General features: G+C 57.0%; 54 protein-coding genes, 1 tRNA gene and 1 riboswitch (1 of these 56 only partly in view). Of the genes, 29 read left to right on the top strand and 26 right to left on the bottom strand.

Annotated features, from left to right (window positions below):
• Nucleotides 1-85: 85 nt before the first annotated feature.
• Nucleotides 86-162 (top strand) — tRNA-Met (locus ACR0JE_RS13530).
• Nucleotides 163-368: 206 nt separating this feature from the next.
• Here ACR0JE_RS13530 and ACR0JE_RS13535 read toward each other — a convergent pair.
• Together ACR0JE_RS13535 and ACR0JE_RS13540 are read right to left on the bottom strand one after the other, a co-directional pair.
• Entirely contained in the window at nt 369-1,436 is a 1,068-nt protein-coding gene (locus ACR0JE_RS13535) for a hypothetical protein (protein WP_480864524.1), read from the bottom strand.
• Nucleotides 1,436-2,320 (bottom strand): hypothetical protein, encoded by an 885-nt coding sequence (locus ACR0JE_RS13540; RefSeq protein ID WP_480864525.1) that lies wholly within the window; start codon nt 2,318-2,320, stop codon nt 1,436-1,438. Before ACR0JE_RS13540 ends, ACR0JE_RS13535 begins: the two co-directional genes overlap by 1 nt.
• 264 nt (nt 2,321-2,584) lie before the next feature.
• On the opposite strand from ACR0JE_RS13540, the gene ACR0JE_RS13545 reads away from it, so the two are divergent.
• The gene (locus ACR0JE_RS13545; protein ID WP_480864526.1) at nt 2,585-3,691 is read left to right on the top strand and encodes a saccharopine dehydrogenase family protein; all 1,107 of its coding nucleotides are present in this window, start codon (nt 2,585-2,587) and stop codon (nt 3,689-3,691) included.
• Between the two features lie 18 nt (nt 3,692-3,709).
• Nucleotides 3,710-5,206, top strand: a complete 1,497-nt coding sequence (amaB, locus tag ACR0JE_RS13550; protein ID WP_480551553.1) for an L-piperidine-6-carboxylate dehydrogenase — start codon at nt 3,710-3,712, stop codon at nt 5,204-5,206.
• Nucleotides 5,207-5,242: 36 nt separating this feature from the next.
• Here the strand turns inward: amaB and ACR0JE_RS13555 are convergent, their stop codons facing one another.
• Entirely contained in the window at nt 5,243-6,820 is a 1,578-nt protein-coding gene (locus tag ACR0JE_RS13555; protein WP_480864527.1) for a DUF5928 domain-containing protein, read from the bottom strand.
• Between the two features lie 141 nt (nt 6,821-6,961).
• On the opposite strand from ACR0JE_RS13555, the gene ACR0JE_RS13560 reads away from it, so the two are divergent.
• Nucleotides 6,962-7,780 carry a sulfotransferase family protein gene (locus ACR0JE_RS13560; RefSeq protein ID WP_480864529.1) on the top strand — a complete coding sequence of 273 codons (819 nt, stop codon included), beginning with the start codon at nt 6,962-6,964 and terminating at the stop codon, nt 7,778-7,780.
• A 127-nt stretch (nt 7,781-7,907) separates the two neighbouring features.
• Here ACR0JE_RS13560 and ACR0JE_RS13565 read toward each other — a convergent pair whose 3' ends face one another.
• Nucleotides 7,908-8,321 carry a MarR family winged helix-turn-helix transcriptional regulator gene (locus tag ACR0JE_RS13565; RefSeq protein ID WP_480864530.1) on the bottom strand — a complete coding sequence of 138 codons (414 nt, stop codon included), beginning with the start codon at nt 8,319-8,321 and terminating at the stop codon, nt 7,908-7,910.
• A gap of 86 nt (nt 8,322-8,407) precedes the next feature.
• On the opposite strand from ACR0JE_RS13565, the gene ACR0JE_RS13570 reads away from it, so the two are divergent.
• Complete coding sequence (locus ACR0JE_RS13570) at nt 8,408-8,851, top strand: hypothetical protein (RefSeq protein ID WP_480864531.1); 444 nt, start codon at nt 8,408-8,410, stop codon at nt 8,849-8,851.
• A gap of 122 nt (nt 8,852-8,973) precedes the next feature.
• Here the strand turns inward: ACR0JE_RS13570 and ilvD are convergent, their stop codons facing one another.
• Nucleotides 8,974-10,806 (bottom strand): dihydroxy-acid dehydratase, encoded by a 1,833-nt coding sequence (ilvD, locus tag ACR0JE_RS13575; protein ID WP_480545250.1) that lies wholly within the window; start codon nt 10,804-10,806, stop codon nt 8,974-8,976.
• 106 nt (nt 10,807-10,912) lie between these two features.
• On the opposite strand from ilvD, the gene ACR0JE_RS13580 reads away from it, so the two are divergent.
• Nucleotides 10,913-11,473, top strand: a complete 561-nt coding sequence (locus ACR0JE_RS13580; RefSeq protein WP_480864532.1) for a helix-turn-helix domain-containing protein — start codon at nt 10,913-10,915, stop codon at nt 11,471-11,473.
• Nucleotides 11,473-11,742, top strand: coding sequence for a CBU_0592 family membrane protein (locus tag ACR0JE_RS13585; RefSeq protein ID WP_480864533.1), 270 nt, complete (start codon nt 11,473-11,475; stop codon nt 11,740-11,742). Before ACR0JE_RS13580 ends, ACR0JE_RS13585 begins: the two co-directional genes overlap by 1 nt.
• A gap of 15 nt (nt 11,743-11,757) precedes the next feature.
• Here ACR0JE_RS13585 and ACR0JE_RS13590 read toward each other — a convergent pair whose 3' ends face one another.
• Entirely contained in the window at nt 11,758-12,435 is a 678-nt protein-coding gene (locus ACR0JE_RS13590; protein WP_480864534.1) for an energy-coupling factor ABC transporter permease, read from the bottom strand.
• A gap of 55 nt (nt 12,436-12,490) precedes the next feature.
• A riboswitch (cobalamin riboswitch) is annotated at nt 12,491-12,704 on the bottom strand.
• A gap of 143 nt (nt 12,705-12,847) precedes the next feature.
• Between ACR0JE_RS13590 and sseA the strand changes: the two genes are divergently transcribed.
• Both sseA and ACR0JE_RS13600 read left to right on the top strand, forming a co-directional pair.
• Entirely contained in the window at nt 12,848-13,702 is an 855-nt protein-coding gene (sseA, locus tag ACR0JE_RS13595) for a 3-mercaptopyruvate sulfurtransferase (protein WP_480864535.1), read from the top strand.
• Nucleotides 13,702-14,886 (top strand): amino acid aminotransferase, encoded by a 1,185-nt coding sequence (locus ACR0JE_RS13600; protein ID WP_480864536.1) that lies wholly within the window; start codon nt 13,702-13,704, stop codon nt 14,884-14,886. The genes sseA and ACR0JE_RS13600 overlap by 1 nt, the downstream gene beginning before the upstream one ends.
• A 68-nt stretch (nt 14,887-14,954) precedes the next feature.
• On the opposite strand, the gene ACR0JE_RS13605 is transcribed toward ACR0JE_RS13600, so the two are convergent.
• Entirely contained in the window at nt 14,955-16,265 is a 1,311-nt protein-coding gene (locus ACR0JE_RS13605; protein ID WP_480551399.1) for an ammonium transporter, read from the bottom strand.
• Nucleotides 16,266-16,298: 33 nt separating this feature from the next.
• Nucleotides 16,299-16,637 (bottom strand): P-II family nitrogen regulator, encoded by a 339-nt coding sequence (locus ACR0JE_RS13610; protein WP_480500528.1) that lies wholly within the window; start codon nt 16,635-16,637, stop codon nt 16,299-16,301.
• Nucleotides 16,638-16,896: 259 nt separating this feature from the next.
• Between ACR0JE_RS13610 and ACR0JE_RS13615 the strand changes: the two genes are divergently transcribed.
• Nucleotides 16,897-19,080 carry a transglycosylase domain-containing protein gene (locus ACR0JE_RS13615; protein ID WP_480545243.1) on the top strand — a complete coding sequence of 728 codons (2,184 nt, stop codon included), beginning with the start codon at nt 16,897-16,899 and terminating at the stop codon, nt 19,078-19,080.
• A gap of 50 nt (nt 19,081-19,130) precedes the next feature.
• On the opposite strand, the gene leuB is transcribed toward ACR0JE_RS13615, so the two are convergent.
• Together leuB and ACR0JE_RS13625 are read right to left on the bottom strand one after the other, a co-directional pair.
• Nucleotides 19,131-20,234 carry a 3-isopropylmalate dehydrogenase gene (gene leuB / locus ACR0JE_RS13620; protein ID WP_480828142.1) on the bottom strand — a complete coding sequence of 368 codons (1,104 nt, stop codon included), beginning with the start codon at nt 20,232-20,234 and terminating at the stop codon, nt 19,131-19,133.
• Between the two features lie 130 nt (nt 20,235-20,364).
• Nucleotides 20,365-21,258 carry a LysR family transcriptional regulator gene (locus ACR0JE_RS13625; protein ID WP_480864538.1) on the bottom strand — a complete coding sequence of 298 codons (894 nt, stop codon included), beginning with the start codon at nt 21,256-21,258 and terminating at the stop codon, nt 20,365-20,367.
• A gap of 83 nt (nt 21,259-21,341) precedes the next feature.
• Here ACR0JE_RS13625 and ACR0JE_RS13630 point away from each other — a divergent pair, with 83 nt between their 5' ends.
• Nucleotides 21,342-22,268, top strand: coding sequence for a Rossmann-fold NAD(P)-binding domain-containing protein (locus tag ACR0JE_RS13630; RefSeq protein WP_480864539.1), 927 nt, complete (start codon nt 21,342-21,344; stop codon nt 22,266-22,268).
• Here ACR0JE_RS13630 and ACR0JE_RS13635 read toward each other — a convergent pair.
• From ACR0JE_RS13635 to ACR0JE_RS13665, 7 genes are all read right to left on the bottom strand, one after another.
• Nucleotides 22,232-23,260, bottom strand: a complete 1,029-nt coding sequence (locus ACR0JE_RS13635; RefSeq protein ID WP_480864540.1) for an endonuclease/exonuclease/phosphatase family protein — start codon at nt 23,258-23,260, stop codon at nt 22,232-22,234. The two genes, ACR0JE_RS13630 and ACR0JE_RS13635, sit on opposite strands and share 37 nt — an antisense overlap.
• The gene (locus tag ACR0JE_RS13640; protein WP_480545238.1) at nt 23,257-24,087 is read right to left on the bottom strand and encodes a hypothetical protein; all 831 of its coding nucleotides are present in this window, start codon (nt 24,085-24,087) and stop codon (nt 23,257-23,259) included. Before ACR0JE_RS13640 ends, ACR0JE_RS13635 begins: the two co-directional genes overlap by 4 nt.
• A gap of 331 nt (nt 24,088-24,418) precedes the next feature.
• On the bottom strand, nt 24,419-25,024 hold the full coding sequence (gene leuD, locus ACR0JE_RS13645) for a 3-isopropylmalate dehydratase small subunit (RefSeq protein WP_480864541.1): 606 nt from the start codon (nt 25,022-25,024) through the stop codon (nt 24,419-24,421).
• A 42-nt stretch (nt 25,025-25,066) separates the two neighbouring features.
• Nucleotides 25,067-25,609 carry an HdeD family acid-resistance protein gene (locus ACR0JE_RS13650; RefSeq protein ID WP_480864542.1) on the bottom strand — a complete coding sequence of 181 codons (543 nt, stop codon included), beginning with the start codon at nt 25,607-25,609 and terminating at the stop codon, nt 25,067-25,069.
• 37 nt (nt 25,610-25,646) lie between these two features.
• Nucleotides 25,647-27,050, bottom strand: coding sequence for a 3-isopropylmalate dehydratase large subunit (gene leuC / locus ACR0JE_RS13655; RefSeq protein ID WP_480864543.1), 1,404 nt, complete (start codon nt 27,048-27,050; stop codon nt 25,647-25,649).
• Nucleotides 27,051-27,214: 164 nt separating this feature from the next.
• Nucleotides 27,215-27,511 (bottom strand): helix-turn-helix domain-containing protein, encoded by a 297-nt coding sequence (locus ACR0JE_RS13660; protein ID WP_480864544.1) that lies wholly within the window; start codon nt 27,509-27,511, stop codon nt 27,215-27,217.
• Nucleotides 27,457-27,963: a hypothetical protein gene (locus ACR0JE_RS13665; RefSeq protein WP_480864545.1), complete on the bottom strand. Its 507-nt coding sequence runs from the start codon at nt 27,961-27,963 to the stop codon at nt 27,457-27,459. Before ACR0JE_RS13665 ends, ACR0JE_RS13660 begins: the two co-directional genes overlap by 55 nt.
• Nucleotides 27,964-28,258: 295 nt before the next feature.
• On the opposite strand from ACR0JE_RS13665, the gene rsfS reads away from it, so the two are divergent.
• Genes rsfS through ACR0JE_RS13680 form a run of 3 tightly spaced genes read left to right on the top strand, consistent with a single transcriptional unit; the run spans nt 28,259 to nt 29,634 of the window.
• A complete protein-coding gene (gene rsfS / locus ACR0JE_RS13670; protein ID WP_480545259.1) occupies nt 28,259-28,621 on the top strand; it encodes a ribosome silencing factor in 363 nt (120 codons plus the stop codon).
• 44 nt (nt 28,622-28,665) lie between these two features.
• Complete coding sequence (rlmH, locus tag ACR0JE_RS13675; protein WP_480864546.1) at nt 28,666-29,136, top strand: 23S rRNA (pseudouridine(1915)-N(3))-methyltransferase RlmH; 471 nt, start codon at nt 28,666-28,668, stop codon at nt 29,134-29,136.
• A 12-nt stretch (nt 29,137-29,148) separates the two neighbouring features.
• The gene (locus ACR0JE_RS13680; protein ID WP_480864547.1) at nt 29,149-29,634 is read left to right on the top strand and encodes a flavodoxin family protein; all 486 of its coding nucleotides are present in this window, start codon (nt 29,149-29,151) and stop codon (nt 29,632-29,634) included.
• 3 nt (nt 29,635-29,637) lie between these two features.
• Here the strand turns inward: ACR0JE_RS13680 and ACR0JE_RS13685 are convergent, their stop codons facing one another.
• Both ACR0JE_RS13685 and ACR0JE_RS13690 read right to left on the bottom strand, forming a co-directional pair.
• A complete protein-coding gene (locus tag ACR0JE_RS13685) occupies nt 29,638-29,985 on the bottom strand; it encodes a hypothetical protein (protein WP_480864548.1) in 348 nt (115 codons plus the stop codon).
• Between the two features lie 35 nt (nt 29,986-30,020).
• Nucleotides 30,021-30,719, bottom strand: coding sequence for a DUF599 domain-containing protein (locus ACR0JE_RS13690; protein ID WP_480864549.1), 699 nt, complete (start codon nt 30,717-30,719; stop codon nt 30,021-30,023).
• Nucleotides 30,720-30,801: 82 nt separating this feature from the next.
• Here ACR0JE_RS13690 and ACR0JE_RS13695 point away from each other — a divergent pair, with 82 nt between their 5' ends.
• From ACR0JE_RS13695 to ACR0JE_RS13720, 6 genes are all read left to right on the top strand, one after another.
• Nucleotides 30,802-32,250: an FAD-linked oxidase C-terminal domain-containing protein gene (locus tag ACR0JE_RS13695; protein ID WP_480864550.1), complete on the top strand. Its 1,449-nt coding sequence runs from the start codon at nt 30,802-30,804 to the stop codon at nt 32,248-32,250.
• A gap of 64 nt (nt 32,251-32,314) precedes the next feature.
• A complete protein-coding gene (locus tag ACR0JE_RS13700) occupies nt 32,315-33,415 on the top strand; it encodes an FAD-binding protein (protein WP_480864551.1) in 1,101 nt (366 codons plus the stop codon).
• 4 nt (nt 33,416-33,419) lie between these two features.
• On the top strand, nt 33,420-34,739 hold the full coding sequence (gene glcF / locus ACR0JE_RS13705) for a glycolate oxidase subunit GlcF (RefSeq protein ID WP_480864552.1): 1,320 nt from the start codon (nt 33,420-33,422) through the stop codon (nt 34,737-34,739).
• 217 nt (nt 34,740-34,956) lie between these two features.
• Nucleotides 34,957-35,640 carry a trypsin-like serine peptidase gene (locus ACR0JE_RS13710; RefSeq protein ID WP_480864644.1) on the top strand — a complete coding sequence of 228 codons (684 nt, stop codon included), beginning with the start codon at nt 34,957-34,959 and terminating at the stop codon, nt 35,638-35,640.
• Complete coding sequence (locus ACR0JE_RS13715) at nt 35,637-36,452, top strand: trypsin-like serine peptidase (RefSeq protein ID WP_480545225.1); 816 nt, start codon at nt 35,637-35,639, stop codon at nt 36,450-36,452. Before ACR0JE_RS13710 ends, ACR0JE_RS13715 begins: the two co-directional genes overlap by 4 nt.
• A gap of 124 nt (nt 36,453-36,576) precedes the next feature.
• Nucleotides 36,577-37,044: an Hsp20 family protein gene (locus tag ACR0JE_RS13720; RefSeq protein WP_480545224.1), complete on the top strand. Its 468-nt coding sequence runs from the start codon at nt 36,577-36,579 to the stop codon at nt 37,042-37,044.
• Between the two features lie 626 nt (nt 37,045-37,670).
• Here ACR0JE_RS13720 and ACR0JE_RS13725 read toward each other — a convergent pair.
• Nucleotides 37,671-38,705, bottom strand: a complete 1,035-nt coding sequence (locus ACR0JE_RS13725) for an AraC family transcriptional regulator (protein ID WP_480864553.1) — start codon at nt 38,703-38,705, stop codon at nt 37,671-37,673.
• 260 nt (nt 38,706-38,965) lie between these two features.
• Here ACR0JE_RS13725 and ACR0JE_RS13730 point away from each other — a divergent pair, with 260 nt between their 5' ends.
• Nucleotides 38,966-39,622 (top strand): hypothetical protein, encoded by a 657-nt coding sequence (locus tag ACR0JE_RS13730; RefSeq protein WP_480864554.1) that lies wholly within the window; start codon nt 38,966-38,968, stop codon nt 39,620-39,622.
• Between the two features lie 555 nt (nt 39,623-40,177).
• On the opposite strand, the gene ACR0JE_RS13735 is transcribed toward ACR0JE_RS13730, so the two are convergent.
• Both ACR0JE_RS13735 and ACR0JE_RS13740 read right to left on the bottom strand, forming a co-directional pair.
• The gene (locus tag ACR0JE_RS13735; RefSeq protein WP_480864555.1) at nt 40,178-42,361 is read right to left on the bottom strand and encodes an esterase-like activity of phytase family protein; all 2,184 of its coding nucleotides are present in this window, start codon (nt 42,359-42,361) and stop codon (nt 40,178-40,180) included.
• 131 nt (nt 42,362-42,492) lie between these two features.
• Entirely contained in the window at nt 42,493-43,968 is a 1,476-nt protein-coding gene (locus ACR0JE_RS13740; RefSeq protein ID WP_480864556.1) for an NAD-dependent succinate-semialdehyde dehydrogenase, read from the bottom strand.
• A gap of 247 nt (nt 43,969-44,215) precedes the next feature.
• On the opposite strand from ACR0JE_RS13740, the gene ACR0JE_RS13745 reads away from it, so the two are divergent.
• The 8 genes from ACR0JE_RS13745 to ACR0JE_RS13780 are packed head-to-tail and all read left to right on the top strand — an operon-like array spanning nt 44,216 to nt 51,945.
• Nucleotides 44,216-45,295, top strand: a complete 1,080-nt coding sequence (locus ACR0JE_RS13745) for a coiled-coil domain-containing protein (RefSeq protein WP_353012710.1) — start codon at nt 44,216-44,218, stop codon at nt 45,293-45,295.
• A 4-nt stretch (nt 45,296-45,299) separates the two neighbouring features.
• Nucleotides 45,300-45,704, top strand: a complete 405-nt coding sequence (locus tag ACR0JE_RS13750; RefSeq protein ID WP_480864558.1) for a hypothetical protein — start codon at nt 45,300-45,302, stop codon at nt 45,702-45,704.
• Complete coding sequence (locus tag ACR0JE_RS13755; protein ID WP_480500556.1) at nt 45,697-46,815, top strand: hypothetical protein; 1,119 nt, start codon at nt 45,697-45,699, stop codon at nt 46,813-46,815. The genes ACR0JE_RS13750 and ACR0JE_RS13755 overlap by 8 nt, the downstream gene beginning before the upstream one ends.
• A gap of 57 nt (nt 46,816-46,872) precedes the next feature.
• Nucleotides 46,873-48,804: an AAA family ATPase gene (locus ACR0JE_RS13760; protein WP_480864559.1), complete on the top strand. Its 1,932-nt coding sequence runs from the start codon at nt 46,873-46,875 to the stop codon at nt 48,802-48,804.
• Complete coding sequence (locus ACR0JE_RS13765; RefSeq protein WP_480864560.1) at nt 48,801-49,688, top strand: hypothetical protein; 888 nt, start codon at nt 48,801-48,803, stop codon at nt 49,686-49,688. The genes ACR0JE_RS13760 and ACR0JE_RS13765 overlap by 4 nt, the downstream gene beginning before the upstream one ends.
• On the top strand, nt 49,685-51,022 hold the full coding sequence (locus ACR0JE_RS13770) for a DUF6638 family protein (protein WP_480864561.1): 1,338 nt from the start codon (nt 49,685-49,687) through the stop codon (nt 51,020-51,022). The genes ACR0JE_RS13765 and ACR0JE_RS13770 overlap by 4 nt, the downstream gene beginning before the upstream one ends.
• Nucleotide 51,023: 1 nt before the next feature.
• Nucleotides 51,024-51,290, top strand: a complete 267-nt coding sequence (locus ACR0JE_RS13775; RefSeq protein WP_480545212.1) for a hypothetical protein — start codon at nt 51,024-51,026, stop codon at nt 51,288-51,290.
• Between the two features lie 10 nt (nt 51,291-51,300).
• Nucleotides 51,301-51,945: a DUF1523 family protein gene (locus tag ACR0JE_RS13780; protein WP_480864562.1), complete on the top strand. Its 645-nt coding sequence runs from the start codon at nt 51,301-51,303 to the stop codon at nt 51,943-51,945.
• A gap of 14 nt (nt 51,946-51,959) precedes the next feature.
• Here the strand turns inward: ACR0JE_RS13780 and ACR0JE_RS13785 are convergent, their stop codons facing one another.
• The 4 genes in view from ACR0JE_RS13785 to ACR0JE_RS13800 are tightly spaced (at most 33 nt apart) and all read right to left on the bottom strand, a layout consistent with a single transcriptional unit that may run on beyond the window.
• On the bottom strand, nt 51,960-53,057 hold the full coding sequence (locus tag ACR0JE_RS13785; protein WP_480864563.1) for a flagellar basal body P-ring protein FlgI: 1,098 nt from the start codon (nt 53,055-53,057) through the stop codon (nt 51,960-51,962).
• A complete protein-coding gene (locus tag ACR0JE_RS13790; protein ID WP_480864564.1) occupies nt 53,054-54,061 on the bottom strand; it encodes a flagellin in 1,008 nt (335 codons plus the stop codon). The genes ACR0JE_RS13785 and ACR0JE_RS13790 overlap by 4 nt, the downstream gene beginning before the upstream one ends.
• A 2-nt stretch (nt 54,062-54,063) precedes the next feature.
• Complete coding sequence (flgK, locus tag ACR0JE_RS13795; RefSeq protein ID WP_480864565.1) at nt 54,064-55,515, bottom strand: flagellar hook-associated protein FlgK; 1,452 nt, start codon at nt 55,513-55,515, stop codon at nt 54,064-54,066.
• 33 nt (nt 55,516-55,548) lie between these two features.
• Nucleotides 55,549-56,721, bottom strand: partial view of a flagellar hook protein FlgE gene (locus ACR0JE_RS13800; RefSeq protein ID WP_480864566.1) — the 3' portion only. 123 nt of this gene lie beyond the right edge of the window; 1,173 of the gene's 1,296 nt are visible here — the last part of the coding sequence; its start codon lies off the right edge, out of view; the stop codon is at nt 55,549-55,551.

The following is a 56,721-nucleotide window of genomic DNA, read 5'->3' on the forward strand; positions in this document are numbered from 1 at the left end:
AACACTACCCGGTCTCAAGTAGCCGAATAGGCGGTAGACCAACGCAAGGCCTCAAGTAGCGTAAGCGATAGGCCAACAAAAGTGTCGCGGGGTGGAGCAGTCCGGTAGCTCGTCAGGCTCATAACCTGAAGGTCAGAGGTTCAAATCCTCTCCCCGCAACCAAAATCCAAACAGCCACGTCGAGCCACAAACAGTCCACTGGACTGTTTGCTTAACGATCAAACCTCGTCAGGCTCATAACCTGAAGGTCGCAGGTTCAAATCCTGCTCCCGCAACCAAAATCCAAACAGCCACGTCGAGCCACAAACAGTCCACTGGACTGTTTGCATCGAAATCAAGTATTTTGACCGCTCGACTACTCAGAAAAATTACTCGAAAACCAACAACCCCCCCGCAGGCACAGTGGTGCTGTTGATGACATCATCTGTTTCGGTCACGTAGCCGCTCAGGAATTCCTCGTCTCGGAGCCCGACGGCCCATTCAATTGTTTCTTCGGACCCGGCCATCTCTTGCGCCAGTTTTCCGACCAGAACCATTGTGTCAAAGGAGCTGATCAGCCGTTCGGAAAACACAAACAACGTTTGTATTGATCCGCCGTCATTCAGACGCGCGAGAACGGCCCGTTTGGCCGGCCTTAGCGACAGACCCGAGATACCGGGTTGCGGTGGCGTTTCGCCTTCAAGGGTTTTTTCGAAAAATGTCGGTCCAATCTGGATTGCAGCCGCGCAGTCCTGCGCAACCAGATCGTTGATCGGATGGCTGATGCTGCGTTTGCGGGTGGTTGAGCCCGGTGTTTCAAATTGCTCCAGACTGTGCAGGTCCAAGGGGCCTTCGTCGCGGATACACAGAACATGTTTTGCCTCGAATTCAAGAAAGCCGGTCACCATTCCATCTTGGCGGGTTTTGAACAGGCCGAGGGGCCGGAGACCAAAATTTTCTTCGCTCCAGAACGGGCCGCTGACCACCAGTCTTGGCACGGCGTCATGGTCGAAATACCCGAGATTCTCCATGAAGAACCTGATGCTTGGGTCAATCTGAAATTCCGTGCCGGTTTCGTAGTCAGCGAAATACTGACCCTCCAGGAAATAGCGCTGTGATTTCGGGTCATCTCTGGCCAAACGGGTCAGGCTGTCCCTGATATGGACAATGCTGGCCTGCGCCTCGTCCTCGACGGCGACCACAACAAGTTCACCCAGATAGCCGGGGTAGTCGATATATTTGATTTTATTGCCGGAATAGGTGGTCGCCTCGAAGCCGACGGTGTTGAACTCATAGTAAATGACAACCGGTTCAAAAGGGACCAGGGATTCCGTGAATGTAAGCTCAAGGGAGTCCCGGCGCATTTCGTATTGGCAGAGCAGATCGCAACCGGCGCTGAGCTCGGCCGCACAAAGCGTGGAAACTGTCAGCACTATGTTTTTGGTAAAATTCAGCATTACAGACCAGTCCTGTCCTTGATCCACTCTAAAGCGTCAAACTTGTCGAACTTCTCGAAAACATCCCTCACAAAGATCAAAGCGTCAAAACGGCAAGTCGCCAGAGTGCCCTCGGCCATGGCGTTGATGATGTCTTCCCGGTTCTCGTTTTCGATCACAAGCGCCAGCTCGTGTTTGCGGTGCACATAGTCGGAATCGGTGCTTTTGATGCTGACGAAATTATCCAGCAGCGTCTGATCGATATGTTGCCAGCCCGTGGGCGGTAGACGAATGCCGTCCTCTTGGATCGAGCGTGTGTTGATCTTGATGTCAAACGCCACCTCGCTTGGGAAAGGCGTACCGTCTTCACCGTAACACACCAGCCGGTAGTCCAGCGTGACCTGCGCCTTTTCCGAGGCTGAGAAATTCACCGAGTGTACTTTGGAGGACCGCAGCTTGCCACGTTGCGCCATGATATCCTGCCAGTCTTCATCTTCGATATGGTTGCGCAGGGCGCTTAGATCCACGAGCGGTTTGGTCAGCAGCGCAAAAGGGGTGATGGTCTGCAGAACGGCGGCGACATCCCCTTCAGCAGAGGTCTGCATCCGGCGGGCGATATTCTCCAACAGGTCCCTTTGTGCGACGACAAAGTCGAACTGGTAAACAAATACGGTGTCCTCGCTAAGGGACAGGCCGCTGATCATTTCGTCCAGATAGTTTTCAATCCGATAAATCCCCAGCGCCCATTTCAGGGGGATCGTGATGATTGCGGTGCACACCACGATAAGCACCAGCCCGATCAGGCGGGATATCCATTTTACGGTTTCATCGCCAATTGCGCTTTTCATGCGGGCCGTGGTTTTGGCCGCAACGCCTGCGTTTGGATCAGTCTTTGAATCGGACATTTTTCCGCCCGTTGGTAAGTTTTCTAAAAAAATCAATTCTGAGAGGGTAGCACACTTCGCCCGCATACAGAAATTGCACTTGGTTCCCCGCGTTTGGTGGATGGTTTTCCGAGCTGCGGCTTGCGAGGGTGTGCTGAATTCTGTCAAAATGTCAAAGCTTTCGTATAAATGACGAAAATCACCTTAATTTCGTCAACTCCACCACTGCAAAATGAACAGGTCCCGCGCCACTCTTGATGGAAAACCATAAAGAGGAGGCACGCTATGTCCTGGAATGTCTGTGTCGTAGGGGCTGGCAAGATCGGGCAGATGATCGCCACGCTGTTGAAGGGATCGCCGAACTACGCCCTAACGGTTGCGGATTACGATCTGAAAGCTTTGGGCGAGGTTGCGCAGTCGGGCGTGGCGACCAAACAGATCGATGGGACGGACTTGGATGGATTGACCGAGGGGTTACACGACTTTGATGCGGTAGTCTCGGCAGCCCCGTTCTTTTTGACCCCAACCATTGCCAAAGCGGCCCAGCAGGCGGGCGCGCATTACTTTGACTTGACCGAGGATGTCGCGGCAACCAACGCGGTGCGCGATCTGGCCCAAGGCAGTCAAACCGCTTTCATGCCGCAATGCGGGCTGGCCCCCGGCTTTGTCGGCATCGCAGGCGCATCGCTGGCCGCGGAATTCGACGAAATCGATAGCTTGCACATGCGGGTCGGGGCCTTGCCGCTCTACCCGACCAACGGTTTGAAATACAATCTTACATGGTCCACGGACGGGCTGATCAACGAATATTGCAATCCCTGCGATGCCATCGTGAATGGCGAACGCGTCAAGACCGCGCCGCTGGAAGACTATGAGGTGCTGGGTCATGACGGCGTGGAATACGAATGCTTCAATACCTCTGGCGGCTTGGGCACCTTGCCAGAAACGCTGGAAGGCAAGGCGCGCGCAGTTTCCTATCGATCGATCCGCTATCCCGGTCATTGTGACATTCTGAAACTTCTATTGCATGATCTGCGGCTGGACCGTCGCCGTGACTTGCTAAAAGAGATCTTTGAATCCGCCCTGCCGCGCACCGATCAGGATGTGGTGCTGGTCTATTGCACCGCCAAGGGCATGATCGGCGGGACGCTGCGCGAGAAATCCCTGATCAACAAAAGCTTTGCCCGCGAGATCAACGGACAGGTCTGGAGCGCCATTCAAGTCACAACAGCCGCAGGTGTTCTGGGCGTCGTCGATCTGATGCGGACTGGCGTTCTTCCGTCGACCGGGTTTGTCCGGCAAGAACAGGTGAACCTGTCCGATTTCCTGAACACCGAGTTTGGCCGGCTCTACCGGGCGGGCGATGTAACCCCACAGAACAAGGCGGCCTGAGATATGAAAGACGTTGTGATGACTGCAGAAACCACTCTGGCAAACCTCGACCTGACTGCTGCTGAGTTGACAGGCGGCACGCTGACCGTGCGATCCCCGATTGACGGGCGCGTTCTGGCCGAGGTGCACGAAACCCGGGCCTCCGAGATGGAGACCATCTTTGCCAATGCCAAAACCGCGTTCAAAGCGTGGCGCACCGTGCCAGCCCCGCGCCGGGGTGAGTTGATCCGCCTGTTGGGCGAAGAACTGCGCGCCGCCAAGGATGATTTGGGCGCTCTGGTCAGTTGGGAGGCGGGCAAGATCACCTCCGAGGGTTTGGGCGAAGTGCAGGAGATGATTGATATCTGCGACTTTGCCGTTGGCCTGTCGCGGCAGCTATATGGCCTGACGATTGCCTCGGAACGTCCCGGTCACCGGATGATGGAAACCTGGCATCCGGCTGGTCCCGTCGGGGTGATCTCGGCCTTCAACTTCCCGGTGGCCGTCTGGTCGTGGAATGCAGCGATTGCACTGGTTTGCGGCGATCCTGTGATCTGGAAACCGTCCGAGAAATCCCCGCTGACCGCGATGGCCTGTCAGAAGATATTCGAACGCGCGCTGGCCCAGTTCGGCGACGCGCCCGACAACCTGCTGCAAACCCTGATCGGTGGGGCCAACTTGGGTGAGGCGCTTGTCTCCAGCGAAGATGTGCCGGTGATCTCAGCGACTGGTTCGACCCGTATGGGCCGTGCTGTTGCGCCCATCGTCGCGGCGCGGTTTGGCAAGTGCATTCTGGAACTTGGCGGCAATAATGCGATGATCGTAGGCCCCTCGGCTGATCTGGAGATGGCGGTGCGGGCGATTGTGTTCTCGGCGGTTGGAACCGCGGGGCAGAGATGCACAACGCTACGCCGGTTGATCGTGCATAACTCGATCAAAGATGAACTGATAGCGCGTCTCAAGAAGGCCTATGCGGGTTTGCCCATCGGTGATCCGCTGGCTGAAGGCACTTTGGTCGGTCCCTTGGTGGACGAGGCTTCTGGCGCTGCGATGACCGCCGCGCTCCAGGCGGCCGAGGCCGAGGGCGGTACGGTCTTTGGCGGGCAACGTGTCACCGAAGGCGTGCCAAGTGGCGTCTATATGGAACCCGCCATTGTCGAGATGCCGGGTCAGACGGTGACGGTAAAGACCGAGACCTTTGCGCCAATCCTTTATGTCATGGGATATGAAGCGTTCGATGAGGCGTTGGAGTTGCAGAATGATGTCCCGCAGGGCCTGTCTTCCTGCGTGTTTACCCTGAACATGCGCGAGGCAGAGCAGTTCCTGACCGCAGCCGGATCGGATTGCGGCATCGCCAACGTCAATATCGGGCCATCCGGGGCCGAGATTGGCGGTGCGTTCGGGGGCGAAAAGGAAACCGGCGGCGGGCGCGAAAGCGGATCAGACGCCTGGAAAGCCTATATGCGTCGCCAGACCAATACTGTAAATTACTCGGCAGAGTTGCCTCTGGCGCAGGGTGTGAAATTCGACATCTGACTGATCGCCCCGGCGGTGCAGCGGCATTGCCGGAGCTTAGTCCGAGAACAGATAGTCCAGCTGCATAATGGATTGCGCCTTATCGGACCCGACGCCAAGGAACTGCGCAATCGCTGCCTCGTTCTCGGCTCGATCCGCGCTTTCGCGCAGGCGCAGATACCCATCCAGCCCGGCCTGGCGGATTTGTTCGGATTCGTAGGCCAGATCATTCCGTATCGTCGGCAATAGGCGCGAAACTGTTTGGTCTGGGCTGTTCTGACCCGCCAGTCCCACGCGCCTTGCATGGCCGATCAGATAGTCATCGGAATAGTCGCATTCGATCTCCAGCACATGTGTTTGCGCTGCATCGCTGCAGAAATCCTGAATAACGTCCAGATTGGCCGGGTCCAGGCACAGAACCAACTGGTTCGATCCGAAGTGTTCGAACAGCATTCGCACAACCGCGCGCCGGTGGCGCGAGCGTTTGTTCAGCGTCGTTTCAATCCCACCCAAATCAGGCAAAGGGGTGTCCTGTTCGCTGAACAGATACTCGACGCATGGCATGTCCGTCTCTGACGCGATCTGATCGACCAGCCGTTTGGCCACGTGCCATTTTTTGCAAACAACCAGAAATAGCTCTCGCTCAGGGCCTAAGGTATTCCCGGCTTCCCAGAAACGTTGCCCGAACCGGCGACCAACGCGCCCGCGCCCGGTTAGGAAGGCATAGAGATTGCGCCCTTCATCCGAGATCGGGAAGTCGACCCCTGTACTGGCATACAGAGCGCCCAGCCGCTCTTTCAACTCATGCGCTTCGGGGCTGATTTTGCGGGCGAACAGATAGTTCTGACCCAGCAGCAAGTCGAAGTGATCGTTGTAGAACGTCACCGGCATCCCGTAATCTGAGAACATCAGGAATGTTGGTGTGCGGTTCTCGATCTCACCCTTGGGGATCAGATGGCGGACAAGCGTCTGAAAGAACGTCTCATCCGGGATCCAGGTTGTCGAAAAGAAGCGGATCACATCGCGACGTTCTCGTAAGAACTCTTGGATCATCTCAACCGTGCGGCGGCGCAGGCACCACCATTGGCTGCCGATCATGATCTGCAGGTCTTCGGGGATGTCGCGCGTCAGCTTGAAACGTTTTTGCAGCTCGAACGCGGCATAAAAGCGTTTGGATTGGGTACGCTCATTGAAATAGTGACGGTAGATCAGACGGTCTTCTTTCATCCCGGTCTTGATCCAGTTGCTAGCAAAGAAATCGTGGCTTTCGATGAAGTCCATATCGCGATCATCAAGAAAGCGATGCGTGTATTCCGCTGTCTTGATCGCCATACAGTCGCCGGACAGCATATAGAAATGCGTGGCGCGCGGGAATGCATCGACGGCGGCGTTCAGGGCGTTCAGGGTGGCTTGCACCAAAGACCACTCACCCCAGCCGCATTTGATGCGCTTGGCGGCGAAAGTGACATTGGGGTTGTCTTTCAGCGCGCTGCGGATGGTTTCGTAGTCAGCAATCTGGGCGCGTGCGTCGAAATGGATGGCCATACAGTCGCCGGCGGCGGTTAACTGCTCGGCCTGCGCAATGATGGCCTCAGGGTCTTTGTGACACAGCAGGATATAGGCAATCTTTGCCATATGATGTCGCAATTTCCTTTTTTGCCGGACTGCACCCGTGATACTTAGGATGAGCGATTGAATAAACAGAATATTTTTGGTTTTTTGATGTCGAAAGCTGGCATATCAAACTGAGAGCAGGCCAGCATAGGAGGCACGCCAATGGGGTTTCCCGGCACCTGGATGACCGAGAGCGAAAGCATGGTTTACCGTGTGGTGCCGAAATGTGCGTGCTCGACCATTGGTCAGATCATGTATTATTCGGATCATGGGGAATTCTTTGACGGCGATATCCACGACGCGAAGGACGGGATGCACAAATGGGCCTTTGATCAAAGCCAGGGCATGATCGCCACCAATGTGCGCAACCACGGGTCCTATTCTTTTACCTGCGTGCGCAATCCTTACACCCGCATCCTCAGTTCATTCTTCGACAAAATTTGCGGCATTCAGCGCAACGGCAAACGCTATCGGGGTAATCTGGTGCCGACACTGATCTACAACTATGGGATCGAAGTGGGCGGCGATGATGGCAAGGGCGAGTTTGACCAGATTGCCAGCTTCCGCCGGTTCCTGCTGTTTGCGCGCGACACGATCCGTTGGCGCCGCCCGATGGACCCGGATATCCACTGGTCAGCCATGTCGGGGCATGTGTCGACCTTTATCGTGAATGGCGGTCAGTATGATCGGATTTTCTGGACCGAGGCGTTCAATGACGGGATGCAGGGAGTTCTGGACCACGTCGAAACCGCCCATCCGGTGACATTGTCCGACATCCCGCGATTCAACGAATCCGAGGGGCATGGCCCAAAACGCGCGCATCCGGTCGAGGATTATTTCGACGATCTGTCGATGCATCTGGTCTATGAAATCTACAAACAGGACTTCGAGCTGTTCAAATATGATTTCGAAAACCCCGGGAACAAGATGCCCATCGGTGAGATCGATCTGGACGAGGTGCACGCCAAATTGGGCGATTGAGGGGCAATGGGCGCCCCTGGCAAAGATGCATCTGCTTAGAACACGATTTGTACGTCTGTTTCTGCTTCGAGCTCAAGGTGCAAAATGCAGTGATGGCTACGAGCGTCCGCTCCCTTACTGAGCACTCCTAAACGACCTGTGCGAGCAGCGACTGAAGGGTTTTTCGTTCACTCTTTGAAATTGGCTCTAGGATTTCGCCGACAACCTCTGCGACTGTTTGCATTAGTTCCCCAACAATCTCCGATCCTTTGGGCGTCAAAAAGATCAAGCTGACGCGACCATCGTCTGGAGCCACTTCTCGCCGTACAAGCCCTTTGTCTTCCAAAGATCGGACCATACGCGTCATTTGTGATTTGTCACGAGCGACACGTTTTGTGAGTTCATTCATGCTGATCCGCCCGGCATCCGCAAGCGTCATCAGCACAATGCCCCCGCCGGGCCCAACTGCTTCTCTATCAAAGCCGGGCGCGCGTTCCTGTAGTCCAGAATGAATTTTGCGCATCAAGCGGTCTATAAGTAGGGCGAGATCGGTGTCTTGCATTTAGTTGACTAAGTCTACTTATTTGTTTAATGGACAAAATCAACTTAACGAGATGGCCTCTTGGCTTCAATGACAAGGAAGACGACATGACAGCCCCACATACACTGGCTCTCAAAATTGCCGCGGTCCTTTGGATTATTTGGGGATTGGTACATACGCTCGCGGGTGTGATGGTGCTGATGAGTGATGCCACGGGCGGGTTTCAAGCTATTGCCGATGCCGTTGATCCGGTTGCGCTTGAAGCCGACTATCACACAGCAGTGGAAGGCGTACTCAATCAGCATGGATGGAACCTAGGTTGGTTCGGCATCGCGACGATCATCGGCGCAATCTTTATCTGGCGGAAAAACATAACTGCCATTTGGGTAACAGGTATGGTCGGCGGTCTTGCCGATGTCGGCTATCTGCTATTTGTCGATTTTCCCGGCTACGTTAATTTCGTACCGGGGACCATCATGACTATTATTTCAGCGTCAGCGGTTGCATTGAGCTTTTGGGTCTGGTTTTCCGTCAGACGAGTGACTTCCTAAGAAGTTGATGAAATTGAAAGTGGGCGTTTGAGGTCATAGATCTGAAGCCTGCTTCCTCCCACGCTACAGAACAAAAACAGCCCACCAGATGGGTGGGCCGTATTTGTTGAGTGGTTTCCGACTCAAACCTGACGCACGGCCCCTTTGGCGGCGCTGGTGGTCAGTTTGGCATAGGCTTTCAGCGCGGTAGAGACCTTGCGCTTGCGTGGTTCTGCCGGTTCCCAGCCTTTTTCGTCTTGCTCGGCGCGTCGCTGCGCCAGTTCCTCATCCGACACAGCCAGATGGATTGAGCGGTTTGGGATGTCGATCTCGATCGTGTCACCCTGACGGACCAGACCGATCACGCCGCCTTCGGCCGCCTCGGGTGAGACATGGCCGATGGACAGGCCCGATGTACCGCCCGAGAAGCGACCATCGGTTAACAAAGCGCAGGCTTTGCCCAGACCTTTGGATTTCAGATAAGAGGTTGGGTAGAGCATTTCCTGCATCCCCGGCCCACCGCGAGGGCCTTCGTAGCGGATGACGACCACGTCACCCTCTTTCACCTTGCCGGTCAGGATGTCGCTGACCGCCTGATCCTGGCTTTCGCAGACATAGGCCGAGCCGGTGAAGGTCAGGCTACTGGAATCCACACCCGCTGTTTTCACGATACAGCCGTCGCGGGCGATATTGCCGAACAGAACGGCCAGACCGCCATCTTGCGAAAACGCATGTTCCTTGGACCGGATCACACCGCCTTCGCGGTCGGTGTCCAGTTCCTTGTACCGGTTCGACTGGCTGAACGCCTGCGTGGTGCGTACACCGCCCGGGGCTGCCTTGAACAGGTCCTGCGCCGCCGGGTTGTTGGCAACCTTGATGTCCCAATTGGCAATTGCTTCGCCCATGGTCGGCGTGTGAACAGTGCTGCAGTGGTTGTGGAACAACCCAGCGCGGCTGAGTTCACCGAGGATCGAGAAGATGCCACCGGCGCGGTGGACGTCCTCCATATGCACATTCTCGGTGTTCGGTGCGACTTTGCACAGGCACGGCACCTTACGGCTTAACCGGTCCATGTCGGACATGGTGAAATCGACGCCGCCTTCGTGGGCGATTGCCAGCAGATGCAGGACCGTGTTGGTCGATCCACCCATGGCGATATCCAGGCTCATGGCGTTCTCGAACGCATCAAACGTTGCGATCTCGCGTGGTAGGAAGCCTTTTTCGTCCAGATCGTAGTGCCGCTTGGTGATCTCGACGATCCGGCGACCCGCTTCAAGGAACAGCTGTTTGCGGTCCGCATGAGTGGCGAGGGTGGAGCCATTGCCTGGCAGTGCCAAACCCAGTGCCTCGGCCAGACAATTCATTGAGTTCGCCGTGAACATGCCCGAGCACGAGCCGCAAGTGGGGCAGGCGTTTTCCTCGATATGCTGAACCTGCTCGTCGGTGAACCGGTCGTCAGCGGCGGCGACCATGGCATCTACAAGGTCGATCTTCTTGGCATCCAGATCAGCAATGTCGATCTTACCAGCCTCCATCGGCCCGCCCGAGACAAAGATCGCTGGAACGTTCAAACGCATCGCAGCCATCAACATGCCTGGCGTGATCTTATCGCAGTTCGAGATACAGACCATCGCATCGGCGCAATGCGCGTTGACCATGTATTCGACCGAATCCGCGATCACCTCACGCGAGGGTAAGGAATAGAGCATCCCGTCGTGGCCCATGGCGATGCCGTCATCCACCGCGATGGTGTTGAATTCCTTGGCAACACCGCCAGCCTTTTCAACCTCACGCGCGACCATCTGGCCCAAATCCTTCAGGTGGACGTGACCCGGCACGAATTGTGTGAAGGAGTTGACAATGGCGATAATCGGCTTGCCGAAATCATCGTCCTGCATACCGGTGGCACGCCACAGGCCGCGGGCACCGGCCATGTTGCGGCCATGGGTAGAGGTTCTGGATCGGTACATTGGCATGATGCTGTTTCCCTTTTGCCCCGGTTGCGATATGCGGGGAATGTGCGTTATAGCGCACGTACCATATGTGCGCTATAACGCACAAGAGGATTCGAAAGACAACGGCATGGCTCCGGACGACATAACACTGAAACTAAGGGATGTGCGGGCCGCTTCGGGGCTGAGCCTGTCGAAAGTTGCCGAAATCACCGGTGTCAGCAAAGCGATGCTAGGTCAGATCGAACGCGGCGAATCAAGCCCGACGATCGCCACGCTCTGGAAGATTGCCAAAGGATTTCAGCTGCCGCTCAGCGCGTTGATCGACACCGTGAATGGTGATCCGTCGGTTTTTCAAACCGTTACCTTTCCCGGCAGTATCGAGGTCAAGATCGTTTTCCCCTTTGATCCGGCCTTGGGGGCAGAGACATTTCACGTCAACCTCGACCCGAACCAAAGCCATGAGTCCCCTGCCCATGCCGCTGGTGTGACCGAGGAGGTCTTTGTGCTCAGCGGCACGCTGGACATTCTGAAAGGTGAGGCTTGGGTGTCTTTGCAAACGGGGCAGGGACTTCGATTTGCAGCGGATGTCCCGCACGGATATCGCGCAGGTGCTGAAGGGGCGGCGTTTTTGAACATGCATCACTATGCGCAACAGCCGGATGTTCAGGAAAACGGCAAGGTTCATTGATGAGTGAGTTTTTCAACAGTCTGACCATCGTGGACGCCATCGGTTCCTTCGGGGCTCTGATCGTGGTTGCCGCCTATTTCGCGACGCAGATGCGGTATATGAATTCCGAAGATCTGGCGTTTCCCGTGGTGAACCTGCTGGGGTCTGTTTTGATTGTCTATTCGCTGCTTCAGAACTTCAATCTGGCGTCAATGTTGATTGAAGGCTTCTGGATCATCATTAGCGTGATCGGGATTATTCAGCATTTCAGGTTGCGCCGCGAAGGGTAACGCGGCGCAATAGAGTTATGCAGTGTTGTGAAGGCGCGGTGTGAACAGCCCAATCCGGCCCAGATCCCGCATGGATTTTGTTGCGGCCAACACGGCCAAATCAGCCAGTGGTTCTATCAGGATAACCAGGAGGTACGCAGCGCCAAAGCTGACAACGGCGGCGAGGTTTTCTGCACCAAATCCTTGGCCATAAAAGGCCCAGAACGCCACCCAGACGACGACACCGCCCTGATAGGCCGTCGACAGCGCAAGTGCCTGAGAATACTTCAGATCAATATAGGCCGTATTTGGCGCAATGATGCGGTTGGCCAAGGCCTGCAAGGCAAACAATGGTACCAGCAGCGTTGTCATGTTCATCCCGAACTGAGGCAGGTCGAAAGGCGCCAGGAAAAACCCCTGAATAAACAAGCCCGCGATCAGGCCGATGGCGGCAGGGGCCGCACCGAATAACAAAAACAGGGTCGATCCTAGAATAAAATGAACCTCTGACACCCCGACCGGGAAGTGCGGCAACACCTCAAAGAAGGTGAAAACCAGCCCAATGGTCAGGGCTGAGCGAATGGCAAGGCTGGCAAGGCCGCTGCTTTTCAGGCTGTCCCATGCCAGTTTAGCGGCATAGAGCCCTGCGCCAGTTGCGGTGGCGTAGCTCAAGACAAGTTTGGCGCCATTTACGACGCCCGGTTCGATATGCATAGTTTGGTCTCCTTCCCGTCACACCCGACGGCAGAAAGGTTTAAAAATTGGGCTTTCGCCCGGTTTGCACATGGCAGGTCTCCTGACTTGCGGATTGGCTTCGATCCCGGCCTTCCCAACCGATTGCTTCGGTCAGTGGCCATGATGGGGCGAAACTCCGCTTACAGTTGCGGGGGCAGTTCCGGAATTGACAGCTACTGTCGCACCGGATTCCCTTTTCGTTCCTCAGGGGGAATTCCCCTTTGGAAACCATGTCCGGCAGGTGTCTGGCACGGGGTGCCGCCTGTCAAGCAGGCAAACGTGTATGTTTGGAAAAAATTGTCAGCGCGCCGGGGGGTGCAGGCCTTGGCATGGCTTGCACGTTTGTCCGCTCGGATATAGGGAAACTCAGACTCGCTTAGGGGAGGCTTTGATGCAAGACGATCCCAAAACCCTCGTTTCCACCGACTGGCTTGCCGCCCATCTGAAGGACCCGGATCTGCGGATCCTGGATGGATCGTGGTACCTGCCTGCGCAGAACCGCGATGCCAAGGCGGAATATGATGCGGGCCACATCCCCGGCGCGCGCTTCTTCGATATTGATGACATTTCGGACCAACGTTCGGACTTGCCACATATGGCGCCGCCGGTCGAGAAGTTCATGTCACGCCTGCGGGCGATGGGCGTCGGCGATGGTCATCAGGTGGTCGTCTATGACGGGGCCGGGCTGATGTCGGCCGCGCGGGTCTGGTGGCTGTTCCGCCTGATGGGCCAAGAGAACATCGCCGTTCTGGACGGGGGTTTGCCGAAATGGCAGGCCGAAGGGCGAGAGGTTGAAGATCTGCCCCCGGTGATCCGGGATCGGCATATGACCGTTCGGGTGCAGAACCATCTGGTACGCGACGTGACACAAGTGTCTGCGGCCGCCAAACTGGCTGATCATGAGATTATCGATGCCCGTGCTGCCGCCCGTTTCGCCGGAACCGAGGTTGAACCGCGCGAAGGGCTGCGATCTGGCCACATACCAGGGTCGCGCAACGTGCCCTTTGGCAGCCTGTTGAATAGTGATGGTACAATGAAGTCGCCCGATGCGTGCCGCGCCGTGTTTGAGGCCGCAGGCGTGGATCTGACCAAACCGGCGATCACCTCGTGCGGTTCGGGCGTGACCGCTGCAATCCTAAGCCTTGCGCTTGAACGCATGGGCAAAAAAGACCACGCGCTTTATGACGGCTCCTGGGCTGAATGGGGTGCTTTCCCAACCCTGCCCGTCGCAACCGGAGAGACCTGATGTTCGAGAACCTCAAACCGCAGCCCGCCGACAAAATCTTGGCGCTGATGCAGATGTACCGCGAAGACCCGCGCGATCAGAAGATCGACCTGGGTGTTGGTGTCTACAAGAATGCCGAAGGTGTTACCCCGGTTATGCGAGCGGTCAAAGCCGCCGAAAAGCGCATTCTGGAGGAGCAGGAGAGCAAAGCCTATACGGGACTGGCAGGTGATCCGGCCTATGCCGATGCGATGATCGGCCTGATCCTCGGCGACGCAGTACCGCGTGCCAATATTGCCGCCGTTGCGACACCGGGCGGGACGGGTGCCTGTCGTCAGGCGTTCGAGATGATCCGCATGGCCAATCCTGCGGCGCGCGTGTTTGTATCGAACCCGACATGGCCAAACCACCTGTCGATCCTGAGCTACTTGGGTATCGAGGCGGTTCCGTATCGCTATTTCGACGGCGAAACCCGCGGCGTCGATTTCGACGGTATGATCGAGGACCTGAAAACTGCCAAGGCGGGCGACGTGGTTCTGCTGCATGGTTGCTGCCACAACCCAACCGGCGCAAACTTGAACCCCGTGCAGTGGCAAGAGGTGGTGAACCTGATCAACGAGCTTGGGCTGGTTGCCATGATCGACATCGCCTATCAGGGTTTCGGCGACGGTCTTGAGGAAGACGCGCAGGCAACCCGTCTGGTGGCATCGTCGGTCAAGCGCTGCCTGATCGCGGCGTCCTGTTCGAAGAATTTCGGCGTTTACCGTGAACGCACCGGGTTGCTGATGGCGATCAGTGACGATGTGGCGCAGACCGCGCTGAACCAGAGCACGCTGGCCTTCCTGAACCGCCAGAACTACTCGTTTCCGCCGGACCATGGCGCACGGGTCGTGACCACCATCCTGAACGACGACGCCTTGCGCGCAGATTGGGCCGCTGAGCTGGAGGAGGTGCGCCTGTCCATGCTGGGCCTGCGTCAGCAACTGGCGGACGAGTTGCAGCGTCTGACCGGATCAGACCGGTTCGGCTTTGTCGCCCAGCACCGCGGCATGTTCTCGCGCCTCGGCGCGGCCCCTGAACTGGTCGAGCAACTGCGTAACGATCACGGGATCTACATGGTCGGCGACAGCAGGTTGAATATTGCCGGGCTGAACGCGACGACCGTACCGATTCTGGCGCAGGCGATTGTCGACGTCGGCGTCTGAACCCTGTCTCAGGAAAAAGAAAACCCGGGCGCGAACGCCCGGGTTTTTTTGTTCAACTTGGTAAGCTCTTAGCCCTTCGAGAACTCCGGATAGGCTTCCATACCCAGTTCTGCCATGTCGAGGCCGTTGATCTCGTCCTCTTCGCTGACACGGATGCCCATTACCGCTTTCAGGATCGACCATACGATCAGAGCGCCGACGAAGGTGAACACACCGTATGCGACGATACCGGTCAGCTGGGTAATCAGGCTGGCCTCGCCGTAGAAGATCACGGCGATGGTGCCCCAGATGCCTGCGAACAGGTGAACAGGGATGGCACCAACAACGTCGTCGATCTTGAACTTGTCCAGCATCGGAACCGCGAAGACCACGATGATGCCGCCAACTGCACCGATCCATAGCGAGCCGAACAAGGTCGGAGCCAGAGGCTCAGCGGTGATCGAGACCAGACCGGCCAGCGCGCCGTTCAGCACCATGGTCAGGTCAGGCTTCTTGTACAGAACCTGGGTCAGGATCAGGGCAGCAACAGCACCAGATGCGGCAGCCATGTTGGTGTTGGCAAAGATGCGCGACACGTCGGTTACGTCACCCACGGTGCCCATAGCCAGCTGTGAGCCGCCGTTGAAGCCGAACCAACCCAGCCACAGGATAAAAGTACCCAAGGTGGCCAGCGCCAGGTTCGAACCGGGCATCGGGTGAACCTTGCCGTCTTTATACTTGCCGATACGCGGGCCAAGGATCAGACAGCCAGCCAGAGCTGCCCAGCCACCGACAGAGTGCACAACTGTAGAACCAGCGAAATCCGAGAAGCCAGCTTCGGACAGCCAGCCGCCGCCCCACTGCCAGGAGCCAGAGATCGGGTACATGATACCGGTCAGCACGACCACGAAGATCAGGAACGGCCACAGCTTGATCCGTTCGGCCACGGCGCCGGACACGATCGAGGCGGTTGCAGCCACAAAGACCAGCTGGAAGAAGAAGTCCGAACCGATTGAGGCATAGTCCAAAGCAGCCTCGGCCGGGTCAACACCAACTGGATCAAGCACGGTTGGGCCGCCAATGGCAAAGAAACCATTGAAGTCGCCGGGATACATTGTGTTGAAGCCAATCAACCAGTACATGATCGCGGCAATGGAAAACAGTGCCACGTTTTTGGTCATCTGCATGGCGACGTTCTTGGAACGCACCAAACCGCCTTCCAGCATGGCAAAGCCTGCCGCCATGAAGAAGACCAGGAAGCCCGCCATCAGGAACAGCAGGGTGGTAAAGATATACTGGGTGTGCAGCGCGGCTTCGCCGGTGGCAGCCTCTTGTGCCAGACCCATCTGCGGCAGCACGACAAGCGCGGCGGCAGGGATGAGAGATTTCATCAGGTTCATTGTCAGTCCTCGAATTTATGTGAGTGTCGGCGCTCAGAGCGCCTCTTCGTTTGTTTCCCCGGTCCGCACGCGCATGGCCTGCTCGACATCAAGGACGAAAATCTTGCCGTCACCGATCTTGCCGGTCTTGGCGGTGTTGGTGATGGTCTCAACAATCTGGTCGGCCATCGTGGCTGGGACCACGATTTCCAGTTTGATCTTGGGTACGAAGTTCACGGCGTATTCTGCGCCGCGATAGATTTCTGTGTGACCGGATTGTGAGCCGAAGCCCTTGATTTCGGTCACCATCATGCCGCGCACGCCAGCCTGGGTCAGTGCCTCGCGCACCTCCTCGAGCTTGAACGGCTTGATTGTCGCTATGATGAGTTTCACGTCAGTCCCCTCTGCTTCTCCGGTCACACCGGCTTGTTTGCACCTGCAGAAAAAGAGCCTGAGGAGGGGCGTTTAGGAACGATTCCCCGTCGTTAAACGGTTCGAAAATGACGCAAAGTTGCACAATTTTTGCACAAAACTTGCCGAACGGCTAAAAATTAGGCGAATATGAGAGGGAAAATTCCGGAAAATCGGACCTCTACATAGCTATGTCGCCGGGGTATGGTGTGCCAAAAGAATAACCGGGCAGAGTTTGAGCATGACTGAGTCCAAGCGCCGCAAGCCAAGATTGGTCGCGGATAAACGATACCCGTCGAAGGGGCGCAAGCCTTCGACGACCAAGCGGGCTGCGAAACCGGCGGGTAAGAAATCCACCGCCCGAAAGACGGCAACGCGCAAGACGGCTCGAAAGAAGACCCGCAAGCGTTCGGGTGGCAATGGCGGGGGGTTTTTCCGCCGTTTGTTCCGTTGGGTCTGGCGACTGATCTGGGGTGTCACATGGCGCGTGGGCGCTGTTGTCGCGATGCTGATCGCTTTGGCAGTTGGCGTTGTCTATACCTCGTTGCCCGATGCGGATGCCCTGCTGGACGGGCGCGCGCGCGGATCGGTGACCCTGCTGGATCGGGATGGCAAGGTTTTTGCCTGGCGCGGTGATCAGTTTGGCGGGGTGATCACGGCAGATACGGTCTCACCCCATCTGAAAAACGCGGTCATCGCGACCGAGGATAAGCGGTTCTATCGCCATTTCGGCGTCAGCCCGCGCGGCGTTGCCAGCGCGGTGCGTATCAACCTGAGCGAAGGGCGTGGGCCGCTGTCGGGCCATGGCGGGTCGACCATCACTCAACAGACAGCCAAGCTGCTGTGTCTGGGTGTGCCTTATGACCCAACCGAATGGGAGTCCGAGGCTGCGTATGAAGCGGATTGCCGTCAGGGCTCGCTGTGGCGCAAGGGCAAAGAGGCGATCTATGCGCTGGCGATGGAGGTTAAATACTCCAAGGACGAAATCCTGACGATCTATCTGAACCGTGCGTTTCTGGGGGCCGGTGCACGTGGGTTCGAAGCTGCCAGCCAGCGGTATTTTGGCAAATCAGCAGCCGAGGTCTCTCCGGCCGAAGCGGCCATGCTGGCCGGACTGCTGGTCGCACCCACGCGCTATGCCCCCACCAACAGCTTGCAACGATCACAAGATCGCGCCCGGCTTGTGGTCGGTCTAATGGAGGATCAGGGGTATCTATCAGGCGCACAGGCCAGCGAGGCGCGTGCGCGTCCGGCAGAACTATCCGCCGCTGCCGCTGCGCGGGCGGGCGGCTATTTCGCCGATTGGGTCATGGCCAGCGGGCCGGAGTTTTTCACGCGCAACACCACCGAAGATGTGGTGATCCGCACCACACTGGATCAGCGTATCCAGAAATCTGCCGAAGAGGCGCTGCAATACATCTTTCAGGAAAAGGTGCGCGAAGGGTCCAAGGCGCAGGCGGCGATTGTCGTGATGTCAGCGGATGGGGCGGTGCGCGCCATGGTCGGCGGACGTAAAACCCGGGTCTCGGGCGCGTTTAACCGGGCCACTCAGGCACTGCGCCAGACCGGGTCCTCATTCAAGCCCTTTGTTTATGCCACAGCGCTGGAGCTGGGCTATTCACCTTATGCCACCGTGATGGACGAGCCCTATTGCGTCAGCATTCCGGGATCGGGTGAATGGTGCCCAAAGAACTACACGAATAGGTTCTATGGTCGTGTCACGCTGGCGGATGCGTTGAAGAATTCTCTGAACATTCCGGCTGTGAAAGTGGCCGAGGTTGCAGGGCTGGACAATGTGCGGACCGTCGCTAGCGGTTTCGGGATTGCCAGCGATCTGGCACAGGGTCCGGCGCTGGCGCTGGGCGCGTCTGAAAGCACGCTGATCGAGATGACCGGCGCCTATGCAGGCATCCTGAACGGCGGATCATCGGTTGAGCCCTATGGCCTGACCGAGTTGAAGCTGCTGGGCGAGACCGAACCTGTTATGGTGACAACCACCGGCATCGGCGAGCGTGTGATCAATGACAGCGCCGCGAAACAGCTGACCTGGATGATGGAACGTGTTGTGTCCGAAGGCACTGGCGGGCGGGCTAAGCTGCCGGGCTGGCAGGTTGCGGGCAAAACAGGGACAACGCAGGCGGCGCGCGATGCGTGGTTCATCGGATTTACGGCAGACTATGTGGCCGGTGTGTGGATGGGCTATGACGACAACACGCCCTTGTCCGGTGTCACTGGTGGCGGCCTGCCTGCCGAGATTTGGAAAGAGACGATGGTGCGCGTGACCGAAGGGATGACGCCAACACCCTTGCCGATGATCGTGCCGGAACCGCCCGTTCAAGTGGCACAGCCGCAGCCGCGTCGCAGGCAGGGTGGTTTTGCCGAAGACATCAACAACCTGCTGAAGGGTATCTTTGGCGGTAACTAAAAAAGGCGGTGCGCTGGGCACCGCCTTTTGAATTTCAGCTGTGGCAGGACTTAGACGCTTGCGTCCAGTGCCGCCAGAATGGCATCGCCCATTTCCGAGGTCGAAACCGGCTGAACACCCTCATCCGCCAACAGATCACCGGTGCGCACGCCATCGGCCAGAACCTTTTCGATCGCAGCTTCCAGGCGGCCAGCCTCGGCGCCTTGATCAAAGCTGTAGCGCAGCGCCATGGCAAAGCTGAGGATACAGGCGATCGGGTTGGCTTTGCCCTCGCCGGCGATGTCGGGGGCCGAACCATGCACCGGCTCGTACATCGCCTTGGGGCGTCCATTGGCCATCGGTGCACCCAAGCTGGCCGAGGGCAGCATGCCCAAGCTACCAGTCAGCATCGCGGCGCAATCCGACAGGATGTCGCCAAACAGGTTGTCGGTCAGGATCACGTCGAACTGTTTGGGCGCGCGGACCAGCTGCATGGCGCCGTTGTCGGCATACATATGTGACAGCACGACTTCGGGGTAATCGGCGCTTACACGCTCGACCACTTCGCGCCACAGAATTCCCGACTCCATCACATTGGCCTTTTCCATCGAACACAGCTTCTTGTTCCGGCGCATCGCCAGTTCAAAGGCCGAACGCGCGGCGCGCTCGATTTCGGATTCGGTATAGCGCTGAGTGTTGATACCCACGCGCTCGTTGCCTTCCTCGAAAATGCCGCGCGGCTCGCCAAAGTAGACGCCCGAGGTCAGCTCGCGCACGATCATGATGTCCAGACCTGCGACGATGTCTTTCTTCAGCGATGAGAAATCAGCCAGCGCGTCAAAGCATTGTGCCGGGCGCAGGTTGGAATACAGGTCCATTTCCTTGCGCAGGCGCAGCAGACCACGCTCGGGCTTAAGGCTGAAATCCAGATCGTCGTATTTAGGACCGCCGACAGCGCCCAGTAGAACCGCGTCGACCTCTTGCGCTTTGGCCATGGTCTCGTCTGACAATGGCTTGCCATGGGCGTCATAGGCCGCACCGCCGACCAGATCCTCGCTCACGTCGAATTCCAGGCCGCGATTGGTGCCGAACCAGTCGATGATGCGGCGTACTTCGGCCATGACTTCGGGGCCAATTCCGTCTCCGGGCAGGATGAGGAGCGAGGGGTTGGACATGAAGGATCTCCTTGCGTTTGACAGCAAAGGCCCTAGCGTCTGTGCCGCATCGGGTCAATGAGACGAGCGGGCTTAAATGTAGGTTCTATGCGGGAAATCGAGTTTCTGGGTCATCCGCGCAAAGAACTGGTCAGAGAGAGGCCTTCAATCCCTCGGCCAGCAGGTCCCAGACCCGGCGGATTCGGGGTGTTTGTCGCATCGCTTGTGGCGCGGCCAACCAGACAGGAAGCACCGGGATATCAACATCCAGCGGAAGAACTTCGACAAGCGGGTCAGCCTCGGCCACCTGAACCTGGCTAAACCCGATACCACATCCGGCGCGGATCAGCTCCCAATAGGCGCTTTGCAGATCACAGCGAGTAGTAAAGCTTCCTTTGCTGGCGGGCCAACCCTTTTGGCGCATTTTGGTGATGATCTGCTCATTGGCATCGAAGCCAACCAGATCATGATCGAACAGATCCTCGGGTTTTTCTGGCCGCCCTGCACGGTCCAGATACGAGGTGGCGGCACAGAAACACAAAGGAACATCCCCGAGATACCGCGAGACGATATCCATCTGCTCGGGCCGGTACATGCGCACGGCTATGTCGGCCTCGCGATACAACAGGTTTTCGGTCGCATCCGTGGCGACCAGTTCCAGCTGAATGGCAGGTTCTTGGGCGCGGATTTGCGCCAGAATAGGAGGCAGCAGGTGATGTGAGGCAAACACTGATGCTGTGATGCGGACCGAACCTTCCAGCTGTTGCGACTGCCCGGCTGCCGTCAGGCTAAAGGTGCTCATAGCCGAGTGCATTTGCTGCGCCATTGGCAGCAACTGCGTGCCTACCTCGCTCAGCTTAAGCCCGCGCGCATGGCGGTCGAATAGGGATACGCCCAGCTCATCCTCAAGTGCGTGGATCTGGCGCCCCAGCGTCGGCTGGCTACGGTCCAGGCGTCGGGCGGCAGCAGATAAAGATCCGGTTTCGGCCACCGCCAGAAAGCTCTGGATCAGGGACCAGTCGGAATGGGTGATAGATCTGTCCATTCAAAAATGAATACACGTTCTGCGGTTTTCGGCAATTCATTTAAGTATTTGCATGGCTAGATTGATCCGGAAAGGAGCGTGTCATGCAGCAAACTGTGCTTATTCTGGGGGCCAATGGCCGATTTGGCCGCAACGCTAGCCTAGCGTTTCAAGAGGCCGGTTGGTCTGTTCGCACATTCAATCGCAAAGCGGACAGTCTGGAAAAGGCCGCGCAAGGGGTTGACGTGATCGTCAACGCCTGGAACCCGCCTTATACGGATTGGGCGCGATTGGTGCCTGGCTTGCATCGTCAGGTGATCGATGTGGCGGCGCAGGCAGGGGCAACCGTGATCGTACCCGGCAATGTCTATGTCTTCGGTGCAGAGACCCCGGGCCCCTGGTACGGAGGCAGCCCGCATCGGGCTCAAAACCCGCTGGGCCGGATCAGGATCGAGATGGAGGAGGCCTACCGCAGCTCATCCGTCCGGACGATCATCTTGCGCGCGGGCGATTTCATCGACACTTGCGCTTCGGGCAATTGGTTCGATCAGATCATGATCAAAGGTTTGTCCAAGGGTCGTCTGACATATCCCAGCAACCCAGATATCCCGCATGCTTGGGCCTATCTGCCTGATTTGACCCGCACCGCAGTGATGCTGGCCGAGATGCGGCATGAGTTTCCTGGATTCTGCGACGTCCCATTTCCCGGCTACACGCTGACGGGCACCGAGATAGCGCAATCGCTGTCCCGTGTTACCGGGCAGGAGGTTGCGATTGCTAAGATGGAATGGTGGCCCATACAACTGGTACGCCCGTTTTGGCGAATGGCCCCGCACCTGCTTGAGATGCGATACTTGTGGGATCTTCCACACCAGTTGGATGGCACATTCCTGTCAGAACTGATCGAGGATGTACCGCATACCGATTTGGATCAGGCGTTGCGGTCGGCCATCGCGCACAAGAACAGGATCGGGTCTTTGAGTACCGCGAAGTCTCATCGCGCCGTAACGTCCACCCAAACCAGCCGATGACGGCTGGCTTGCTCGGCGCTGTCTCTTTGCTCATCGTCGGGATGCGGCCAGAATATGCCCGCATCCAAAACCTGCAGATCGGCGGATGGTAATACATAGTCTACACGAAGCGCGCCAACCGCTTTCCAATGCACGGTTGCGATCTCGCCCAAAGGAGACTTGGGTTGCGGGTCCTGTAGGCGTTGATCGGAGAGCAATGCGGCGATGGTCTCGGTCCGGCCATCACTGTGTCGCGGGTCGAGATTGGCGTCACCCGCGATGACAAAGGGGGTGCTTGGTGCGGGGCCAAGACTACCGTCCAACAGCACAGACCAGAATCGGATTTCATCCCGGTTGCGCAACCCATTGCGATCTTCGGCGCCGTCAAACACTGGGGGCGTTGCATGGAAGGTCATCAGGTCCAGCCGACCCAGAGGTGTGTTGATCGGTACGATCCAGTGACCGGTTGATGACAAGCGTTGCGCGTCATGCGCTTGCCTTGACGGGTAGGGTTTGCCATCAGATACCGGCAGCTCTGCCCCGGGCAATTGCTGCCACAACAGCGTTTCGAACGTCTGCGCTTCGGCGCTCAGAATTTCAAACTGCGAAAGCACTGCCATCCCGCCATGGCCGGTGAAGAACCCCCAACCCTGCGCGTCTCCGGGGCCGTGTGTTTTGCCATCCCCGTCCAGATCAAGGTCCGTTTCCAGCCCGGAATTTGGCTGAGCTGTGAAGAGATAGGGATAGTCCAACCCGGCCTCGCGCAACGCGCCGGCCAGCGCGGTCAGCGCAAGGGCGTCCATGTCCCAATCGATGCCCTGAAGCGCGACGATATCTGGGCGCGCGGATGTCAGCACATCGACAACGGCCTGAACCTGCGGGTCACCCCTCCGGATGTCGCGCAGCAGAAGTCCAGGGCCCTTGCGGCTGAGCTCGGTATTGTAGGTTGCAATACGCACCACGTCTGCTTGCGCCACGACGGGCAGCAAGAGCAGGATCAGGGCGCGGATCATGCGGCCTGAGCGGTCTCGGATGTTGAATAGGCGCGGCGCTTTTCGACGATCAGCCCGGCAATGCGCATGGTCGCCATGCCTCGCATGATCATGCTGGCGGGCAGGAAGGCCCAGGCGCTCATGGTCCAGATCAGGGTCTGCGGATTGCTCAGCGAGATCGGATTGGCGAAGTTGGTCAGCAGCTTGATCACAGCAGGGATCAGGAAAGGTAGTAGAATGCCGATACAGATATTCAGACGGCCATCGCGCTGAAGGCGATTGACCACGTCTCCGCCTTTGGTGGGGTCAAACAGTGGCAGGTTGGTCCAGACATTGAATGCCCCATTTCCGGTTGGCCAGCCCCTCAGTTTCACCGCATAGGCAAAGCTTGCAATCGTTACCAGCGCCGCAACATAGGCGATGCTTGCGGTTATGCGCACCAGCTCTACCAGCGGCGCGCTGGCATCAGCCGGCAGCATCAGCACGATCAGGCGCACCGGCGAATACGGGAAATCGACCACATTTGCGACTGCCAGACCCACAGAATACGAGAATGTGGTCAGCTGTGTCGGAGCGTAGCCATTCTTACAGATCAACGTCAGGAACGTGACCATCGAGAACAGTCCAACAAACCGCAACCGATTCACCGGTGGGGCGTCGCGAAATTCGATAAAGCTTGGAAAGGCAGAGTTATATTCGGCAAATGTCAGAATAAACGCGAGTATCGCGAGAAAGACCACTATTTCGGTCCCGTTCGTCGATGTTACTGGCAGGTACAACGCGGGGGTCAGCACCATAAGCGCGACCAATATTCCACGTATCGCCGCCCCTGATGTGCGCGCAATCACTATCCGAACCCTTTTTCAAACTGGACCAGCCGGTCTTTGCCAACTTGGTTCCAACTTGTGCCCGCCCGTTTGTTAAAGTGACGGATGCCTCGTTTCCGACACCTTGGACGATAAGCGGCATTCCGCTCAAGCCAGGGTGCAGATAACACGTGATTTCGGGCAAAAAGATGGCGCAACTGGTGCGGGATTGCATCATTTTCGACGCAAATCCGACGTGTATCTCAATTTGATACCTAGATGTTGTGGTTTTGCGATTTTCAACCCCTAAAATGCGAATGAGGTCGCGACTGCGACCCCATAGGGTTGAGTGCCCACAGAATCATCCACAGAATCATACCCAGGGTCGGGCCTGACTCGCGTGATCCTCGAACTTGTCGATGTGGTGGTCTTTTTCCATCGTCAGGCCGATATCATCCAGACCGTTCAACAGGCAGTGCTTACGGTGAGGGTCGATGTCAAACTCGATAACCACCCCGTCCGATGTGGTGATCTGCTGATCTTCCAGATGCACGGTCATACGGGCATTTTCGCCCTTGTGCGCATCGTCCATCAGAACCGAATGATGCTCTTCTTCAACCACGATGGGCAGGATGCCATTCTTAAAGCAGTTGTTGAAGAAGATGTCAGCAAAGCTGGTCGAGATCACAACCTTGATCCCAAAATCCTTGATCGCCCAAGGTGCGTGTTCGCGCGACGAGCCGCAGCCAAAATTGTCACCTGCCACCAGAATCTCGGTGTTGCGATAAGCGGGTTTGTTCAGAACAAACTCTTCGTTCTCGCCGCCGTGATCATGATAGCGCATCTCATCAAACAGAACGACGCCAAGGCCGGACCGTTTGATGGTTTTCAGATGCACTTTGGGGATGATCATATCGGTGTCGATATTGATCAGTGGCATTGGGGCGGCCACCCCGTGGACTTTGTCAAACTTTTCCATGTCTACACTCCTGCGGGGTAGGGCCGCGCCCGTGTCCCGCTTTTAAGTCTCAGTCAATTCCTTGGGTGCGTTCTTGATGAAGAGCGCCATGAAGACCAATCCGAACCCGTTAAACAGCATCTCGATGCCCAGCAGGATCCCCAGCAAGCTCAGCAATGCCGCCGGTTCCGCTGTTGCATAAGACCAGATGATACCGGCAAGGATGATCGACAAGATGCCAGAGATCAGCGTGGGCCAGTAGAACTGTGTGCCTTTCATTTGGAACGACAGAACAACCCGCGCAATGCCGCCTGCCATGAACAGGATCAGCATCACGGTTGCCAGAGTCAGCGTGCCTTCCAACGGGTGAGCCCAAAAGGACCAGCCCAAAAACAGCATGACCGCACCCATGATGAGCGACAGAACCTTGTTGCCGGTGCCCTCTACGGTGAACCCGCCGACCACTTGCAGCGCGCCAGAAATCAACAGCAACACCCCGGTTACCACTGTTACGGCCAACGACGCAGCAACAGCGTTGCCCAAAGCGAACACGCCGAATGCGATGGACAGCAGTCCAAGCACCAGCCATTTGATCCAGTCACTCATGTTATCTATTCCTCAAAAATCTAGATTTGAGGGCAGCTTACATCAATTCACGAACGTCTGTCAGCCGTCCCGTGATCGCCGCAGCGGCAGCCATCGCCGGGCTCAGCAGGTGGGTGCGTCCGCCCCGACCCTGACGGCCTTCGAAATTGCGGTTCGAGGTCGCGGCACAGCGTTCGCCCGGCTGCAACTGGTCGGGATTCATCGCCAGACACATCGAACATCCTGCCAGACGCCATTCAAACCCGGCCTCCTTGAAGATCTCGGCCAGACCTTCTTCTTCAGCCTGAGCGCGCACGAGACCCGAACCGGGGACGACCATGGCGCGCATACCGTCCTTGATCTTCTTGCCCTTCAGGATCTCAGCCGCAGCACGCAGGTCTTCGATCCGGCCGTTGGTGCAGGAGCCGATGAAAACAGTGTCGATTTCGACATCACTCAGCTTTTGACCCGCTTCCAGACCCATGTATTCGATAGAACGGCGAGCCGCATCGACCTTGCCGCCTTCGAAATCTTCGGGGTTCGGCACGGTTGCGGTGATCGGCAGCACGTCCTCGGGGCTGGTACCCCAGGTGACGACCGGCGCGATATCTTCACCGCGCAGGGTCACGACCTTGTCGAAATGCGCGCCGTCATCGGTATAGAGCGTTTTCCACCAGTCCATCGCGGCTTCCCACTGGGCGCCTTTGGGCGCATGCGGGCGGCCTTTGACATATTCAAAGGTGGTCTCATCCGGCGCGATCAAGCCTGCGCGCGCGCCACCTTCAATCGCCATGTTGCAGACGGTCATGCGGCCTTCCATTGACAGATCACGGATGGCTTCGCCGCAATATTCGATGACATAACCTGTGCCGCCAGCAGTACCGGTCTCGCCGATCACAGCCAGGGTGATGTCTTTAGCGGTCACGCCCGGCTGCAATTTGCCGGTGATTTCCACCTTCATATTCTTGGATTTCTTCTGGATCAGGGTCTGCGTGGCCAGAACGTGCTCAACCTCGGATGTGCCGATGCCGTGTGCCAGCGCACCAAACGCACCGTGGGTCGCCGTGTGGCTGTCGCCGCACACAACGGTCATGCCGGGCAGGGTCCAACCCTGCTCGGGGCCGACGATGTGGACGATGCCCTGACGAACGTCATGCACAGGGTAGTAGTGAATGCCAAAATCCTTGGCGTTCTTATCCAGCGCTTCAACCTGAATGCGCGATTCCGGGTTCTCAATTCCGTTCACACGATCCGGCGTGGTGGGCACATTATGGTCGGGCACGGCAATTGTCTTTTCCGGTGCGCGTACCTGACGTCCCGCCATACGCAGGCCCTCGAACGCCTGTGGGCTGGTGACTTCGTGCACCAGATGGCGGTCGATATAAAGCAGGCAGGTGCCATCATCGGCTTCATGCGCGACATGGGCATCCCAGATCTTGTCATAGAGTGTTTTGGGGGACATCTGTCCTCTCCCCGTATGTAATGAGAAATAGCTGGCGAGGTGGCTTAGGCCGCGGGTAGGCGGGCCAGAACCGTGCGGGCAGCCCCATAGAACCTCTCGCGCAGGCGCGCGCGATCTTCTAGATTTTGTTCTTGGGCCACATTGAGTCTCATGGGCACCAGATACTATCCGCTTGAGATTGGTTCAAGGGAAATGGACGGGTCGTCTATCATGGCTTCCAGCAAGTCGCCCGGTTGGCAGTCTAAGACCTGGCACAACTTGGCAAGTGTTTCGAACCGCACACCTTTGACTTTGCCGGATTTCAAAAGACTCAAATTCTGCTCTGTGATGCCGATCGCCAATGCAAGGTCACGCCCCTTGATCTTGCGTTTGGCCATCATGACATCAAGCCGCACGATTATCTGCATCAAACGAATTCCCGATTCTCGCGATCGATCGATACGGCTTCGGCAAAGATCCATCCAATCAGATAGACAAGCCCCGCGCATAGCAGCATGAGAAGGTCTGATGAGCCAAAACTCACCACTAGGCTACGATCTCCGCTGGCTTTTCCGATGCTTTCAGCAAGGCTGATCAATGTGTTGTCAAAGGATTGGAACACAGCGAGCGCCAGTATCGCCCGTCCCAAACGCTGCACGTTTTCCGTAGTCTCAGGCACGAGAACAGCGCCGCGTACGCAGTCTTTTAGGATTGAGCGCAGGATCCATAGCATTCGGATCAACAATGCCAACCCAATCGCTGCGATCACCGCCAAAGCAATGAAACGGACGAAATGCGCATCGGACCATGCCTTGGACAAAGAAGGAATTTCACCGCTGACGGCTGCGTAGATCGCCAAAGCCGGGATCACGAAGATCGCGCCATTGGTTAGTCGGTTAAGCCATTTCGCCATATGTGTAACGCGGTGTCGCATGAGCTTATCTCTTTCAAGCAATAATTTATTATATAACAGTAAAGAATGATTCGAAAGAATGAAATTTTAGGCTCTTATTGGTGCTATGCCCCTACTTTTTGGCCAACAAATTATGCATCGATGCACCAGATTCGATTTGAACAAAGATTGCATTCGGGCCTTCATTGAAATGTCACGGGGCGCTTGTTACTTTATGACTATCCCGGCGCCGGGGATTTGGCGGCGTATAGCAAAGGAGGACTATGTCCTGTCTCTACATACCCAGGCGGGTTTGCCTGCCGAAGACGGGGCCGCAGTGATGGCCCACTCTCAGTCAATCAGCGACAAGCTGCTTGAACGCATCCTTTCCTCACTTTCCGATGACAAGGCCGAAGATGTCGTGCAGATCAATCTGCGTGGTAAGTCCTCGGTTGCGGATCACATGGTGATTGCTTCGGGTCGGTCGACCCGCCAGGTCGCGGCCATGGCGGAAAAGCTGACGGATCGCATCAAGCAGGAGTTTGGTTTCACCTCGAAGGTCGAAGGCAAGGATGCCGGCGACTGGGTGTTGATCGATACGGGCGATGTGATCGTCCATATCTTCCGCCCCGAAGTGCGTGAATTCTACCAGCTGGAAAAGATGTGGCAGCCTGCGGGCGGCAGCGCCTCAGCTAACTGAGGCGCCATCCCGGCCTGTATTGAAGGGCCGAAGGCGAGAGAGATATGCGTATCAGCATAGTTGCGGTCGGGCGATTGCGCGCCGGACCCGAGAAGTCCCTGCTTGACGATTACCTGACCCGTTTCGACCGCACCGGCCGTGGCCTGGGCCTTGGTCCTGCGCGGGTGATCGAGGTTGAAGACAAGAAAAACGCAGGGATGGGGGCCGAGGCCGGGTTACTGCGCAAGGCGCTGCCCAAAGGAGCGGTGATCTGTACGCTGGATGAGCGCGGACGGTTGATGTCCTCACCGGATTTTGCCCAAAAGCTGGGGAACTGGCGCGACGCTGGGCGGCAGGATCTGGCGCTGATCATCGGCGGAGCCGACGGAATAGACCCTAATCTGCGGGCCGGGGCCGATTTTTCCATCTCATTTGGGTCGATGGTCTGGCCCCATATGCTGGTCCGTGTGATGCTGGCCGAGCAACTGTATCGGGCCGCAACCATCTTGTCGGGCGGCCCCTATCACCGGGTTTAAAACGAGTCTGACATGGCGCAGCTTCTGATTGTCTATCATTCACGCACTGGCGGTGCCCGGCAAATGGCTGAGGCGGCAGCTGAGGCGGGTGGGGATGAGGCAGGTATCGTCTTGAAAACCGCTGATCAGGCCGGGCCCGAAGACTTGCTGGCCGCCGACGGCTACATTTTCTGCGCCCCCGAAAACCTCGCCGCAATTTCGGGCCTTATGAAAGAGTTCTTCGATCGCAGCTACTATCCAGTTCTGGGCCGGATCGAGGGTCGCCCCTACGCACAGATGATCTGCGCCGGGTCCGACGGAGAGAATGCCGCACGCCAAACCGCCCGCATCGCCACCGGCTGGCGGTTGAAAGAAGTGCAGCCGCCGCTGATCCTGTGCACCCATGCGCAGACGCCCGAGGCGATACTGGCCGAGAAGGTCATCCCCGAAAATGAGTTGGATAAATGCCGCGAAATTGGCGCAGCGATGGCAGCAGGTCTAAGCCTAGGGGTGTTCTGACCCTCAGTTCAGGTCGATCACGGTGGTGTCGTCGCTCCACCCCCCGACATTGTCCCGAGCTTGGATCTGGACCTGGGTGGTGCCTTCTGGAATGGCAACTCCGCCAAGGGATCGGGTGAAGGGCTGTTCATCAACATGCGGGTGGTGCAACACGCGCATTCCCAATTCGGTCCCGTCCATGTCCAAAACACGCCAGCCGTCTGCGTAATCGTCCCAGCCTGTGTCCGGGTGCCGGATGGTGACGTCGAATCGCCAGCTTTCACCGCTGCGCTGGGCGGTAACGTTTTCGATCACCGGAGCATCGGCAAAGGCAGGGGTGGCCAGCAGGGCGTAAAGAACAAGGTATCTCATGTGGTGATCTTACCTTGTCTTGCCCACCATGACGATCACGATCCGGTGTCGAGCAAAATCGTGCGCGATTGCGATGCAAATTCCCGCCGATAGAGCATGGCCATCGTGATCATCGTGCCCAGAATCAACGGGATTGGTCCCAATATCCAAGCCGCGGCGGCCAGGGCAAAATAGGTAGCACGTAGCGCGCGGTTGAAACTGCGCGCCGCGGTGACACAGATCTCGGCTGCCTGTGCGGCGCGTGGGTAAGCTGTGGGGTCGTCAGGCTCATTCGGGACTGCGGCCATCAGCACCGCGCAATAGCCGAACAGGCGATGTGCCCAGACGTATTTCAGGAATGCATTGGCCAGAAACAGAAGGATGATCAATATCTTGACCTCCCATACCAATGCGGGTGCTGTACCCAGTGCCAAATCCTCGGCCAGCCCGGCCAAACGCTGAGGATTGCCCAACAAGGCGAGCCCTCCGCCGATAGCGATCATAGTAGTCGAGGCAAAAAACGTGCTTCCCTGCCGCATCGTGCCAACCACTTGCGCATCGAACATGCGCGGCTGTCGGGTGACCATTTCCTTCATCCAGTCCCGGCGATAGCCATCCATGATACGACTGACCGAAGGCTTCTGGGCGGAGGCGTTTTCAACCCGCCAACCGATCCAAAGCCAGGACCCCAGCAACAGCAGCAAAGCGGCATAGTCGGGCAGGGAAAAAGGAAGGGATTGAGCGATCCAGGACATGACTGCGACACTAAGTCGGAAGATCGAAACTTGCCAGATGCAGAAATTGGTAATATTATTTTACCAAATTGGAGGATCAGTTATGGAAATGCCCCAGCCAAATCCCGATGTGCTTGCGCGAAAGCACCGCGTTCGGGCGCGACTGCAGCGAGTTTTGCCTGAGGACGCTGTGATCCACGACCCGGCTGAGACACGCGCCTATGAATGTGACGCGTTGACCGCGTATCGTTGCCCGCCGATGCTGGCGGTTCTTCCGTCGACGACACAAGAGGTTTCGGATGTTTTGCGCATCTGCCACGAGGAGGACGTGCCGGTGGTTCCGCGCGGCGCGGGAACGTCGCTAGCGGGTGGTGCGCTGCCGACGGCGGATTGCGTGATTCTGGGTGTGGCGCGCATGAACGACGTGCTGGAGACCGATTATGACAACCGCTTTATCCGCGTTCAGACCGGCCGCACCAATCTGAGCGTAACCGGAGCGGTTGAGGAAGAAGATTTCTTTTATGCACCGGACCCTTCGTCGCAGTTGGCTTGTGCAATTGCGGGGAACATCGCGATGAATTCGGGTGGGGCGCATTGTCTGAAATACGGCGTGACCACGAACAACCTGCTGGGTGTCAAGATGGTGATGATGGATGGACGCGTGGTCGAGATCGGCGGCGCGCATCTGGATTCCGGCGGGCTGGACTTGTTGGGGGTTATCTGCGGCTCGGAAGGGCAGTTGGGCGTGGTGACTGAGGCGACGCTGCGTATCCTGCGCAAGCCCGAAGGCGCGCGGCCTGTGCTGATGGGGTTCGATGACAATGAGGTGGCCGGTCAGTGCGTTTCGGACATCATAAAATCGGGCATCCTGCCGGTGGCGATAGAGTTCATGGACCGCCTGTGTATTCAGACCTGCGAGAACTTTGCCAATGCTGGATATCCCGATTGCGAAGCTTTGCTGATTGTCGAGGTTGAAGGCTCACAAAAGGAGATTGACGACCAACTGGCAAAAATCATCGAGATTGCCAACCGCCACAACCCTGTCGAGTTGCGTGAAAGCCAGTCACCCGAAGAAAGCGCCAAGATCTGGTTGGGTCGGAAGTCGGCCTTTGGCGCGATCGGGCAACTAAACGATTACATGTGCCTCGATGGTACGATTCCGGTGTCGTCTCTGCCCGAAGTGCTGCGGCGCATTGGTGAGTTGAGCAAGGACTACGGTCTGTCAGTCGGAAATGTGTTCCACGCGGGCGACGGGAACATGCACCCTCTGATCCTGTTTGACGCCAACAAACCCGGTGATCTGGAGAAATGCGAGGCCTTTGGTGCGGATATCCTGAAGCTGTGTGTCGATGTCGGTGGCTGCCTTACCGGAGAACATGGGGTGGGTATCGAAAAGCGGGATCTGATGTCGCATCAATATACGCCTGCAGACCTTGAGGCGCAGATGGCGGTGAAGGACGTGTTTGATCCGCAATGGCTGCTGAATCCGGCCAAGGTGTTTCCGCTGGATGTGTCCGAAGCCCGCCGCGTGGCGCAGATGGCGGCGGAATAGGACGCTCTGCCCCCGTCGCGCTCTGCGCGCCTCCCCCGAGGTATTTTTGAACAGAAGAAGTGACATGAGACCTGAGACAGAGATGGAACTGGCCGATATCGTGGCCGGGTTGAACGAGCCGGTGCGTATTCAAGGCGGAGGAACGCGCGGCGTGTTTGGGCCTGAACCGGTTTTGAGTACGGCGGGGTTGAATGGAATTTCGCTCTATGAGCCGGGCGCGCTGACTTTGGTGGCGCAGGCCGGGACACCGGTGGCAGAGGTCGAAGCAGCACTGGCAGCGGAAGGTCAGCAACTGGCGTTTGAGCCTGCGGACTATCGTGCATTGCTGGGCAGTGCGGGCGAGCCGACGATTGGTGGCGTTGTGGCTGCCAATATCTCGGGCCCGCGGCGGATACAGGCCGGGGCGTGCCGGGATTTTCTGCTGGGTGTGCGGTATGTCGACGGGCGGGGGCAAATCATCAAAAACGGCGGGCGAGTGATGAAGAATGTCACCGGCTATGATTTGGTCAAGCTGATGGCCGGGTCTTGGGGCACGTTGGGAGTGCTGGGCGAGGTGTCTCTGAAAGTGCTGCCAAAGCCAGAGGCTGTGGCAGTATTAGGCATGCCAGTCACGCAGGTGTCCGCCGCAGTTCAGATGCTGTCGGCCGCGTTGAAATCCCCGTTTGAGGTGAGCGGTGCCGCTTATGATCCCGAATTGGGTCAGGCTCTGTTGCGGATCGAAGGGTTTGCCGACTCGGTCGCGTATCGGATCGATCAATTGCAACGTGAGCTTTCCGTGTATGGCGAGGCTGCCCAGATCGAAGGGCCAGAGGAAACATGGCGCGCGATCCGGGATGTGGGCAGGTTTGCCGACAAAGAAGGTGATGTTTGGCGCATTTCCATAAAACCCTCGGATGCGGCAGAGGTAGCGGCGCGGTTGGAAGCCAAAAACCTGCTGCTGGATTGGGGTGGCGGGCTTGTTTGGGCGCTTGTGGATGCGGGAACAGATATTCGCGCGCGACTGGGTGATTTCGATGGCCACGCCACGCTTGTTCGCGCAGTGCCAGAGACGATTCAAACACTTGGCCGGTTGCAGCCCGAGCCCGAACCGCTGGCAGGCTTAACGCGGGACTTGCGGCGGAAGTTCGATCCGAAAGGCCTTTTTAATCCGGGGCTTATGGGGTAGTCCGATGCAAACGACATTCACCGAAGACCAGCTGAAAGACCCGGGAACCCGGCGCGCAAATGAGATTCTGCGCAACTGTGTGCATTGCGGATTTTGCACGGCAACGTGCCCAACCTATCAGGTTCTGGGGGATGAGCTGGATAGCCCGCGAGGCCGGATTTACCTGATCAAGGATATGCTCGAGAATGAGCGTGTGCCGGATGAAAAGACGGTGAAACATATTGATCGGTGCCTGTCGTGTCTGGCCTGTATGACGACTTGTCCGTCAGGCGTGCACTATATGCATCTGGTCGATCACGCGCGGGAATACATCGAAAACAACTACAAACGCCCACTCTCTGATCGTGTCTTGCGCTGGGTTCTGGCGCAGATTCTACCCTATCCGATGCGGTTTCGCTGGGCGCTGATCGGGGCCAAGCTGGGGCGGCCTTTTCGGTCGCTGATGCCCGATCCGCGATTGCGGGCGATGTTGGACATGGCACCTAAATACATTCCTCCGGTCAGTCGGAATGATGATCCTCAAAGCTTTGCACCCAAAGCGCTGCGCAAGAAACGCGTCGCATTGATGACAGGCTGTGCGCAAAAGGCGCTGAACACCGATATCAATGATGCCACAATCCGGCTGTTGACCCGATTGGGATGCGAGGTTGTAGTGGCCGAAGGCGCAGGGTGCTGTGGCGCTCTGACCCACCACATGGGCAAAAGCCGCGACAGCCACGCCGCCGCTGCTGCAAACATCCGCGCCTGGACGCAGGAGATGAATGGGGATGGCCTGGATGCGATTGTGATCAACACCTCCGGCTGCGGCACGACCGTAAAAGATTACGGGCATATGTTCCGCAATGAGGATCTGGCAGAGGATGCAGCGCGAGTCTCACGCATGACTATGGATATCAGCGAGTTGCTGATGCAGCTGGATATGCCCGAACAGGGCGACCAGGGCCTGACGGTTGCATATCACGCGGCCTGTTCTTTGCAGCATGGGCAAAAGATCAAAAGTTACCCCAAGGACCTGTTGAAACGCGCGGGTTTCAAAGTGGTCGAACCTGCAGACAGCCATCTGTGCTGCGGCAGTGCCGGGACGTATAACCTGATGCAGCCCGAAATCTCTGCCAAGCTGAAAGACCGCAAGGTCAGAACATTGGAAGCCAAAAAACCTGATATCATCGCTGCAGGGAATATCGGGTGTATGATGCAGATTGGCTCGGCTACCGAGGTGCCGATTGTGCACACCGTCGAATTGTTGGATTGGGTCACAGGCGGGCCGAAACCACGGGCGTTGAGCACTGGGTATATGGCGTCCGATGTGCCAGTCTTGCGCTGAACCGGCGTGATGCACCGCCGCATCACGACCTGCAAATTCCCCGACCGCCCTATTTTCGCCGTACCCGCCCCGTAGGACAGTTGGCCGGGGGAATCGGGCGGAGTACCGCGTGCGAAACTGGATAAAAGCAATCGCGCTCTGTGTGCTGCCTATTGCGGCCACCGCGCAGGATAGTGGGCTGAAAAGCCTTGATACATCGGATTCCGGGCGGGATTGGATGGCTGTCGGGCGCCTGGACATCAAAGGTGTTGGGTTTTGCACCGGCACTCTGGTTGCACCAGATCTCGTGCTGACTGCCGCACATTGCATGTACAACAAATCCACGGGCCAACTTATCGATCCGGCGGATATGGAATTTCTCGCTGGCTGGCGCTTAGGTAGAGCGCTGGCCTATCGCGATGTGCGCCGCGTGGCGATTCATCCCGATTATAGTTTCCAAGCAAAGATATCCCAAAATAGCTTCGGTTGTGATGTTGCCTTGGTTGAGCTGTGGCAGCCTATCAGAAACATATCAGTATCTCCTTTTGAGATCGGTGCTGCGCCAAAGCGGGGCCAAAAGGTAGGTGTGGTCTCATATGCGCAAAATCGGGCCGAAGCTCCTTCGCTGCAACAGGTGTGCTCGGTCGTGAACCGGCAATCGGATGTTGTGGTGATGTCATGCGATGTGAATTTCGGATCATCGGGGGCGCCGGTGTTTCTGTTCTCTGAACCAGAACCGCAGGTTGTCTCGGTTATCTCTGCAAAGGCCAGCATGAATGGGGAAAGTGTGGCAATCGGTACGACTGTCGAGAAGGCGTTCGAATTGTTACAGGCTGAACTTGAGGCCGGACGTGGTATCGATTCATCCGCTTTGAGCGGCAGTGGCGGCAAAAATGTCGGAGCGAGGTTTATCAAGCCATGATCAAAACGATACTTACGGCTCTTTTCGGTCTCGCCCTTTTGACAACAACAGCCGAGGCGCAGGCCAACAAGCGCAAACTGACGGATCGTGAAGACCTGTACGGGTGGGAGGCGATCGGCCGGCTTGACGTTGGCACGCAGTCGTTTTGCACCGGGACATTGATCGCGCAGGATCTGGTTTTGACAGCGGCGCATTGTGCTTTGGACAGGGCAACCGGCAAGCCATATGTGCCCGGTGAAGTCACGTTTCGCGCTGGGCTGAGCAATGGCACTGCGCTGGCTGAACGCAAAGTGGTGCAAATCGTACCACATCCTGGCTATGACGCGGGCGCAGCTTTGTCCGTAGAGAATATTCGGGATGATGTTGCGCTGATGCGGCTGGAAGAACCGATCCCCTATTCGGTTGCTGACCCATTTGCCCTGCATGACGGGCGTGTTCCAAATGGGGAAATCAGCATTGCATCCTATGGTCGCGGACGGGCCGAGGCGATCACACGCGAACGGTCCTGCAGCATTCTGCAACGGCGTCTGGGGCTAATCACCTTCAACTGCGATATCACTTTTGGTTCGTCCGGTTCGGCGATCCTGGCAAAGAACGGCGCGCGTTGGCAGATTCTGTCGGTCGTATCGGCAGTCAGCGTGCGCGGTGGCGAGAAGATAGGGTTTGGGATGGAACTAAAAAATGTCGTCTCTGAGTTAAAGGCGATCATGCGCAGCAATGCGCCCAAACCCAAAGCCTCGATCCGTCGTTTGCAGGTGGGGTCCGACAAATCCAGCTCGGGCGCGAAATTCATCAGCTCGGGCGGGGGTTGAACTCAGTCAAATTGCTACCCATGTGAATTGTACCGGATCGCCACAGATGGGGTTCGGTATCTCTAATCGCCCGTCCAATTGGAGGGCTGAATTCGTAAATCGCTCAAGGATGAGGATACGACACATGCGTACTTTTGATTTTGCACCGCTGCACCGCGCCACTATTGGGTTTGACCAGATCGCAGACATGATGGACCGCGTTCTGACCAATGACGTCGCACAGCCCAGCTACCCCCCATACAACATCGAAAAAACCGATGCCGACACCTACCGGATTTCCGTGGCCGTCGCCGGTTTTTCCGAGGATGACCTGTCTGTCGAAGTGAAGGAAAATTCACTTGTCGTGGCAGGGAAGAAAGCCGCCGAGGACAAAGAGCGCAGCTATCTGCACCGTGGCATCGCCACCCGCGCGTTTGAGCGTCGCTTTGCGCTGGCAGACCATGTCCGCGTCACCGGCGCGAGCCATGAAAACGGCATGCTGAATATCGATCTGAAACGCGAAGTACCCGAGGCGCTGAAACCGCGCCGGATCGAGATTTCATCGTCCAAGGCAATCGAAAAAGATGTGGTTGATGCGAAGGCGGTCAACTAACACCTGAAAGTTCTGCGACAGTCGCCTCCTCCCAGACTGTCGCAACACACGCCCCGCGTTCCTCCAGACGCGGGGCGTTGTTTTTTCGGATCGGGATATTCGCAACGTGGGCGTTATTATCCTCTGTGGTTGAAGATCGAAGGATGCCAGTGGGGTCCATGCGCTGATATCAAAAATCCACGACTGGCGGCTTCGCTGCGGCGCTTGCTCGGATGACCGCAACGCTGAAAGCAACCCAGCCGCGATCCGGTGGGCTGGTCAAAAATACCGGGCAGCATGATGTTTTCTCGCAAAACCTTGACGTGCCAACGCAATAACTCTGCACAACAGATCGACATATTGAATGCATGCAGAGCGTATCAAATTCGCTTCACTGAAAGGAGCCAAGAGATGAAAAAGGTAATGATTACATCCGCCACCGTGTTCGCGCTTTTTGTAAGTGCGGGAGTATCTGTGGCGAGCCCATTGAGCGGCAATGGCCACCAAACCAGTGAATTGGATGGCTCTGGCTTTTTTGTGAACTCAGAGTATTCGCACGCGGATGATTGCGACTCGTGCACTGATGCCTGGTCATAGATGTGCCAAAGCGTTAACAGCGGGCGCCCGGCTGGACCTTGACAGGCACTCTAGCCCGCTCGAACGCTGCCCGGAGATTGGCCAGTCCAAGCTTTATAGGCATTGGTAAACGCAGCCTGATCAGAGTAGCCGAGCGCAAATGCAATTTCAGAAATACTCAGCTTGGGATCATCAAGATACTGTTCGGCCAGTCTTTTGCGAATATCCTTGAGAAGCTGCTTGTAGGTCGTGTCTTCTTTGGCAAGTTTGCGCCCAAGTGTGCTGACACTCATCCCAAGCGTCTTGGCGATTTCATCTTGTGTTGGCGCGCTAAATGACAGTCGCGACGTAATTTCACCCTGAACCAACGAGCTTGTTTCTCCGATGGCTGGCGGCAAATCCTTCATCAGGCTTTGTACATGCGTTTCAAGATGCAAAAGCAACGCAGGATCTGTGTCCTTGATCGGAATGTCTATTACTGCCTTATCAAATAGTATACCTGGAACCCTTTGATTATGTTTGACATTGACAGAGAGTGCGTCGGAGATCTGAGTTTTCTTTTCTGTGGTCAATTCGTGCGGAAAACGTAACTCGAGCACTGGCAGCGGTGTCTCGGCGGCAATCTGAAGACTGGTTAGCAGGGCGGAAATTCGAAATTCATTGTGCGCCCCATCAGCATGCATAAGCTGTGCTTCGGAATCTATCTGCAAGAACATGCCAAGCTCTTCTTCATAGAATGACAGTTTGGCGAAGCTCCGCGCCAAACGGGCGTAGTTGGCCGCTTTCTCGATTGCCTCACCAACGGTTGGGGAATTCAAAACGACATAGCTGAGAAGTGTTGTCTTTCGCGGGTTGAACGTCATCCCCGCAGAGATTGCAAACATGGGGTCGCTGCATTCTTCGATGGCAAGTTCCAACAGACGCAGCTCATTCCGCACATCAACAGAATTCGGAGGAGTTTCATGCGCATCTACGGGAAGATTGGCCGATCTCAGAAGCGCAGCGATATCTGAACCACGATTGTCTAGCAGTTTGGCTATGTGATGCACGCCAAAACCGGGAACACTCCAAGTCTGACTATCAGACGTCATGTTGTTTTCTTTCATGTTGGTATGCCGTCTGAAACCCAGGAACAGGACCAAGCCGGGCCTTTTTCTATTGAATACAATAATAAGCGATGCGCAAAGGCCATGCCAGGCAATCGTTTACTTGCTGTCAGAGACAGAAAATTGAAGCACCGCGTCACGCAGTTGAACAACAGCTTGGCAATTTGACGGAAATTACCAAAAAACTGAGCTCCCCTCACAATAACAAAAGCTGTCTTGTTCTTAGGTTGGAGATGTAACCGCAAGGTAAGGAGGAAAAAATGGAACACTTCAACGCAATTAAGAAACTCATTGTCGCGCCAGCATTGGTAATCGCTCTGACCGCAGGATCTGCCATGGCGAGACCGGGTCATCACTCTGGTGGTCATGTTCATCATGGCGCTCAGATCAGCCAGTCGGAAGCGGCCCGGGACACGGCAGGCCAAGGCGCGGATACGACTACAACTGTCGTTGGGAAAGTCGTGAACCTCATTGCCAATCTCTCTCCGTTAGATGCGACGCAAGATATGGGCACCCCGCAGGAGTTCCAGGCTGTTCCCGGCAAAGGTGTCGCTCCGAACACTGATCTTTCTCAGCCTGAGGCCACGCAGAGTTCGGAAGGTCCAGTTTTCGACAAGGTTGAGAAATCGTCTGTGTCACAGAAGGCCAGCGGTGACTATTACCTGGGTGGTGAAGCACATTTTCAATCTGCTCACACGGCTAATGATACCGGACCTATTGATGCCAACGCGCGTGTTGGGACTGTGGATGGATCCATCGAACAGAACGCTGAACAAAAGGTTCAAGACATGTCTGGAGGTCAGTACATTGATGCGTTTGGAAAAGCCGTAGGGGGCGTACTTAAATTCAAGCAATGGCAAGATAATCCCACCAAACCCCCAATCGGTCGTAATACTGCCGATGCAGCAACGTTTTAAGCTGCTCGAACTGGGATAGGTCATAGCGACAAAGCGCTCTATCTCTTTCGAACCTCCAAGGCGCCTAAACAACGCAGTCCACCGCAATTAGATGTCCAAATCCAAGGTGGCTGGGTCATTGGTTGACCCAGCTATCTAAGGTTATTTGAGAGAGACCCAAAAAGCGATAAATCGCCGCGCACGACTAGGATCAAGCCGCGCTGGCGTTGCCCAGCGTTCGGCGAACTAGACCCGGACACTGCCCGGGCATCCAGAAGGATATTTGGAAGGTTTTGCAAACATTTATGGCGATGCAGCAAAGCTTATCCGGGGAGGAAAACTCGACGTTTCATTACCCGGAATAAACGACGGAATACATGGTCTTCGATTTATCGACGCTTGCGTCGAGTCAAGTCAGCGAAACACGAGCTGGGTAAGTCTTGCCACTTAGTAGGCTACGCTATCGGCACCCCAGTATCGTTTCGTTCATCAGCTGTTCTACGCATTAAGCCGACGCCATGAATAAACTGACCCCGCACGGTTTAGTGCGGGGTCCTTCAACGTTTTGAGAGCAAGTTAATTCCCAGCCGAAACCGACCCGATCGACCAGAACATTGTCTCGCCCGAGGCATCGTCAACGCCGTCATTGTCGGTCATCACGAACGCTTCGCCCGAGGGCAGGATGGCAAGACCTTCGATTTTATCCAGAACGTAGCCGCCGGTTGATGTCAGGTCGGGCAGCAGGTCGCGGACCTCTTGCTTGCTGACAACAGGCAGTTCACCGCCCAGCGGGGCTGGGGTCATTTCCGACAGCGGGATGCGATAGACCTTTTTGGTCACGGCGCGGTGGTCATGCTGGTTGTCGCGTTCGATGACATAGACATGATCGCCATAGGCCACAATTTCCGACAGACCAACCCAGCCTGTTTCTGGATCTGCCTTTGGATAGTGCACAGCACCCCATTCCTTGGTGTCCAGATTATATGCAACCAGCTTCACGTGGTTCTCCGGGTCGTCTTTCCATTCGCGCTGAACGGCCATCCACAGGGTATCGCCCACCTTGGTGATGCCCTCGAAGCCGAAACGCTTCTCAACCGCCATCAGTTCCGGCGGCAGACCGATCTCGCCCTTGCGGTCCTTGATCAGACCATCGGCTGAAACGTGGTAGATCGCGTGCGGGATGACGCGGTCGGTGCGGCCTTCGGAGGCGACATAGAAACCGCCCTTGCCATCCAGAGTGATGCCTTCCAGGTCCAGTTTCTGCGCCGGGTTGCCATCCTGACGGTGGATGCGGATCACATCGACAATGCGCGCCGGGGTCTGGCTGGGGTCGATCTTGAAGATCGACGGCTGGAAGCCGTAGAAGCTGTCGTTGACCGCATAGATCATGCCGTCTTCATCCGCCACCAGACCGGACAGAGCTCCCCAACCAATCAGCTCATCTGCACCTGCGGAGGTCAAATGCGGATAGTTGGCGGGGGCGTCTTGGTATTCAAAGATCGAGACATGCGCGCGCGGGCCGCCATCTTCGATCAGGTCTTTTTCATTGGCCGACACCAGCAGATTGCGATCGGGGATTGCCACATAACCTTCCGGCCCAACGCCTGAGGGCAGCAACTGTTTCAGAACCGGGTTGGCCGGATCGGTAGCGTCATAAACCCCCACGACCGAAGCGCGCTCGGCGCCCACAAAGATCATCGGCGTACCGCCGAAGGTCGCTGCTGTCACGCTTTCTGGCTCAACACCTTTGCTATCCGAGCGTTTGTCGGGGTAGTGGCCGATCTGGATGATGGCTTTCTCGAAATCGGTGCCGTTCTCATAAACAACGGTGCCGTCCTTATGGAAGATCGTCCAGCCACGTGAGCCACCCTCATAATCGCCTTCATTGGCGGTGGCGAAGTGATTGTCATCGATCCATTTCACCGCATCGGGTTCGCGCAGGCGACCGGGCTGGCTTTCCGTAAAGATCAACGCGCCGCGTTCGTCGGTGGCGTCGATGCCTTCCAGATCCACGCTGCCCGCCGAGAAATGGCTGATCACGGTGCCATCTTTGTCGACAACCGCGATGTGGTTGTTTTCCTGCAAGGTTACAACGGTTTCACCAAGGTCGTTGATGTCAACGAATTCCGGCTCGGGATCGGTCGGAGCAACCTCGGCCAGACCGGTCAGCGAGGCCATTTTCATGTCCGAACAGTCCAACGCGCCGTCTTTCAGCGGCACCAGTGCCAGCGAACCGGCGGGCAGCTGCGGGATAACACCGTCGTTCAGGTCTTCGTCACGCTCGTTTTCAATCGCAACGGCGACAAAGCTGGCATCAGGCGAAATGGCGACACTGTCGGGTTGACCGCCCAGATCACAAGCGCCGGTTTCCGCCTTGCCCGCGATATCGACCGAGATCAGCTTGCCCGACGGCGCAGTGTAGCTTTCCGATGTGTTCACGCCCACAAAGGCCGTTGTATCAATAATCCCAACCGAGGTCGGCTCGCCACCCACCTCCATCGCGCCCAGCGGTGCGGGCTTCGCCGGGTTGGTGATGTCGATCATACCGATCACGCCTAGCGGGCTGTCGGTATAAACCAGCGTCATCCCATCTGCGGTGGCCGCAATGATCTCGGGCGAGGTTTCGCGGGTGGTGTCCGCGCCTTCGGCCATGTTCTTGACGACCGGGAAAGATGCAATTCGGTTGAAGTTCATTTCTGCCATGGCCTGACCGGCGGTCAGGGCAAGGGCAGATGTCAGGCAGACAAAGCGCAATGACATCGGTAGGTATCCCCTCTTACTTGGATAAAAAGGGGATGACCTCAGGTCATTGCAGGGATGTGACGATTTGTTTGCAGTTTTGTGACAAACCAAATGGCTCCGGCGCTGCGCAGCGCCGGGGCCAGTTCAGATCAGACCGACAGACAGACGTATTTCATTTCCAGATAGTCTTCCATGCCATGATGGCTGCCTTCGCGGCCCAAGCCGGATTGTTTGACGCCGCCAAACGGCCCAAGCTCAGTCGAGATGATGCCGGTGTTCACGCCGACGATGCCATATTCCAGCGCCTCGGCCACTTTGTAGACGCGGCTCAGGTCCTTGGCGTAGAAATACGAGGCCAGACCAAAGATCGTGTCATTGGCCATGGCGATCACGTCATCTTCGTCTTCGAACTTGAACAATGGGGCCAGCGGGCCAAAGGTTTCGTCCTGCGCCACCATCATGTCCTGAGTCACGCCGGTCACGATGGTCGGCTGGAAGAAGGTGCCACCCAGATCATGGGGCAAACCGCCGGTCAAAACTGCGCCGCCTTTTTCGGTGACATCCTTGATATGCTCTTCAACCTTGGCGACGGCTTCGGCGTTAATCAGCGGGCCAGTTGTGGTGCCTTCGGTCAGGCCATCGCCGACCTTCAGCGCCTCGGTAGCCGCTTTCAGCTTGGCTGCGAATTCGTCGTAAACACCGGCCTGCACATAGATGCGGTTGGCGCAAACGCAGGTCTGGCCGTTGTTACGGAATTTACACATCATGGCGCCTTCGACGGCGGCATCCAGATCGGCATCGTCGAACACGATGAACGGTGCATTGCCGCCCAGTTCCATCGAGCATTTCATAACCTGATCCGCCGCCTGTCGCAGCAAGATGCGTCCCACTTCGGTCGAGCCGGTAAAGGTCAGTTTGCGTACGCCGGGGTTTTCGCAGAACTCCTTACCGACCTCGCTGGCGCTGGAGGATGGCACGACATTGAACACGCCTGCCGGGATGCCGGCCTGTTCGGCCAGCAATGCCAGAACTAACGCCGACAGGGGCGTTTCCGCCGCCGGACGTGCGACAAACGCGCAACCTGCAGCCAAAGCCGGGCCTGCCTTGCGGGTGATCATCGCATTCGGGAAGTTCCAAGGCGTGATCGACGCAGCCACACCAATGGGCTGTTTCAGCACCATGATCCGCTTGTCGCGCTGATGGCCTGGAATGGTCTCACCATAGACCCGCTTGGCTTCTTCGCCGAAAAACTCGATGAAAGACGCGCCATATGTGATCTCACCCACGGCCTCAGCCAGTGGCTTGCCTTGTTCGGCTGTCAAGATCTTGCCCAGATCCTCGGCGTTTTCCATCATCAAATCGAACCAGCGTCGCAGGATCACGGCGCGTTCCTTGCCGGTCAGCTTGGCCCATTCCTTTTGCGCGGCCTCAGCTTGGGCAATCGCCCCGGCAACCTGAGCGCGGCTGACATCTGCAACCTCAGCGACCACATCGCCGCGCGCAGGGTTGGTGACGGCAAAGGTGCCATCGTCCCCATCGATCCATTGCCCGCCGATATAGGCCTTGGTCACCAACAGGTCAGGGTTTTTCAGAATGGATTTCAGATCGGTTGTTGCGTCCAGCATGGGTCAGCCTCCGGCAGTTCTAGTGTTGCGCGCACTCAATCAGGTGAGGTTAGGATTGTCTATGTCCACTATAGCCATCGGATCAATCCAGATTTGATCAAATTACTGTCGCTGCCCGGTGGCCTCGGACCTATCTTTTTTGGTGCGAGTTTGCCAAAGTCTGGTGGAAATTTGGACCCAAAGGGATGTAAATGATCGTAACATTCCCTATCTTATTGGGTAATTAGATAAAAAGGGGACAGCAGAGATGTCGAACCAGCAATTTGAAGCGCTGATTGAAGAAACGCAAAGCAAAGTGCGCGAAAGCCAGTCGCAGATCCAGAATCTGACGTCACGGATCGAAGCGGCCCGCGCCAAGATCGGCACGGCCGAGGCGGATATCGACATCGAAAACGCCACGCTTGAAGACGTGCACTCTCACACAGAGGTGATGAACGCCAATATCGCCGAGCTGATCATGGGTCTCGACGACGTGACCAGCGCGTTTTCCAAGGATTTCGACGAGATGCGCTCGAAAACCGGGTGGGAGTCCTTTGTCGGCGTCTTCTCCAAAGGTAAATCCGAGTCGATGCGGCAGGAACGCATGCGCACCGCCAATATTGATGACAAGCTGCAGGACCTAATCGCCAAATCCGACGTGATCGTTAAACTGCTGGAAGGGCAACTGTCCGTCTTGGAGGACCAGCGAGTCAAGGTCGAGGACAACCTGACCGTCACGCTGGACGACCGCGAGGCGACGGTGGCCGAGCTGGAGGCTTTGCGCGCCGAAATTCAGGGTATGGACCCGACGATCATCACCTTGGAAAACAAGATCAGCGTCGAACAAGACGCGGCCGCACGCACCCAGTTGGAAACCGAACTGGCCGAGTTGAACAAGCAGTACAACGCCAAGGTTCAGGAAGAGCAGGTCAAGCTGGCCAAGTCACAGACGCTGGAGCGCTATATCGAAAAGGGCAAGACCTGGGTCGATTCACTGCAGAACCAGGCGGCGACGCAGATGGTGCTGATCAACAAGCTGCAGACAGACACGCAACAGCGCGTGGTGCTGTATGATGCCTTGACCAAATCGCTGAAGACCGCGCAGCAGCAGGACGTGGCCCACCGCATCAACGAGATCGGCGTGCAGACTGACCAGGAGGCTCAGACGGCAATGGCTGCCATCGGCACCGCGACCAACCAGAAAATGGCCGACATGCTCGAGGCGCATGAAGACCACATGGTCTTTGCCCGCGACGTGCTGGAGAAAAAGGCCAAAGCGGATGAACGCTTTGCCCGCCGGTTTGCATCGATTGTCGAAAAGCATGATAAGAATTTGTACGGGGGCTGAGGGCGTGCGTTATACTGCGCGAGAAATCTCTCTAGCCGTGTTGGCAATTCTAACAGTGGCCCTCGCAATTGCATTTGGTGTTGGACTGATTGCGGATGTCCCAACGTTAAGTGCGATTGCGATTTGGACCCTGCTACCGGGCAAGATTTTGATCTCCATTTTCGCGGTGCAAGCCGAAGAACTAGACCAGCATATTAGCTTTGGAGAAGCAGTTCTCTCAAAAAACTTGTGGCAAAAATACAGAAGAGAATGGGCTCTGCCCTTCGCAGGTATGTTCCTAGGAATTCCGTTGTTTTTGCAATGGGGGCTGCCTGTGAGCGGCGCGGTTGGGCTCTATCTATTTGTTTTCTTAACTCAACTTGAAGATTGCAGGACAAAAATTTGCCGCTCACATATGCCCAATGACTAACCCAACCCAAGACCATGTCGGCCTGACCGACACGTTCGCCTCGCGCCGCTATTTCCGCAAATTCGAGGTGATCACCGTCCACCTCCTGCGCGTGGCCGCGACGATGGAGGCTGAGGGCGCGATCAGCAAGCAAGAGGTGCGGATCGTGTCGCGCTACCTCTCGGGGTTGCTCTACACCTTCCGGGCGCTCAGCATGAAATACCTGCTGGTCGGGCGCGATACGGGGCGGTTCTTTGGCAGCCTCGCCATGGACAAGCGCGACAGTGGATTTCCGGTGGCGGCTGAATTGTTGACCATGGCCAATGACGCGCAGCAGGCGCAGGTGCATCTGGCGAATATGCCCTCAACCGATGATCTGAAAACCGACATGGTCCGCACGATCATTGGCGACCGCGAAATCCCCACCAAGCTGCAATTCGCGCTGTCCCAAAGGCTCTATTATGAGGAATTGCTGAAAGGTCAGCTGTTTTGGGCGCGCAATGATCCTGAATGCCACTGGATCGGGAATGAGGGTGAACGGCGCAAGTTCATGATCCATTGGGCGGTTTATGACAGCCAGATCAATCTGCCGGTCATCTACCTGATGCAGTTGGAGGATAGCGGTAAGACAGCCCTGCCCAAGGATCAGCGTCGATGGCCCGAGGTGCAGGCGCATCTGATGGCGCAATCGTTAGGCGGGCTGAAACTGGTGACCATCGCCAAGGGCTTCGATCAGGATTTTAACGACCTGCATCCCAAAAACCTGCGCCGCATCCATGTGGGTCCGATGTATTCCTCGGCTTTTACCGAGCAATCTGGCCCCTTGCGGCAGGTGCTAGAGGACGCGCAGTCGCCACAGGGGCAGGACTGGGCGCTGGCCTGGACGACTGAGGAGCTGGAGAGCGAAGAGGTGATCGAGGAACGCGCCGGGTGGTTCTCGACCGTCGAGCGTGAGGTGTTTGCGCTGGACCCGTTTGGCGGGCAAGGGGCTGAGACCGGAGCGACGCGCATGCAGCGCTCGATCATTCTGCCTCAACGTCCGTTTCAGGTTCTGGCCGAGCGCAACCCGCGGGGCTTTGCCGATGTGCGCAAATTCGTGGTCAGCAAGGCCGGGCAGGTGTTGCGCTATTAGAATTTTTGCCTCCGGCGGAGGTATTTTTGAACAGAAGAAGAATGGGCGGTTTTTGAGATGAGTTTGACGTCAGATCAGATGGAATTGCGCGAAGACGATATTCGCAAGCATTACCCTGCGGCGACGGCCTTGTTGAACGGGTTCGAACATGCGCCGCGTATTGCCAAAGCTGTTGAAGTGGCAGTTGAGCGGTCCTCGGGTGTATCGACGGGGCGGCGGTTTCGATCGACCACGCCCGGTTTGGTGACGCGGCGCACGGTACGGGCGGATGGGGTGCATCTGGTTGAGCGGATCGAGGCCTCGGATCATGGTGATACGCTGGTCTCGCCCCCTCAGGCCACAGCGCAGCAAGCCATTCGGCGCGCTATTGCAATCGCACTGGCCGTGGCCGAGGCATATGCCGAACAGACTCCGTTGGCCGATTTGAAGCGGGCCAATCTGGCGGGGGATTTGCCTGTTGCGCGAAAGACCGAGTTTTCGGAATTGCTGACGGCTGAGGCTTTGATCACATCTCATGTGCTGGGCAATGCGCTGGCTTATCTGATGTCGTCTCATCTGGGCGAAAACACGGTTGACCTTGGTGAGATCGAAGAGGTTCTGACCGACAATGGCCAGCTTGCCCTGCACGGTGCCTTGTGGGAGCTGGATCAGGTGCTGGCCAAACACGCCCCCGACGACGCGCATTTGATCGCCACCATCAGTGCCTATGCCGAGCAGTTGATGGACAAGGTTGCCCTGCGTGCGCAATCCGCTGGCCATCTTGCCTCGTTCCAAAACTCCGCCTGGCATATAGAGGCCGATGATCTCACGATCCGGGGGTTTGAGCCGGCCTCGAAGGCGAAATCCACCACCCTGACGATGACGTTCAAGAAACCGAACGAGGTGGTCGGCAACCATATCGCCAAGTACCAGGCAATGAAGCTGGCCAAGATGGTGATGGCCTATGACTTTGACCGCCGACTGAACCCGTTTGCAGAACTCGGAGGGTTCATTTTTACCTTCATGGGTGACGGCAAACCGGGTACCGGCAAAACCACACTGATCCAGATGATGGCCGGGCTGATCAACGACTATTGCCAGAACGCGGGCTACCCGTTCCGCTATCAGAACCTGAGCACCGACAATATCGACAGCTATCAGGGCAAATCCGGCCAGAACGCCAAGGCCTTTATCAACACGATCATCGACCCCTCGGTCATCGGGTTCGGCACCATCGACGATATCGACCAGCTGGCGGGCAAGCGCGGCGATCGGCAGTCCTCGGCCGGGCAACTGGAAATCACCGCGGTGCTGATGGAGAGCTTTGCGGGGGCCAACACCGTTGTGCGCGGCAACTGCACCTTTGGCATGTTTTCGAACTACCCCGAGAATGTGGACGACGCCCTGCGCCAGCGGGCGGGCGCGCGGTTCCTGGTGGACGGGCCGCAAACGCGCGAAGATTACATCGACATCCTGCACCTGCTGATGGGCCGCAACCACGACATCCCGCTGGGCGAACACGAAGCCTATGCCGCGCAGGAAATCAAAAAGGCCGTCGCCGCCAGTTTCGAAAGCCACGCCCGCCCGCATGAGGACGCCTTGCTGCAAGTCTATGACCGGGTGTCGGGCGAGATCGGCCAGATGGACACGATCGCCAAGCTGGGCACATACCTCAAGGCGATCCAACAGGCGGATGAGCGCTTTACTGGCCGCGCGATCAAGAACATCACCGACGCGGTCAAGGTCCGTGCGATGGATTTCGAACTGCCCGACGAATGGATGGAAAACCCCGACCTGTTCCTGTTCCGCGACTACGACACCAAGAAAGCGATGATCGAGGACCTGCGCCAGCCGATAACGGTTGAGATGGTGATGCAAGAGATCAACCGCTACGCCGACAGCGAGTTCCGCTATGCCGACAAGAGCGACGAGGTCGCTATCGAGAACGCGGTGCGTGAGATGGGCCGGATGGAAGAGGCCAAGCGGCGGTATTTGGAGGGGAAAGTGTGAAGTCCACAGACAACCTCAAAACGCGCCGCGTGTCTAACCCCATTTACTGGGGAGTTGTGGCGACTGTAGCGATTATAGCGTTTGGTTTCTGGACCGCCCATCTGACTGTTTGTGATGCTACATTTTTTGGATCCGAGACCTGTGAGGAAAGCAAATGGAGATACTTTCTTAAAGCTGCACCCAATGAAGTTGGGGACACGCTTGCGGGTTTCGCGGGTGCTTTAGCGTTTGTTTGGTTGATTGCGACGGTCTGGTTGCAAGGGCAGGAGCTGGCGGCTCAAAGGCAAGAGCTTCGGGAGCAAAGGCTCGCCACTCAAGACATGGCTCAAGCTCAAAGCGAACAAGTCAAATTGCTCAAACTGCAAGGAGATATTTTCCTAGAAGAACAGAAACAAAGAGACGAGGATCGCAACGACGCATTGCTTCAACGCAGACTTGAAAATCTTCAAGCGCATCTCATAAGGCGCTTCAAAGCTATCTACTTTGTTGGTTGGCTCTTTGATATGCAGGGCCTGCACAAAATCGTCGAAAAACCAAATAACATGCCGTGGCCGCAGCGAGATGCAGCCAAGAGTGTTCTGGTGGAGGCTCCAACACCTGACTTGTTTTTTCCGCGGCTACTAGAACGTATTAAGAAAACTCTAAAAACCTATGAACCTTCAAAGGATGCAAAGCGACCGGAAGATGGAGTTCTTGAAGAGCTAAGCGATTTGATCGAGCGCTTCGAAGAAATTTGTGAGATGAGAAAGCTCGTATCACCACCTACCAAAGTTAGGATTGAAACTTTGTTAGTCTCCGAGATTCTAAGCGAACTGCAGGTTTTTAGAGAAATCTTTTTAACGCTTCCAAAAGAGGCAAGTGAAACTCAGGATGAAAGCAATTGATCCGCCTCATCGAAAAAGGCCTGATGTTCGGCAATCTCGTCCACATCTCCAGCCCGGCTCTGGTCGAGCGGTATAACCGTGCGCTGCAGCATCTGGCGGGCAAGACCACGGCGTTGACGGATTTCCATGTCGATATCTCGGGCTATTCGCCGGAGGTGGGGATTGAGCTGGACGACCCGCTCTACCTCAACCCCAACGGGGTCAACCGGCAGTTCATCCTGCTGACGACCGAGCAGAAACGCGCGCCTTTGCTGAATGTCAAATTCTCGACTTCACGCGATATCCTGCGCGAGTTTATCGAGATGAACGAGGCGCAGCTCTTCGCTCTGACCGCCACGGATGCGGTGGCCGGAGAGCTGGTGAACTCGGTCTTCAAACTCACCAAACCCAATGATCTGCTGAACCTGCGCAAGATCGAGATTGAGGCCGATACCGCAGGCGGCATGCTGCGCAAGGCCGAGCAGCTGGCAGGCATGGTCGAGCAGTTCAAAACAGCAGAAGACGCCTGGTTCGACGACGTGCTGATCGCCGAGATGATCGAAACGGCGAAGGAAACCGGCGACGTCACCCGCAATCCGGTCCGCTTGCGTCACACGGCGTTTGAGCAGCGCAACTTCTGGACAGCGCATTTCGGCGGGCTGTACCTGTTCCCGGACGTTGATCACCCAGCGGCGATTTGCATGGGTGAAACGCCCGACGATCTGAAAATCAAGTACACGTTTGACCCGTCTCAACGGAACCAGATTGCCAAATTCCTCGACTATAACGATCTGGTCGAACCCATCGTGAAGGCGCGCGGGGTGGATGCGGCGGCGATCCTTCAGCAAAAAATGGATTTTCTGACCGTTGCCGCAGCCGCCGATGCCGATGTTGACCTTACGGGTTTGGATCGCAGCGATATGCGGCGCTTGGCGCGCACCCATGCAGATCGCTTGCCGGATGCCTATCACGGTCTGGCCCAGCTGTTGCGCTGGGCCACTGACGGAGGGCCTTGGCCGCGGATCACCTCGGACCATCCGGCCTATTTCTACACATTGCGCGCGGCGGATACGCCACAGCGCGATCTGGTCAACATGCTACTGGCCGAGCTGGCCCCGCTGGACCCGCGCCAGATGTTTATTTGTCATAAAGAGCTGTTCTATAAAACCTACAAAGGCTGGTCGGAACCCAAGAAAGCCTATGTTGCTGATTTTCTTGAGCGCGAGTATCAGGTGGACAAAGCCGGCGCGCGCGCAGCCTTGTTCGGGCCTGAGCCGGATATGTCCGGTGAGGACCGGGTCAGCGAGGATGTGATCGCGCGGGTTGGGCCTTGGAGCTCGATAAGGAAAGGGTAAGATGTTCGGAGCGATGCGCCTGTTTCTGATCCTGCTGGTGATCCAGACGGTTGCATATTTTGCACTGTCTCTCTACTCACGCAGCGCACGCCGCCGCAAGCTGGAAACCTGGTGGGATGAAAAGGGCAAGCAAGGCAACAAGCAAGCCTTTGTCGAACGCGGTCTGCACGTGTATGACAATTCGTTTCGACGCAAACTGATCTTGGGTGTCTATATCGTGCCGTGGGTGGCGATTGGCGCGCTGATCTATATTGTGAATTATATGTGAGGGTTCGGGCATGGCCTATTTGAAATGGGCATTGATCATCATCTTTTGGGGTACGATTGCGGTCGTTCTGCAGTACTCCCTGCCACAGCGCGATATCGTAAGGATCGTGAACACATACGAAGAACGTCAGGATCTGAACGACTGGACCCGGATCTTCTGGTCCGAGCCGGATGATCAATCGACCAGCCTGTCGAACCGCGATGTTCAGTTCATCCAGGCGGTGCGCGCAAATGGCAAGCCGATCGTTTACAGAAACGAAGACACTAGCTGGGGTTGGCCGCCTTATTTTAAGTTCGATACTGCTAATCTTTACACAGAGGCCAATGATGCGATTTCGGATAAGGATGACCCTGACTGGGTTGCGGTGACTCATTATGGCTGGCGCAACGAATTTATGTCGATTTTTCCCAATGCGGTTTCTCTAAAACATGTAGATGGCCCGGATGTGCGTCTGATCCCATGGTTCAATATCATCTTCCTGACCGTTTTCTTTGCCATTGTCTGGGCGATCTGGGTGCGCTGGCGCAGGTTCCGGCAGCGCCGCATCGATCCGATGCTCGATGGTGTCGAGGATGGTTTTTATGCGGCGGGTGATGCGATTGAGGAGCGACAGAAGGGATTCCGCCGCTGGTTGGACAGCTGGAAAACCAAGTAAGGCGTGGCCCCCTATCAACGCACAATGAACTCTGCGTGAAGCGCGCCGGCGGCTTTGATCGTCTTCAGGATGTCGATCATATCGCGGGGCGACACGCCGAGCGCGTTCAGCCCGGCGACAACCTCGGACAAGGTCGTGGCCTCGGGGATTTCAGCCAAGCCTGTGCCTTCTTCTTCCTCGATCCCGGCGACGGTGCGAGGCACCACTACGGTCTCGCCTCGGGCAAACGGGTTGGGTTGAACGGCAATGGGCGCCTCTTCCACGGTCAATGTTAGGTTTCCTTGTGAAACCGCGACCCGTGATATACGGACTTCCTGCCCCATTACGATAGTGCCCGATCTCTGATCAACCACCACGCGTGCTTTGGTTTCCGGTTCAACAAGGATGTTTTCAATCCGCCCAATCGCATGGGCGGTTGATACCGATTGCGTGGCCGCAATATTCAGCTCGACCGTACCGGAATCCCGCATTATGGCCACCGCGCGGTTGAACTCTGTATTGATCGCAGTTTCGATCCGCCCGGCGGTGGTGAAGTCCGGCTCACGCAAGGCAAGACGCATTTGTGTAAGAGCCGAGAGGTCGAAATCGATCTCTCGTTCGACCCGCGCGCCAGACGGGATGACACCTGAGGTAGGAACACCTTGTACGACCGAGGCGGCATCGCCTTCGGCAACTGCCCCACCTGCCAAAACCGTGCCTTGCGCCACAGCGTAAATCTGACCATCCGCCGCATTTAGTGGGGTCATAATAAGGGTCCCACCAAGCAGGCTGCCGGAATCGCCGATCGCAGAAACGGTTACGTCAATCTGGCCGCCAACGCGCGCGAAAGGGGGCAGGCTGGCTGTCACCAGGACGGCCGCAACGTTTTTGGGCCGGAAATCTTCGCCATTAACGTTTACGCCCAAACGTTCAAGGATGTTTGACATGATCTCTTCGGTGAACGGTGAATTGCGCAGGCCGTCGCCCGTACCATTCAGGCCAACGACTAAACCATATCCGACCAGGTCGTTGCCGCGAACGCCGTCGAAATCCACAAGGTCTTTCAGCCGGATTGCCCCCGCTGAGGCAAGGCCGGGAAGAAGGAGGATCAAAAGGAAAGCAAGAACTCTCATCTCAGGAAATTCACCAGCGACAGGTTGGCATTGCGGACCGTAACCGAATAAAGGCTCTCCAGTTGAAACTGCACGGTCTGCAGCTGTGCCGCTGTTTGATACGGGTCGGCTGCGATCAGGGAATTCCGGCTGTATTCAAAGCCCACGCGCGATGCCGCGTTTCGGGTAGCGGCTTGTTCGACTCGGGCCTCGGCCGCGCCGACCTCGGCCCTTAACTTGACCGTTTTATCTTTTGCGTTGGCCAGATCGACACCCAGCTGTGTGAACATGCTTGTTCGCAGCGTTGGGGACCATGCCAGCGCGTCTTCTGATGCTAACGCGGCCAAGGCCGTGTCACGTAGTGCCGACTTGAACGCCGGATCGGTTGCCGTGATGGGGATGGAAATCCGCTCATTTTCTGAGATTTGCATCGGCGCCAAAGGTGTATCTGAACCTTGGTAGATCACCGCGTCAAAACCGGTCGGATCGTTGAACCAGTTCTCGGCTGCTGTGCGGATGTCGGTCATCGTGGTTAGGCCAGCAAGCTCGGTTTCAAGCGCCGTCAAAAGGGTTTCGGCCGAGGCCAACGGAGAGACATCGGTTGCCACGCCAGAATACAGGCTGCGCCCGCCGACCCGTGTGTTCAGGGCCGCGATCATCGTGTCCAGCTCATTCCGGGCCTGAACCGAGGCTTGTTCGTGCGTCAAAGTCTGGTTTGCGGTACCGAAGGCCAGCAAACTGGCCGACATCTCACCCAAAGACTCGTCAATTGTGGTCAGGCTTTGCTGCATCACATCGGTGAACAATCCGGCCTCGGACGTTGCGATCTTGTAGGCGTCCAGTCGGGCAAGATTGCGATCGAGATCCAGAAGATGCGAAAGATCGCCGCCAAGATGCCCCGAGACATCCTGAACCTTACCGCTCGACATCTCATAAGACAGTGTTTCGATCTGGGCTTTGATCTCAGAGGCACGTGTGCGCAACGTCATGCCGCGCGCCAGATCACCAATTGCGGTCAGTGTCATTCTTACAACCTCAGCAGTGTTTCCATAAGTTCATCGACAACCGTCATCACCCGCGCATTGGCGGAATAGGCCTGTTCGATCTGCATCAGTCGCTGCAGTTCCTGATCCGTATCCACGCCTTGTTCAGCTTCGATCTGGGCCATCTGCTGCTGCGCACCGGTTGCGAAGGTCTTGCGCTGTTCGGCCCGGTGTGCCTGCGCGCCTGCGTCAGACAGCAACGCCTCAGTCACTTCGGCTGCGCGCAGGTTGCCGGTGCCAAACAGGGAACCTGGAACAGGTCTTGCGTCGTTCAGGATTGCGCCAAAAGCTTGCAGCTGTGTTGAATCGCCTGGGTCTCCCAGCGTGGCTGCGCCAAGTCCAGCGCGTAGCCGCCAACTGTCGCCTCCGGCATCCGGGTCAACGATCGTATTCAGCGACAGGCGTGCGGCCAGCCCGGTGACCATGGCAGGATCGAACCGGCTGCCATCATCGGTGAACAGCCCCGGATCCGTTGCGGCTGCCGTTGGGTCGAGACCTGACGTTTCAAAGCGCTCGATGAGATCCCGCGCGACCGTATCCAGTTGCAGCTGGGCTTCAACCGCCAGTTCATCCCGGATGGTAAATTCAGCGGCTAACGCCCCGCCCCGTATTTGTGCTGTATCGCCGCCGGTATGAATGGGGTTTCCGTTCATTTCCAGGCCCGACAACAGCCCATTGCCGACTGTCATATGGGGTTTTGTTTCGCCGGTGGTGGTGAAGGCAAACTCTGATGCTTTGCCTTCGAGCAGGATCAGCCCGCCATCGGAATAGAGCGAAACCTGATCGTTGTCGCGCGGGATTACATTGACCGGGATCAGCGTGTTCACCTGATCAATCAGGATCTGACGCTGATCCTGTAAGGCGCCGATATCACCGCCTGAATTGCGAATGGCGGGGATCTTTGCGTTGAGGTCTTCGATATCCTTCAGCGTCTGGTTCAGGCTTTCCACCTGTGCCCCGATCCGCCGATCTGCATCAGAGCGCGCCTGACGGACCCCTTCGGATGCTGCATTCAGTTCATTGGTCAGATCGCGGCCCGCGCGGGCGGCCTGATCGAGCCGTTGGGCCGAATCCGGCAGGCTGGATGCAGTGATCAGGCTGCCATCAAAGGCCGCAAGTCGCGCGGCCAGTGACGTTGCATCATCCGCGGGACCGACAAGGTTTGCGAATTGCGACTGAAACGCTGCCAAGGAAGATTGCTGCGCCAGATCCGCGTCGGTGGCGCGCCGATTGGCAACCAGGACCGGGTCTTGATGACGGATCACGCCGACAGTGCGCACACCATTGCCCGAGATCGGGCTGGTAGTCAGTTCCAGTGACCGGCGCGCGTAACCAGGCGTGAGCGCATTGGCGACGTTGCCGGACACAACGGCAGCGCCGCGGCTGGCCGCTGTCAGACCGCCCAAAGCGTTATGTAAAGCTGTCGACATGTTCATGGCGCTGCTCCTTATCTATGTCCGAAACTCGGTTTATCGTTTGAGGTTCGTTGTTTCCTGCAACATCTCATCCACGGTCTGGATCACCGTCGCGTTCGAGGAATACGCGCGCTGGGTTTGGATCAGGGATGTCAGCTCGGTCGCGACATCGGTTGTTGATTCCTCGCGCGCGAATGAGATCAGCGAGCCAGTTGGGCCCTCACCCGCATTCCACAGGAAGAAGGTACCGCTATCGCGTGAGGGCGCGTAGGTCTGACTGTCCAGTGCTGTAAGGCCGTTGGGATTGGGGACATCCGCCAGCGGGATCTGGAACATACGGCGGCTGACGCCGGTATCATAAAGTGCATATACATAACCGTTTTCGTCCACCTGAACGCTGGTCATGGTGCCGACCGCAGCACCATCGCGCGTGATGGAAACCGGGGCGAAAGTGTCGGACAATTGCGTGATGCCATCCGCGTCGCCGATCAGGCCGATGTTTACCTCCATCGGGCCGCCCGCCACACTGACGACAACACTGCCGGTGGCTGGATCGTAAGCCCCACCCGAAACGGTCGTCACACTTGCCAATGTCCCACCGGCGGTGCGACTGTCGGTAAAGGTGAGTGTATATTCCCCGATCACGGCGCCGCCCGATGCCGAGTCGCGCAAGATCATTGTCCATTCGTTGCTGGAGCCTGTCGCCGGGACAGTTGGAACCAGTTCGATATCAATACTCTCGGATTTGCCCAGATTATCGAAGTATTCGACCGATAGAGGCTGCGTGTCGCCGGGTGCGCCAGCGTCAGTGGCCGTCGCGGGTAGGTTCATCCTCAGGTTCATTTGCGTTGTTGGTGCGCCTGACAGTTGATTGACGCTTAGCTGGACGGGTTCTAACGCGGCGGGCGTATCGCGTGGAACCGGGGGAATTGTACCGTCGGAGTTTGCGCGCCACCCCAGCAGAACCAGCCCGGATTCGGTGACCAGATAGCCTTGGTCATTGGTGCGAAACGAGCCAGTCGTGGTCAGCAGCATCTCATTCGAGCCGCCCACGACTTGCGAGCTAGAGCGTACCGGCAACATCCCACGGCCACGTACTGCCAAATCGGTTGAGTTGTTCGTTGTTACCAGTGAACCGCGCTGGTCGATCATACGTTGGCTGGTGGTCCTGACCCCGCCGGCGGAATAGCTGCCGCCCTGGCCCGAGGTGACCATGGAATGAAAATC

Source organism: Ruegeria sp. H3, assembly GCF_056533095.1.

Bases quoted from the DNA above. Each gene is read 5' to 3' on its own strand.
- ACR0JE_RS13790 (WP_480864564.1), bottom strand. From the start codon at position 54,061: ATGACACTGACCGCAATTGGTGATCTGGCGCGCGGCATGACGTTGCGC.
- ACR0JE_RS13580 (WP_480864532.1), top strand. From the start codon at position 10,913: ATGGCTCCGGACGACATAACACTGAAACTAAGGGATGTGCGGGCCGCT.
- amaB (WP_480551553.1), top strand. From the start codon at position 3,710: ATGACTGCAGAAACCACTCTGGCAAACCTCGACCTGACTGCTGCTGAG.
- ACR0JE_RS13745 (WP_353012710.1), top strand. From the start codon at position 44,216: ATGTCGAACCAGCAATTTGAAGCGCTGATTGAAGAAACGCAAAGCAAA.
- sseA (WP_480864535.1), top strand. From the start codon at position 12,848: ATGCAAGACGATCCCAAAACCCTCGTTTCCACCGACTGGCTTGCCGCC.
- ACR0JE_RS13555 (WP_480864527.1), bottom strand. From the start codon at position 6,820: ATGGCAAAGATTGCCTATATCCTGCTGTGTCACAAAGACCCTGAGGCC.
- ACR0JE_RS13535 (WP_480864524.1), bottom strand. From the start codon at position 1,436: ATGCTGAATTTTACCAAAAACATAGTGCTGACAGTTTCCACGCTTTGT.
- ACR0JE_RS13715 (WP_480545225.1), top strand. From the start codon at position 35,637: ATGATCAAAACGATACTTACGGCTCTTTTCGGTCTCGCCCTTTTGACA.
- rlmH (WP_480864546.1), top strand. From the start codon at position 28,666: ATGCGTATCAGCATAGTTGCGGTCGGGCGATTGCGCGCCGGACCCGAG.
- ilvD (WP_480545250.1), bottom strand. From the start codon at position 10,806: ATGCCAATGTACCGATCCAGAACCTCTACCCATGGCCGCAACATGGCC.
- ACR0JE_RS13755 (WP_480500556.1), top strand. From the start codon at position 45,697: ATGACTAACCCAACCCAAGACCATGTCGGCCTGACCGACACGTTCGCC.
- flgK (WP_480864565.1), bottom strand. From the start codon at position 55,515: ATGAACATGTCGACAGCTTTACATAACGCTTTGGGCGGTCTGACAGCG.
- ACR0JE_RS13725 (WP_480864553.1), bottom strand. From the start codon at position 38,705: ATGAAAGAAAACAACATGACGTCTGATAGTCAGACTTGGAGTGTTCCC.
- ACR0JE_RS13630 (WP_480864539.1), top strand. From the start codon at position 21,342: ATGCAGCAAACTGTGCTTATTCTGGGGGCCAATGGCCGATTTGGCCGC.
- ACR0JE_RS13700 (WP_480864551.1), top strand. From the start codon at position 32,315: ATGAGACCTGAGACAGAGATGGAACTGGCCGATATCGTGGCCGGGTTG.
- ACR0JE_RS13540 (WP_480864525.1), bottom strand. From the start codon at position 2,320: ATGTCCGATTCAAAGACTGATCCAAACGCAGGCGTTGCGGCCAAAACC.
- ACR0JE_RS13680 (WP_480864547.1), top strand. From the start codon at position 29,149: ATGGCGCAGCTTCTGATTGTCTATCATTCACGCACTGGCGGTGCCCGG.
- ACR0JE_RS13775 (WP_480545212.1), top strand. From the start codon at position 51,024: ATGTTCGGAGCGATGCGCCTGTTTCTGATCCTGCTGGTGATCCAGACG.
- ACR0JE_RS13570 (WP_480864531.1), top strand. From the start codon at position 8,408: ATGACAGCCCCACATACACTGGCTCTCAAAATTGCCGCGGTCCTTTGG.
- ACR0JE_RS13740 (WP_480864556.1), bottom strand. From the start codon at position 43,968: ATGCTGGACGCAACAACCGATCTGAAATCCATTCTGAAAAACCCTGAC.
- ACR0JE_RS13615 (WP_480545243.1), top strand. From the start codon at position 16,897: ATGACTGAGTCCAAGCGCCGCAAGCCAAGATTGGTCGCGGATAAACGA.
- ACR0JE_RS13585 (WP_480864533.1), top strand. From the start codon at position 11,473: ATGAGTGAGTTTTTCAACAGTCTGACCATCGTGGACGCCATCGGTTCC.
- ACR0JE_RS13720 (WP_480545224.1), top strand. From the start codon at position 36,577: ATGCGTACTTTTGATTTTGCACCGCTGCACCGCGCCACTATTGGGTTT.
- ACR0JE_RS13690 (WP_480864549.1), bottom strand. From the start codon at position 30,719: ATGTCCTGGATCGCTCAATCCCTTCCTTTTTCCCTGCCCGACTATGCC.
- ACR0JE_RS13605 (WP_480551399.1), bottom strand. From the start codon at position 16,265: ATGAACCTGATGAAATCTCTCATCCCTGCCGCCGCGCTTGTCGTGCTG.
- ACR0JE_RS13650 (WP_480864542.1), bottom strand. From the start codon at position 25,609: ATGAGTGACTGGATCAAATGGCTGGTGCTTGGACTGCTGTCCATCGCA.
- ACR0JE_RS13625 (WP_480864538.1), bottom strand. From the start codon at position 21,258: ATGGACAGATCTATCACCCATTCCGACTGGTCCCTGATCCAGAGCTTT.
- ACR0JE_RS13760 (WP_480864559.1), top strand. From the start codon at position 46,873: ATGAGTTTGACGTCAGATCAGATGGAATTGCGCGAAGACGATATTCGC.
- ACR0JE_RS13780 (WP_480864562.1), top strand. From the start codon at position 51,301: ATGGCCTATTTGAAATGGGCATTGATCATCATCTTTTGGGGTACGATT.
- leuD (WP_480864541.1), bottom strand. From the start codon at position 25,024: ATGGAAAAGTTTGACAAAGTCCACGGGGTGGCCGCCCCAATGCCACTG.
- ACR0JE_RS13710 (WP_480864644.1), top strand. From the start codon at position 34,957: ATGGCTGTCGGGCGCCTGGACATCAAAGGTGTTGGGTTTTGCACCGGC.
- glcF (WP_480864552.1), top strand. From the start codon at position 33,420: ATGCAAACGACATTCACCGAAGACCAGCTGAAAGACCCGGGAACCCGG.
- ACR0JE_RS13735 (WP_480864555.1), bottom strand. From the start codon at position 42,361: ATGTCATTGCGCTTTGTCTGCCTGACATCTGCCCTTGCCCTGACCGCC.
- leuB (WP_480828142.1), bottom strand. From the start codon at position 20,234: ATGTCCAACCCCTCGCTCCTCATCCTGCCCGGAGACGGAATTGGCCCC.
- ACR0JE_RS13660 (WP_480864544.1), bottom strand. From the start codon at position 27,511: ATGGATCTTTGCCGAAGCCGTATCGATCGATCGCGAGAATCGGGAATT.
- ACR0JE_RS13600 (WP_480864536.1), top strand. From the start codon at position 13,702: ATGTTCGAGAACCTCAAACCGCAGCCCGCCGACAAAATCTTGGCGCTG.
- leuC (WP_480864543.1), bottom strand. From the start codon at position 27,050: ATGTCCCCCAAAACACTCTATGACAAGATCTGGGATGCCCATGTCGCG.
- ACR0JE_RS13590 (WP_480864534.1), bottom strand. From the start codon at position 12,435: ATGCATATCGAACCGGGCGTCGTAAATGGCGCCAAACTTGTCTTGAGC.
- ACR0JE_RS13635 (WP_480864540.1), bottom strand. From the start codon at position 23,260: ATGATCCGCGCCCTGATCCTGCTCTTGCTGCCCGTCGTGGCGCAAGCA.
- ACR0JE_RS13560 (WP_480864529.1), top strand. From the start codon at position 6,962: ATGGGGTTTCCCGGCACCTGGATGACCGAGAGCGAAAGCATGGTTTAC.
- ACR0JE_RS13665 (WP_480864545.1), bottom strand. From the start codon at position 27,963: ATGCGACACCGCGTTACACATATGGCGAAATGGCTTAACCGACTAACC.
- ACR0JE_RS13695 (WP_480864550.1), top strand. From the start codon at position 30,802: ATGGAAATGCCCCAGCCAAATCCCGATGTGCTTGCGCGAAAGCACCGC.
- ACR0JE_RS13730 (WP_480864554.1), top strand. From the start codon at position 38,966: ATGGAACACTTCAACGCAATTAAGAAACTCATTGTCGCGCCAGCATTG.
- ACR0JE_RS13685 (WP_480864548.1), bottom strand. From the start codon at position 29,985: ATGAGATACCTTGTTCTTTACGCCCTGCTGGCCACCCCTGCCTTTGCC.
- ACR0JE_RS13545 (WP_480864526.1), top strand. From the start codon at position 2,585: ATGTCCTGGAATGTCTGTGTCGTAGGGGCTGGCAAGATCGGGCAGATG.
- ACR0JE_RS13785 (WP_480864563.1), bottom strand. From the start codon at position 53,057: ATGAGAGTTCTTGCTTTCCTTTTGATCCTCCTTCTTCCCGGCCTTGCC.
- ACR0JE_RS13565 (WP_480864530.1), bottom strand. From the start codon at position 8,321: ATGCAAGACACCGATCTCGCCCTACTTATAGACCGCTTGATGCGCAAA.